Origin of the sequence: Massilia sp. IC2-476 (assembly GCF_020707295.1) — a bacterium.
GTDB lineage: Bacteria > Pseudomonadota > Gammaproteobacteria > Burkholderiales > Burkholderiaceae_D > Telluria.
On sequence record NZ_JAJFER010000001.1, the window covers coordinates 1019795 to 1070147 of the forward strand.

Genomic DNA, 50353 nt, shown 5'->3' on the forward strand with positions numbered 1-50353 from the left:
GGCGTGCACCACCTCGAGGGTCACCTGCTGTCGCCGCTGCTGGCGAGCGAGCGTCCGGAGTTTCCCTTCATCGCCCTGCTCGTCTCGGGCGGCCATACCCAGCTGATGCGGGTGGACGGCGTCGGCCGCTACACGCTGCTCGGCGAGACTCTGGACGACGCCGCCGGCGAAGCCTTCGACAAGTCGGCCAAGCTGCTGGGCCTGGGCTATCCGGGCGGCCCGGCGATCTCGCGGCTGGCCGAGTTCGGCGACCCGATGGCCTACACCCTGCCGCGTCCGATGCTGCACTCGAAGGATTTCAATTTCAGCTTCTCGGGCCTGAAGACCGCCGTGCTGACGGTGGTGAAGAATCACGAGGAAAAAGTGGTGGCCAATATCTGCGAGCAGGACAAGGCCAACATCGCGCGCGGCTTCGTCGACGCCATCGTGGAAGTCCTGACCGCCAAGTGCGTGAACGCGCTGAAGCACACGGGCCTGAAGCGCCTGGTGATCGCCGGCGGCGTCGGCGCCAACCGCCAGCTGCGCGAATCGCTGAACGCGGCCGCCGCCAAGCGCAAGTTCAAGGTCTACTACCCGGAGCTGGAATTCTGCACCGACAACGGCGCCATGATCGCTTTCGCCGGCGCCATGCGCCTCGAACGCAAGCCAGAGCTGGCCCAGCGCGACTACGCGTTCAATGTGCGCCCGCGCTGGCCGCTGGACGAGCTGGAAGCCGCCTGAGCGCTGTCTGAACAGGCTTACAATACCTGTTATCAATATTGAACTTGCATACTTAACATCGATCCTACCGTGTGACCGCCCCTTGCCAAACAATGGCAATATCCGACGGTTAAGTTTTACGGAGGTTGCACGATGCGCGTTGTAAGTTGGAATATTCGCTGGGGTTGTGGCAAGGACGGAAGGATTCGCATCCACGCGATTATCGACGTTCTGCGCCGGCTGAATCCGGATGTCATCTGTCTGCAAGAAGTGGCGGCCAATCACCCGGAGCTGGAAGGCGGCGCCACCGCCAACCAGTTCAAGCAACTGGGTGGCGCCTTCGGCGGTTTCCACCTGATGGAGCATGCCCCGAGTGAACTCTACAAGAACAATTCCCCGCGCCTGTTCGGCAACCTGATCCTCTCGAAGTACCGTATCTCGCAGGTGCACCGCCACCTGCTGCCCTGGCCGGCCGATCCGGAGCACCCGGCCGGCATGCCGCGCGGCCTGATGGAAACCGTGATCGATGCGCCCAGCGGCAAGCTGCGCCTGATGACCACCCACCTCGAGTACTATTCGGCGCTGCAGCGCATGGCGCAGGTGCGCCGCATCCGCGAGCTGCACGTCGAGGCGAGCGCGCGTGCCCGCATCTTCCAGCCCGATCCGAACCTCGACGCGCCCTACCAGCTGGGCTTCCGTCCGGCATCGAGCATCCTGTGCGGCGACTTCAACTTCGCCCCGGACGCGGAGGATTACCGCGCGCTGCTGGCGCCGATGGAAGGCGGCGCTCCGGCCTTCCTGGACGCCTGGCGCGTCGCGCACGGCAACGTGGCGCGTGCGCCGACCACCGGCCTGCACGGTTATCCGTGGCCGGAGCGGCCGGAATGCTACGACCACTTCTTCGTCACCGAAGACCTGGCGCCGCGCGTGGCCTCGGTCGACGTGCAATCCGAGACGGCAGCCTCGGACCACCAGCCGGTGGTCCTCGACCTGAACTGACTCTTACTGCTGCGGGGTGTCGTCGCGCGAGGCGATCTCGCGCAGCGCCTGCTCGAACACTTCCGGCGGCTGCCCGCCCGAGATCAGGTGGCGCTGGTTGATGATAATGGCCGGGACCGAATGGATGCCGGCGCGCTGGAAGAACTGCTCGCGCTCGCGCACTTCGTCGGCGTACTCGTCGCTCGCCAGGATGCGCGCGGCGGTCTCGCGGTCGAGGCCCACGCGCTCGACGCAGCGCAGCAGCACGTCGTGGTTGCTGGGGTCTTCGCAGCGGGTGAAATAGGCTTCGAGCAAGGCCATCTTGAGGTCGCGCTGGCACCCTTCGCCCTCGGCCCAGGACAGCAGGCGGTGCGCATCGAAGGTGTTGTAGATGCGACCGCGCCGCTCCATGTCGAAGGTGAAGCCGACATCCAGTCCGCGCTGGCGGATCATCTCGCGGCTGTTGGCCTGCTGCTCGGCGGTGGCACCGTATTTCTCGGTAACGTGCTCGACGATATCCTGGCCGTCGGGCCCCATGTTCGGGTTCAGCTCGAAGGGCTGGAAGTGCATGTCGGCCTGGACCTCACCCTTGACGCGGGCCAGCGCCAGTTCCAGCGAGCTGAGGCCGATCGCGCACCAGGGGCAGGAGACGTCCGAGACGAAGTCGATGCGGAGTTGCTTGGTCATGGGGTGCCACCTTTCATGTTCGTTGCGGCACGGGGGTGCCTGGTGGCGACATGGTAACGCGATGTGGGTTTGGGTGTTGGTGGGGGGAGAGTTTGCGGTGTGCTACGAACTTGGGTCCCGGCCTGCGCCGGGACGACGGCTCATAGCGTAGTGGCCAGCTCAAAGACCGTCATCCCGGCGCAGGCCGGGATCCAATTTCAGCCAGCAGGCCGCAAGCTTATTTCTTCTTCGCCCCCGCCGCCTTGCTGCCGATCTTCGACTCCTTCCCCGCCATCAGATTCGCGATGTTGCCGCTGTGCCGCCACAGGAGCAGCGCGCTCATCGCCGCCACCGCGAACAGGATCTCGTCCGCCCCGAACAGCAGGCCGTAATAGAAGGGCGCGAAGATCGAGGCCACCAGCGCGGCCAGCGAGGAATAGCGGAAGGCATAGGCCACGATCAGCCAGGTCGCCAGCGTCGCCAGTCCCAGCCAAACATTAATCCCCAGCAGCACGCCGAGCGCAGTGGCCACGCCCTTGCCGCCGACGAACTTGAAGAACACCGGCCACAGGTGGCCCAGGAACACCGCGATCGCGACCAGTGCGATGCCGTCTTCTTCGAGGCCGAATTGCGGGCCGTAGTGGACCGCCAGCCAGACTGCCAGCCAGCCCTTGGCGGCGTCGCCGATCAGGGTGGCGATCGCGGCTTTCTTGCTGCCGCTGCGCAGGACGTTGGTGGCGCCCGGGTTCTTGGAGCCATAGGTGCGCGGGTCGGACAGGCCGAAGGCGCGGCTCATCACGACGGCAAAGGAAATCGAGCCGATCAGGTAGGCGGCGATGGTGGCGATCAGGGTATTCATGTCTCTCTGTTCTTATGGGTCTGCTTATGTGTCTTGGTAATCAGGCGGCTGGGACTATACACCATCAGCCATGCCCTTTGGCAATCACTCGGCCAGCGCGCACTGCACCGCGCGTGCGCCGAGGGTCTCGGTGAGCACCGCCGGGACAATGCCGATCAGGTAGCCGCGGCGGCCGCCGTTGATGTAGATCTTGTCGAGCACCAGGATCGATTCCTCGACGTAGACCGGCATCGCCTTGCGGATGCCGAAGGGCGAGGTGCCGCCGACCATATAGCCTGAATGGCGCTGCGCCACCTCTGGGCGGCAGGGCTCGACCGACTTGCAGGGAATCGCGCGTGCCAGGTTCTTGGTCGAGACCTTGCAGTCGCCGTGCATCAGCACGATCAGCGGACGCGCGGCCTCGTCCTGCATCACCAAGGTTTTGACGACATTGTGCTCGGGCACACCGAGTTCACGCGAAGAAACGGCTGTGCCGCCGTGCTCTTCGTACTCGTAGGGATGCTCGGTAAAAGCCACGCCATGCTTGCGCAGGAACTGCGTCGCGGGTGTCTCAGAAACGTGCTCTTTCTTGGCCATGCGTGGTACGCTAAAGATGAATATAGGGGCTTTCTATTATGCAGCAAGAAATTCGCTTTGCCACCTTCAACACCTTCAACCTGGCGCCGCCGGGGATGCGCTGCTACGAGAATCTCGATCCGTGCACGCCGGAGGAGTTCGAGGCCAAGCTGGCGTGGACGGCGCACCAGATCGACCTGCTCAATGCCGACGTGATCGGCTTCCAGGAGATCTTTTCGCAGGCCACCTTGCGCGAAGTGCTGTCGCGCACCCGCCGCTACCGCGATGCGGCGCACCTCGGTTTCGATCCCGATCCGGACGCGCCGCGCCTGACGCCGAGCGTGGCGCTGGTGTCGCGCCTGCCGGTGCGCAGCCTGGGCAAGGCGCTGACCATGTTCCCCGAGAACGTGTCGATGCCGCCGGGCAGCCGCGACCCCGACCGCTTCACGCGCGCCCCGCTGCATGCCGAAGTCGAACTGGCGCCGGGCATCATCATCGACGTGGTGGTGGTGCACCTGAAGTCGCGCCGCCCCGACTACCGCGCCAGCGACACCGGCGAGGATCCGAACCTGTACGCCCTCGCCTGCCTGCGCTCGCTGGTGCGGCGCGGCACCGAGGCCACCGCGCTGCGCGTGCTGCTCACCGACATGGCGCGCGACAAACAGCGCCCGCGCATCGTGCTGGGCGACTTCAACGACGTCGCCGATTCGGTCACCACCGAGATCGTGCTGGGCGAAGGCGCGCCGCTGGCCGAGCGCATGTTCGACGCCGCCCGCCTGCACATGCACCAGGATAACCTGCGCAACGTGGGCTTCTCGATCGTGCACGAAAGCCGCCACTCGACCATCGACCACATCCTGGTGTCGCAGGAATTCAATCCGGTGCTGCCGAACGCGATCGGAGAAGTGGTGGACGTGGTCTACCTGAACGACCACCTGAACCTGGGCTTGCCGGAAGCCTCGGACCACGGGCAGGTGCTGGCGCGCATCCGCCTGTATTCCCGGTCGGAACAGTTCAATCGGCTGGATTGAGCACACGGCCGTTACATTGTGCGCATTAGCCGGGCCGATAAATCGCTAGACTGCACTCCTGGAACAATATGGAGGTGCAGGTGGTAGCAACAGCCCAGATCAATGGTATTGCCGATGAATTGCTCGCACAGGCGCGCGCCAGCAAATTCGGCTACACCGACCCGTCCGGCGTGCCCGTGCCGTCGATGTACCAGTGCGAGGACCTGGCCCGCCTGCCGAACGGGCTGCAGTCGGACATCGTGAGCGCCGCGAGCCGGGCCGTCGGCACCAGCCCGGCATTCCTGCTGAGCGTGCTCGGCCTGGTCATCGCCATCATCCTGATCTTTGGCGCCGCGCGACAGCTGGCCGGCACCGCCCTGCCCTATTCCCTCATGCTCTGCATCGCACCACTGGCCCCGCTGCTGCAAGTGATGCTGGTGCGGCGCGCGGTCAGGCGCATCGCCGCCCGGGTCGCGGCCTCCTGGCCGGCCGCCGCGCGCGTCTAACAGCTCTCCCCCTCAGCGCACCGCCGGATTGAAATCCGGCCGGCTGCTCGCCCCCGCCGCATAGAAGCCCTGGTAGTGGTCGCAGCCGTGCCGGCGCAGGAAACGCAGCTGCTCTTCGGTCTCGACGCCTTCGGCTACCACGCGCAGGCGCAGGCTGCGCGCCACCGCGATGATGGCCGGGATCAGGGCCGCGTCCATGGGGTCGTGCTCGATGTCGCTCACGAAGCTGCGGTCGATCTTCAGCTTCGAGAGCGGAAAACGGCGCAGCGACGACAGGCTCGACAGCCCAGTGCCGAAGCGGTCGATGGTGAGTTGCACGCCGCGTCCGCGCAGGGCCGCCACCGTTTCGTCGAGTACCTGGTCACCGCGCATGATGGCGCCTTCCGTGATTTCGAGGTCGAGCCAGGCCGGCGCCAGCCCGGACTGGGTCAGCGCGGCGTCGACCGTGTCCAGCAGGCGGCTGTGCAGGAACTGGATATCGGACAGGTTCACCGCCACCGTCACCGCATGCCCCGCGTCACGCCAGGCCCTGGCCTGGGTGCAGGCTTCGCCCAGCACCCATTCGCCGATCGGCACGATCAGCCCGCATTCTTCGGCCACCGGCAGGAATTCGTGCGGCAGCAGCAGCCCGCGTTCCGGGTGGCGCCAGCGGATCAGCGCTTCCATGCCGATCACCTTGCCGGAGCCGACGTCGAGTTCGGGCTGGTACTCGAGCACGAACTCGCCGCGCTCGAGCGCCTGGCGCAGGCGCCCTTCCAGTTCGCCGCGCTCGACCACGCGCGCGTTCATCTCGGGGCTGAAGAAGCGGAAGCTGCTGCGGCCGCTTTCCTTGGCGTGGTACATCGCCACGTCGGCGTGGTGCATCAGGGTGTCGACATCCTGGCCGTCGGTGGGACAGATCGCCACGCCGATCGAAGTGGTGAGCGAGAGCTGCTGGCCGGCCGCGTCGATGGGCCGCGACACGGCCTGCATCACCGCGCTGGCGACGTGGGCGGCCTGGTCCACGCCGCCGATATCGGCCAGCAGCATGACGAATTCGTCGCCGCCGAGGCGGCTGATGGTGTCGACCCGGCGCACGCAGCCGCGCAGGCGCGCCGCGACTTCGCGCAGCACGGCGTCGCCGGTCTGGTGGCCGTTGGTGTCGTTGACGGCCTTGAAGTGGTCGAGGTCGAGGAACAGCACGGCGAAGCTGTCGCGCTGGCGGCGCCAGGTGGCCAGCGCGTGGTGCATGCGGTCGAGGAACAGGGCGCGGTTGGGCAGGCCGGTGAGCGCGTCGTGCTCGGCCTGGTGGCGCACCCGCTCTTCCACGCGCTTGCGTTCGCTGATATCGGACAGCATCGCCATGTAGTTGCTGGCCTGGCCGTGCGGGTCGCGGATGGGGGTCAGCGCCACCCAGGCCGTGTAGGACTCGCCGTTCTTGCGCACGGCGGGCAGCTCGCCCTGCCAGCGATCGTGGCCGTCGAGCTGGGACCAGATCTTTTCGTAGAAGCCGCCACCCTCCTGACCCTGCCCCCAGGGCAGGCTGGCCAGCGTGGAACCGATGATGTCGGCTGCGGAGAAGCCCGTGATGCCGGTGAAGGCCTGGTTGACAGCCTGCACCCGGTACTCGGCATCCATCACGATGATGGCTTCGTGCGCGTTCTCGAATACGCGCGCCGCCCGCACCAGGTTGTCCTCGACCTGCTTGCGCGCCGTGATGTCCACTTCCATGCAGAACACCTGCTGGGTGGCGCCGTCGCGCTTGACGGGGAAATGGTTCGAATGCAGCCACAGGCGCCGGCCGGCCGCGGTCTCGACCTGCCAGTCGCGCGGTGCCGGTGTGCTGCCCGCCTGCCAGATGGCGGCGATGGTGCTCTCGAACTCGGCCTGGCGGTCAAGGTGGGAGACCAGTTCGCGAAACGGCCGGCCCAGCGCATGGCTGGCCGGGATGCCGAACAGCTGCGCGCAGGCGTGGTTCCAGAAGCGCACGGTGCCTGCCGCATCGGTGGAGTGGACGGCCACCGCCGGCGCCAGCTCGATCGCGGTCACGAAGCGGTACAGCCAGTCGAGCGCCTGGCGCCCGGGGCCGTCGTACTCGCCGGGTTCGGCAAGGGCGCCGGCGCCGGCGCCGGGGGCCGAAGCAACCGGCACGGCGCCCTGCGGCGCCTCGGACAGCCGCGGATCGCCGGGCAAGTCGAGCCCGCGTGGCCCGCCGGGCCAGCCGCTCGAGTCTTGCACTTGTTCGCTCACGGAAGAATCCTTTTCAGACAGAAACGGTCATGGCTGCGATGACAATCCCATCATTCTTCCCGCTCCGTGACAGCGGCGTTTGCGGGTGCGCAAACGCCCTTTGCGCCTGCATTTCGTCGCGCTTTTCGGCATTCCAGACCCGCCGGTCAACCGCCTGTCGCATCCGACTGGCGGTGCGCGCCGCGACTCACTACATTGACACCATGCGCGAGGAGCTCCACCCTGCTTCCAGGACGGAGCCTGAGCGCGATGAATTCTTCAGGCCGCGCGGGACGCGTTCAGGCGTCCTGGGCGGCCGGTTCCTGGGACGGGTCCGTGTCCTGGGCCTCGCCGGCGGGCTCACCTTCGCCCCCTTCGCCCCCTTCGCGCTTGGCTTCCTGCTTGCGCCGCGCCTTTTCTTCCGCCTTGCGCTTCTTCTCGAGCTCGCGCTGCCGCTTTTCGTACTGGAAGTTCGTCCGTGCCATGTTCACCTCTTGCCTGTGGTTGGAGGGATATTGCGGTTTGCCGTGCCATTATGGCCGACTGGCGACGCGGCGGCTTGAATTAACCCCGCGGGTGGTGCTGGGCGTGCAGGTGCTTGAGGCGCTCGCGCGCAACATGCGTATAGATCTGTGTGGTCGAAATGTCGGCGTGCCCCAGCAGCAGCTGCACCACGCGCAGGTCGGCGCCGTGGTTCAGCAGATGGGTGGCGAAGGCGTGGCGCAGGGTGTGGGGCGACAGCGGCCCCTGGATACCGGCCTTTTTCGCATGTTTCTTGATCAGGATCCAGAACATCTGCCGTGTCATTGCTCCCCCGCGTCCGGTGACGAACAGGGCGTCGTCGATCTGTCCTTTCAGGATGATGCCGCGCGCATCCTTCAGGTAGCGCTCCAGCCAGGCGCGCGCTTCCTGCCCGAAGGGCACCAGGCGCGTCTTGCTGCCCTTGCCCGTGATGCGCAGCACGCCGTCGTTCAGGCTCACTTCGACAAGTTTCAAAGCGACCAGTTCCGACACCCGCAGCCCGCTGGCGTACATCAGTTCCAGCATCGTGCGCTCGCGCAGGCCCAGCGGGGTCGACACGTCCGGCGCCTGCAGCAGCGCCTCGACCTGGGCTTCGGTAAGCGTATGCACGAAGCGGAGCGGCTGCTTGGCCGAGGCCATCTGCAGGCAGGGGTCGTGCGGAATCTGGTTGCGGCGCAGCGCCAGCTGGTAGAAGCGCTTGAGTACCGACAGGCGCCGGTTGGCCGTGCTGGGCCGGGTGTCGGCATGGCGCTCGGCGAAATAGGCGGCGATGTCTTCAGCCTCGACTCCCAGCAGGCTGGTGCGCTGCGGGCGCTTGGCCGCAAGCCAGCCGGCGAACAGCTTGAGGTCGCGGCGGTAGGCGTCGAGCGAATTTTTGGCCAGCCCCTGTTCCAGCCAGAGGGTGTCGCAGAACTCGTCGATCAGTCCCAGATCGATTGCTGCTGCCATGGAGATGCGGTGGCGCCTTCGTGGCGCAGCAGCCAGCGCTTGACCGAGAGGTGAAAGCCGTTCTCGTCGTCCTGGTTCGAAAAGCCGCCCAGGCCGCCGGATGCGGTCACGCGGTGGCAGGGAACGATGAGGGGGAACCAGTTGGCGCCGCAGGCCTGGCCGACCGCGCGCGGGGCGGAGGCGATCAGCTTGGCCAGCTGGCCATAGGTCTTGACGCTGCCGCGCGGGATGGACGAGATCTCGGACCAGACGCGGCGCTGGAATTCGGTGCCGGCATCAAACAGGGGCAGGTCGAAGCGGAAATCGGGGTCTTGCAGGTATTGGGCGACCTGTTGCGCGGCCAGCGCGGCGACCTCGTTGTCGGCCGCTTTTTCCTCGAACGAAGGCGGCAAATAGACCAGCTCGCGCACGCGCCCGTCGCTGGTACGGATGCCGATGGCGCCGAATGCCGCAGGGACAATGGCGTTGAACAAGGTGCTGGCTTGGTCGTTCTTCATCCCCTCATCTTAACCGCTGGGATGGCGCCCGGCCAGTCCCGGGGCAGGCGCCAGGCGAAAAAAAAGCGCACCCTCAGGTGCGCTCCAATTCGGGTCACGTCCCCGGCCGTTTAGCAGTGCTAACGGCTTCTGTAAAACGTGTGTCTCCTCGATTTGTCTCCGGTATGGATTACCGTGATTTTATCTATGCTCCCCAAAACTGTGTGTGTTCTGTTCGCGTACGCACCATGTCAGTGCGAGAAGGCCCCATCATATCGCAAGCTTTTGCCACAAACGTATCTTTTCGACCACATTACAGAAAATTATTTTAGTTATGAAGAAAACGCATGATCGTTCGCCTCACTTGTGTTACCCCATGTCATACGGATGTCATGCAGGGGCCTAACGATTCGCCTCGCGCCGGATCGCCTCCACGATGTCCTTGCCGATCCGGTCTTCCATCTGCGTATACACAGGCTGCATGGCGCGCCGCCATTCGGCCTGCTGCTGCGGGCTGAGCGTGTGGATGGTGGTGGTGCCGGCGCGCCGGATCGATTCCAGCGCCGCGTCGTTGGTGCGCTGGGCGATGGTCTTCTCGTAGGCGGTGGCTTCCAGCATGGCGCGTTCCAGCTGCTTGCGGACGGCGCCCGGCAGGCCGTCCCAGAATTTCTTGTTGACGATCACGGCATAGCCCAGGTAGCCGTGGTTCGACACCGTCAGGTGCTTCTGCGACTCGTGCATGCGCTGGGTGAACATGTTCGAAGGCGGGTTTTCGGTGCCCTCCACCACCCCGTCGCGCAGCGCGGGCGCGGTTTCCGAGAAGGCCAGCGCCACCGGCTGGGCGCCGAGCGCGCGCATCTGCGCGTCCAGCACCCGGGAGGCCTGGATGCGCATGCGCAGGCCGCGGAAGTCGCCAGGCGCCAGCAGAGGCTTGTTGGCCGACATCACCTTGAAGCCATTGTCCCAATAGGCCAGGCCGGTAATGCCCTTCGATTCGAGCTTGCGCAGCAGGCCGCGGCCGATGCGGCCCTCGGTCACCGCATACAGCGCCTCCTTGGACGGGAAGATGTAAGGCAGGTCGAAGGCTTCGAATTCCTTCACGCCCAGCGGCGAGAACTTGGCCAGCGAGGGCGCCAGCATCTGCACCGCGCCCAGCTGCAGGGCTTCGAGCTCTTCGCGGTCCCTGTAGAGCTGGCTGTTCGGGTAGACTTCCACCTTTACCCGTCCGCCGGTCATCTGCTCTGCAAGCAGCTTGAAGCGCTCGGCCGCGCGCCCTTTCGGGGTGTCCGGCGCGACCACGTGGCTGAACTTGATGACGATCGGCGCCTGCGCCCTGGCAGCACTGGTAGCAGTGGCGGCGCAGGCCAGCAAGACGGTGGCCAGCAGCTTGAGGTAGGGGGCGCTTCGGTTCATCCTGATCGCGATGGGAATATGATGGGTGGGCCCAGTCTGCGCGGCATACCGCCGCCCTGCCATCGTGGACTTCCACAATAGCCCGACAGTGTAACGAAAACCGGAGTCTTGATGAAATTTCCGTTCACCCAGCAGCCAGACCCGCTGGGCGCCACCGAGCGCGCGCGCTCCTGGCGCTGGCTGGTGCCGGTGCTGCTGGTGCTGCTGTTCCTGGCCGTTCTAATCTGGCTGCCGTGGCAGGCGCGCCAGATGGAAGCCACCGAGCGCCAGGAACAACTGATCGCCGATACGCTGTGGGTCGAGCAAACCCTGCGCTTCGAGCTGGCGCGCAGCGAAGAAGCGCTGGCCGGCCTGGGCACCGACCTGGTCGCGCGCCCGCCCTCGCCCCAGGTATTGCAGGCGCGTTTCCAGCAGATGTTCAACAACGGCCACGAGCTGGTGCGCATCGTCTGGTACGGCCCGGATGGCGGCGTGCTGGCCAGCCACGGCCTGGAGCCGCCCGCCGCCCTGCCCGCGCCGACCCGGCTGGCGGCCAGCGTGGCCGTGCCTTCCAGGCGCGGGCGCTATGGCGAAGCCTACGGCGCCACCCCGGCCACGTCAGGCCTGATCGACTACTACCTGCCGCTGTACGCCGACGGCAAGCCGGCGGGCAGCCTGGTCGCCACCTACAGCCTGCAGGTGCTGCTCGACGAGACCGTGCCCTGGTGGTTCGCCCAGGACAATGCATTGACCCTGCTCGACCGCGACGAGCGCCCCGTGGCCCGCCGCGCGGCCGGCGGCCCGGGACGCGGCGTGTACACCCACCGGCGCGAGCTCGACCTGCCCGGCGCCCTAGTGGTGCTGTCCACCGACAGCGTCAAGGGCGCGCCGAAGCTGCTGCCCAACCTGCTGGTGGGCTCAGTGATCGTGCTGGCCCTCGGCCTGGTGCTGAGCCTGGCCTCGCTGTGGCGCCACATCTCGCGCACGCTGGCGGCCGAGCGCGCGCTGCGCCAGCAGATGGCCTTTCGCACCGCGATGGAAAATTCCCTGATCACGGGCCTGCGCGCGCGCGACCTGGAAGGGCGCGTCACCTACGTCAACCGCGCCTTCTGCGAGATCGTCGGCCTCCCGCCCGAAGAACTGGTAGGCAAGAAGCCACCCATGCCCTACTGGGCGCCGGAAGTCATGCTCGAGTACGAGGAGCGCTTCCGCGGCGTGCTGGCGGGAACCATCACGCCCCAGTTCGAGACCGTGTTCCAGCGTCCCGACGGCACCCGGGTGCCGGTGCTGGTCTACGAGGCGCCGCTGGTCGATGCCGACGGGCGCCAGACCGGGTGGATGAGTTCGGTCCAGGACATCACCGACCGCAAGCGCGCCGAAGAACTCAACCGCCAGCAGCAGGAAAAGCTGGAAACCAGCGCGCGCCTGGCGACCATGGGCGAGATGTCCTCGATGCTGGCGCACGAGCTGAACCAGCCGCTGGCGGCGATCTCGAGCTACACGGCGGGCGCCCTCAACGTGCTGGAGCGTACGAATCAGGCGGGCGAACCGGTCAATGCGGGCATGCTGCGCCATGCGCTGGAACAGGCGCGCCAGCAGGCCCAGCGCGCCGGCCAGATCATCCGCAGCATCCACGAGTTCGTCAAGAAACGCGAGCCGCGGCGCGAGCCGGTCACGATCCGCAGCGTGGTCGACGGCGTGCGCGCCCTGGTCGAGCTGCAGGCGCGCCAGGCTGGCGTGACCCTGCGCGTGGAACTGCCCTCGCTGCTGCCGCAGGTGGAAGCGGACCGCGTGATGCTGGAACAGGTGCTGCTCAACCTGACGCGCAATGCGATCGAAGCCATGCACGACACGGCGCCGGATCAGCGCGTGCTGCGCATTGCGGCTTTTCAGGAGGACGGCAAGGTGGCGGTGTCGGTGATCGACCGCGGCCACGGCATCGCGCCGGAAGTGGCGGCCGGCCTGTTCTCGCCCTTCTACTCGACCAAGGCCGAGGGGATGGGCATGGGCCTCTCGATCTGCCGCACCGCGATCGAGTTCCACGGCGGGACACTGACCCATGCGCCGAACCCGGAGGGCGGCACGATCTTCACCTTCGCGCTGCCGGCGCAAGCGGCGAGCCGGGCGCTGGGCTAAAATCCGCCTGCGGCCCGCGCATCACAGCACCACGGCACCATATAACGAGAAACGCAGGAGACACACCACATGCTGCACATCGTCGACGATGAAGACGTCATCCGCGACGCCCTTGCCTGGCTGGCGCAGTCGCGCGGCCTGGAAGCGCGCGGCTACGCCAGCGGCGAAGCCTTCCTCGAAGCGATCGGCGCCGCCGGCGCGCTGGGCACCGGGGGGGACTGCGTGCTGCTGGACGTGCGCATGCCCGGCATGAATGGCGTCGCGGTATTTGACCAATTGGTCAAAAATGGCCTGATCGCGCGCCTGCCCGTGATCTTCCTGACCGGCCACGGCGACGTGCCGATGGCCGTCGATTCGCTCAAGCGCGGCGCCTTCGACTTCTTCGAAAAACCCTTCAACGACAACGTGCTGATGGACCGCGTGGACGAAGCCCTGGGCGCATCGCGCAAGGCGGCGGAAGCGGCCGTGGTGCAGGCGCGCCTGGCGACCCTCTCGGCGCGCGAGCGCGAAGTGCTGGACCTGATCCTGGCCGGCATGATGAACAAGGTCGTGGCCGACAAGCTCGGCATCAGCATGCGGACGGTGGAAGTGCACCGGGCCCATATCTTCGACAAGATGCACGTCAAGACGGCGGTGGAATTGGCAGGACTGTTGAAGTAACAACAGCGCAACCGCGTGGGCAGGAAAACCTGCCCACCCTACGTCTTGCAACTGTTTCGTCCGCCCTCAATTGCCCTCTGTTCTCCTCTTTTTGCACACGGCAAGCGTCCCTGCGATTTGAAGGAAGCCTTGTAAAATGAACCGGAACGCACCGCGACGCCGCATCGTGCGTCGCTCGCGGAGCTATTGCATTTAGGAATTCTCATGAGCGAAAAAACAGTTGCAGACAAGATGTTCCTGAGGACGGCGAAATCGATGCTGATCCTTAATGGACAGGCCAATCCGGGTGTGACGGCGCAAATGCCGCCCAACCTGGTCAAGGAAGGCGACGGCCCCTTCGACGTGATCATGATGTTCGCGCTCAACCGCAAGGAGCTCGAGCAATACCTGCCGCTCGCCAAGGAGCGGCTGGGAGAAAAGGGTTCGCTGTGGATCGCCTACCTGAAGCAGACCGCTTCGAAAGCGACCGACATCAACCGCGATTCCATCAATGCCTATGCCAAGGAAAACGGCATCACGGCTGTGGCGATGATCTCGATCGACGGCGACTGGTCAGCCCTGCGCCTCAAGCGTATCGAGTGAAACCCCATGGCGCGCCAGCGCCCAGGCCACATGCTCGCGCACCAGGTTTGACGGGTGTTCGGCGCGCGCGCGCAGGGCGGCAAGGATCGTCGCCTCTCCCTTGAACGCGTCGCTGGCGGCGGCATTGCCCAGCCCCACGGCCAGGTTGCGCAGCCAGCGCTCGTGGCCGATACGCCGGATCGGACTGCCTTCCATCCGGCGATTGAATTCTTCCTCTTCCCACCCGAACAGTTCGACCAGGCTTGCCTCGCCCAGACCATTCCTCTCGTCGAAGTCGGGCAAGCTGGCCCGCTGCGCGAACTTGTTCCACGGGCAGGCCAGCTGGCAATCGTCGCAGCCGTAGATCCGGTTGCCGATCAGGGGACGCAGCTCTTCCGGGATGCTGCCCTTCAGTTCAATGGTCAAATAGGAAATGCAGCGCCGCGCGTCCAGCCGGCCTGGGCCGAGGATGGCTTGGGTCGGGCAGACGGCGATGCAGGCCTGGCATTGCCCGCAATGGGCGCCCGTGGGCGGATCGACGGGCAGCGGCAGGTCGACCAGGATTTCGCCGATGAAGAAGGTGGAGCCGGCCGCGCGCGACAGCAGCAGGGTGTGCTTGCCGCGCCAGCCCAGCCCGGCTTTTTCCGCCAGCGGCAGTTCCATCACCGGCGCCGAGTCGGTGAACACGCGGTAGCCGAGTTCGCCCACTGCCGCCTTGACCCGTTCGGCCAGGGCCTGCAGGCGGTTGCGCAGCACCTTGTGGTAGTCGCGTCCCCGGGCGTACACCGAGACGACGGCGGCGCCGGGTTCGCGCTGGCGCGCATGTTCCTGCTCGCGCCAGTCTGCGGCGCGGCTCATGGGCAGGTAGTCCATGCGCGCCACGATCGCGCGCACCGTGCCGGGCACCAGTTCGCCGGGCCGCGCACGCTTCATGCCGTGGCTTGCCATATAATCCATCTCGCCATGGCAGCCGGCATCCAGCCAGGCCTGCAGGCCCTCTTCCGCATGCGCCAGGTCGACGTCCGCGATGCGCACGTCGGCGAAACCGAGCTCCGCGCCCCAGGTCTTGATGGTGCGGGCTAGCTCGTGCAGGTCGGGTGGGGATGTCAACATGGCAGGATGGAACAACACGGCGCGGGAACGCGCGGAACAACCTCGTATTTTATTCGATGCAGCCCTTCAAAGCCTACTTGCCCGACGAATCCGCCACCGCCGCCCTCGGCCAGGCCCTGGCCCGTGCCCTCCAGCCGGGCCTGGTGATCTACCTGCACGGCGACCTCGGGGCGGGCAAGACGGCGCTCACGCGCGCCCTGATCCAGGCGGCCGGGCACAAGGGCACGGTCAAGAGCCCGACCTATACCCTGTCGGAGCCCTACCGCGTGCAGGTCGATGGCCAGTCCGTCAACATCATCCACTATGACCTGTACCGGATGTCCAGTCCGGAGGAATTCCTGGATGCGGGCTTCCGCGAGGATTTCGACGGCAGGAACATCTGCATCGTCGAATGGCCCGAAAAAGGCGACCCGGTGTTGCCGCCACCCGACGTCCGCGTATTGCTGGAAGTCAGCGGTCTCGGCCGTGAGGTAGAATTGCAGGCGTTGTCCCAATTAGGCCTGCTATGCCTCGACCGTCTCGCCTACACCCCCTAGATCCCCTGATTCCCGGCTCGCCGCGGCGCCGCACCCTGCTCAAGGCCGGCGGCACGCTGCTGCTGTCCGTCGTCGCCCCGCTGCCGGCCAGCGCGGCGCAGATCCTGGCCGTCCGGGTCTGGCCCGCGCCCGACTACACCCGCGTCACGCTGGAAAACGACAGCGACCTCAAGGCCCAGCACTTCCTCGTGCCCGACCCGCCGCGCCTGGTGGTGGACATCGACGGCCTGGGCCTGAACAACACCCTCAAGAGCCTGGTGGCCAAGGTCGAGCCGAACGACCCCTACATCAAGCAGGTGCGGGTCGGCCAGAACCGCCCGAACGTGGTGCGCCTGGTGTTCGACCTGAAGGAAGACGTCAAGCCGCAGGTGTTCACCCTGGCCCCGGTGGCCGGCTACCAGCACCGCCTGATCTTCGACCTGTATCCGACCAAGCCGGTCGACCCGATCGCCGCCATGATCGAAAAGGGCGACTGGAAGCTCGACGGCGCGGCCGCGGCCGACAGCGCCAACCCGGCCTCGCCCCTGCCGGCCACGCCGCCGGCCCAGACCGAGGTCGCGCCCGATGCGATCGCCAAGCTCGAATCCGAGATGTCGGCCCTGAACGGCACCCCGCCGCCGCAGCCGGTGCAGCCGACGCCCTCGAAAGGCGTCAAGCAGCCGGCCCAAAAGGTGGTGCGCATGGTGACCATCGCGCTCGACCCGGGCCATGGCGGCGAAGACCCCGGCGCGATCGGCGCCACCGGCGCGCGCGAGAAGGACATCGTGCTGGCCGTGGCCAAGCGCCTCAAGGACCGGCTCGAGCAGCTGCCGAACACCCGCGTGATGCTGACCCGCGACGGCGACTACTTCGTGCCGCTCGGCCAGCGCGTGCAGAAGGCGCGCAAGGTGCAGGCCGACCTGTTCGTGTCGATACACGCGGACGCCTTTGTCTCGCCGACGGCGCGCGGCTCCTCGGTGTTCGTGCTGTCCGAAAAAGGCGCCAGCTCGAGCGCGGCGCGCTGGCTGGCGAACGACCAGAACAAGGCCGACCTGATCGGCGGCGCCAACTTCGCGGTGCAGGACAAGCAGATCGCCAGCGTGCTGTTCGACCTGTCGACCACGGCCCAGATCAACGACAGCCTCAAGCTCGGCAAGGCCGTGCTCACCGAGATCGGCGGCATCAACCGCCTGCACAAGAACGCGGTCGAACAGGCCGGCTTCGCAGTGCTGAAGGCGCCTGACATTCCCTCGATTCTGGTGGAAACTGCATTCATCTCCAACCCCGACGAAGAAGCCAAGCTGCGCGACGACGGCTACCAGAACCAGCTGGCCGACGCCATCACCAAGGGCATCAAGCGCTACTTCGCCGACAACCCGCCGATGGCCAAGAGCCGCCTGACCTGACCCTCTTTACCATGACCCTCGCCACCCATACCACTTTCGGGCAGCTGCCCGCGATCCACCTGAGCGCGCCGGACGGCGCCGAAGCCACCATCACCCTGTACGGGGCGCACCTGGTGTCGTGGAAGGGGGCGGACGGGCGCGAGCGCATGTTCGTGAGCGCCAAATCGGCGCTGGATGGGAGCAAGGCCATCCGCGGCGGCGTCCCGGTGATCTTTCCCCAGTTTGCCGAACGCGGCAAGGGAATGCGCCATGGCTTCGCGCGCGTGAGCACCTGGCGCCTGGAAGACAGCGGCCTGGAAGACGGCGCGGCCTGGGCCTGCTTCGACCTGGCCGCGGGCGACCTGCCCACTACCATCGCCGACGCTTGGCCGCACACCTTCGCCCTGTCGCTGCGGGTGGCGGTGCGCGCCAACGAACTGACGATGACGCTCACCGTGCGCAACCTGGGCGCGGCGCCCTTCCCCTTCTCGGCGGCGCTGCACACCTACCACCTGGTGCCGGACGTATGCGAAGTGCGCATCGAGGGCATTTCCTCTGACGAGATCTCGGTCATCGACAAGCTCGACGAGGTCTACCAGCATGTGACGGGACGCGCCCAGATGACGACCAGCACCGGCACCCTGGTGCTGGAGCAGAGCGGCTTCCTGGATGCGGTGGTGTGGAACCCGGGCGCGGTGGATGCGGCGGCGCTGGCGGACATGGAGAACGACGAGTACAAGCGCTTCGTGTGCATCGAGCCGGCCTTGCTCGACCCCTGCACGCTCGATGCCGGGCAGGCTTGGGTTGGTACGTATCGGGTGAGCTGAGGAACTTGGGTTCCGGCCTTCGCCGGAACGACGGTCTTTGGGCTAGCCACTACGCTATGAGCCGTCATCCCGGCGAAGGCCGGGATCCAATTTTGCAAGCGAACCGACGGATCGACCGTCAGTTCGACTCCTTGATCATCCTGCCATTACTCGGCTGCACCGGCCGCGCATTCAGCGGATACAAACGCGAGAACAGCGCCATCTGCGCCGGCGACGCCTGCATCGGCTGCTTCATGACGATCCACAGCACATCCTCCGTGCAGGGCGGTTCGGTCAGCGAGCCCATATAGGTAAAGTATTCACGCTTTTCCGGCAGGCCTTCGTTCGGATCGAGCACGATCGAGGGCGACACGCTCTGCTGCTTTTCCAGCGGCAGGTGGTTCCACACGGTCTGGATCAGCGGGTTGGCCTTGCCGCGCTCGAGCAGCACGGCCAGCACCAGCAGCTTGCCTTCGAAGCTGCGGTGCACGAAGTGGATCACCATCTCGGTGCCGCGGCCGTTGATCCGCTCTTCCGACGGGCGATGGAAGTGGAACTGCTGCAGCTCGTAGGCCTGGTTACCGACCGTGAGGAAGTTGCCGCCGCCGACCGTCACCTGGATGGTGTGGCCGTTGTCGATCTCGCTGAACGAGGTGGGACGGTAGTCGAAGGCGATCTGTTCGAGGTCGACCTTCATGCCGTCGCGCAGGTCGATCGGCGACTGGCGCTTGCCGGTGCTGCACTTGGCCCAGCTCGAATTGATGTTGGACCAGTTGGCCGGGCCGTACTCGCCCTCGTAAGACCAGTGGGTGCCGTTCTTCGGCTTGTTGGCGGCGGCGATCGCGGCCTCGGCTTCCTTGCGGCGTTTGGCGTCCGCAGCTTTCTTCGCCTTGGCGGCCGCGGCGGCGCGCGTGGCCTGCTGCTCGCGCAGCTGGGCCAGGCGTTCGGCGATGCGCACCGACAGGTCGACTTCCGACTGCTCCTCGTCCGCTGCGGCCGGCGCAGCCGCTTTTGCGGGCTCGGGCCTGGCCGGACGCGCGTCGGCCTGCGCGGCCAGGGCCTTGATGTCCGGCTTCACCGACGCGTTGGCCTTGCCTTCGAGGATGGCCTTGACGTTCGCGGTCTTGCCGTCGGCCGGCTTGGCAGCGTGGGGAGCGGAGTCGCGCGCGCTTGCCGAGGCCATGACAAGGCTGCAAGCTAACAGGGCGATGAGGTGGCGCATGAGAATCCAGGAATGAGTCTGTCCTCATGCTTATCGGCAATAAGCGGCGTAAACTTGAGTGCGCTGAAACAACAACGCCCCGAAAATATCGGGGCGCTGCAAGGATGGCAATGCCTGTTATCGGCTCAACACACGGCGGCCGAACTTGTAGAGGCCGCCGATCGCCAGCGGCACGATCGCCGCCGACACGCCGACCAGCACGATCTCGGTCAGGTGGTCCTTGATAATCGGGATGCCGCCGAAGAAGAAACCTGCCGTGACTAGGCTGGCCACCCACAGCACGGCGCCGGTCACGTTGAACATCTGGAAGCGCGCATGCGTCATTTCCGACACGCCGGCCACGAAGGGCGCGAAGGTGCGCACCACCGGCACGAAGCGGGCCAGGATGATGGTCTTGCCGCCGTGCTTCTCGAAGAAGTCGTGGGTGCGCTGTAGCGCATCCTTGTTGATCCAGCGGTAGTTGTGCGTAAACACCCGGTGCCCGATGGCCTGCCCGATGTAGTAATTCAGGGTATTGCCCGTGACCGCCGCCGTGATGAGCAGCGCCATCAGGAGCGGATAGTTCATCTGGCCGGTGGCGCAGAAGGCGCCGGCAATGAATAGCAAGGTGTCGCCGGGGAAGAAAAACAGGAGCACCAGGCCGGTTTCGCAGAACACGATCGCAAACAGCACGATGTAGACGTAAGTGCCGTACTGGGCCAGCAGCGTGCCCAGCGTCTTATCGACATGCAGGACCATGTCGAATAATTGCATCAGATCCATAATTTTCCTAGAAGGTAGCCTTGCATCATACCATCTCCCGCTCTGGGACCGACCGGCAGGCACTGGCATCCGGAGGATATGTGCGCTGTGATGAGCTTTACGTTTTGACCACATTCCAGCACAATCGACCGGATAACAAACCATCAGGAGACCGCATGAGCACGATGTCCACCGCCCTTCGCCTTGCCCTGGCCGCGGGTGCGCTGGCCGCTAGCGGCAGCCAGGCCGCCCCGGCCACGAAGGAACTGCCGCCCAGGGCCACGGTGGCCGACGTGGTCAAGGCGTCCAAGCCCACCGACTGGCGCGCACTTGACCCGGAAAACACGCTCTACATGGACCTGCCGACCGGGCGCGTGGTGATCGAGCTGGCGCCCGCGTTTGCGCCGAACACGGCCGCCAACATCCGCGCGCTGGTACGCGAAAACTACTTCGACGGCCTGTTCATCATCCGCTCGCAGGAAGGCTTCGTGGTGCAGTGGGGCGACCCGGACGAGGAAAAACCGAAAGCCTTCAAGGCCGCCAAAACGGTCAAGGCCGAGTTCACCGCGCCGATCAAGTCGGCCGGCACGTTCACCCGCCTGAAGGATGGCGACGTGTATGCGCCACAGGTCGGCCACGTGAACGGCTTCCCGGCCGCGCGCGACCCGGCCAGTGGCCAGGCCTGGCTGGTGCACTGCTACGCCATGATCGGCGTGGCGCGCGACACCGATGCCGACACCGGCAACGGCTCGCAGCTCTACACGGTCATCGGCCATGCGCCGCGCCAGCTGGACCGCAACATCACCGTGGTCGGCCGGGTCGTGTCCGGCATGTCCCTGCTCTCGGTGCAGCCGCGTGGCACCGGCGCCCTGGGCTTCTACGAGAAGCCGGAACAGCGCATGCCCTTGAAACTGGTGCGGATGGCGGCCGACGTGCCGGAAGCCGAGCGCAGCAAGCTGGAAGTGATGCGCACCGACAGCGCCACCTACCAGGCCGTCATTGACGCCCAGCGCAACCGCGGCGGCCCGTGGAACAAGTTCTCGGCCGGGAAGATCGACCTGTGCAGTGCGCCGATTCCGGTACGCGAACAGAAGCCTTGAGTCCCTTCTAATCCGCTTCGCGCAGGCGGCGCGCGCGCACCGCCGGCTCGATCCCAAGTCGGTGCACTACCTCCGCCAATACCCGCCGCGCCACGCCCACCTCGGCCGGCGGCAGACTCGCCAGTACTTCCGCCGCTACCTGTTCACGCAGGGCGCGCGTGGTTTCCACCATGCTCCAGCCGCGTGCGCTTAGAACTACCATGCGGCGCCGCGCGTCCTCGCCGGCGACCTCTTCCAGCAAGCCCAGGCCCAGCATCTCTTGCAGCCGCTTGGTGGCCGCCTGCTGGCTGATCCCCATCAGATTCGCCAGCTGGGTGGCGCTCTTCGGTCCTGACAGCAGGTGCTGGACGACGTAGCCGAATGCCTGGCGCACTTCGGGATAGCCGGCGGCGCGCAAGCGCGCAGTGACCGTGTGGTTGAAGCCGGTGCCTGCAATGAAGGCGAGCGTGCCGAGGTCGAGCGAAGCAAGATCGCTTGGCGGCTGGGATGGGGGTATTGGCAAGAAGCCTCCTCTCTGTCAGTATACACAACCATAGTTGTGCAATCGGAGGATAACATGTCTATCGAGATCGTGCGGCGCCTGTTCGCCGCCATCGAGCAGGGTGAGCTGGCCGCCATCGAGGCGGCCTACCATGAGGACGCCGAGCAGGTCGAACACCCGAACCGCCTGCTGCCTGGAGGAGCACGGCGCGACAGGGCCGCGCTGGTGGAAGCGGCGCGGCGCGGCAAGGCGCTACTCGCCACGCAGCGCCTTGTGATCGACAACAGCGTAGCCAACGGCGACAAGCTGGCGCTCGAGGCCAGCTGGAGCGCCACGCTGGCGGTCGACGCGCCGCCGCTCGGCCTGAAGGCAGGCGACGGCATGCAGGCGCGCTTCGCGCAGTTCTTCCAGTTTCGCGACGGGCGTATCCTGCGGCACCACACCTACGACTGCTTCTCGCCTTGGGGAGACAGCCAGCCATGACGCGGTCGATCCACAATCTCTAGCGACAGGCACGATTTGGCACCCGCGGGGCGAGCTATAATCGCCGGATGAACGCCCCAGTGAACACCCATCGCCCCATCCAGCAGCTCCCCGACCAGCTGATCTCCCAGATCGCCGCAGGCGAGGTCGTCGAACGACCTTCCGCCGTGGTCAAGGAACTGCTGGAAAACGCGCTCGATGCGGGCGCGACCCAGATCACCGTGCGCCTGGAAGAAGGCGGGGTCAAGCGTATCGCCATCACCGACAACGGCCGCGGCATCGAGCCGGAGCAGCTGCCGCTGGCCCTGGCGCGCCACGCCACCTCCAAGATCGCTTCGCTGCACGACCTGGAACACGTCGGCACCCTGGGCTTTCGCGGCGAAGCGCTGGCCTCGATCGCCTCGGTGGCCGCGGTGCGCATCACCTCGCGCACGCCGAACGCGCCGCACGCCTATGAAATCGTCGGCTCGCACGAGGGCACCGTGGCCCCCTCGTCCGGCGCCTTCGGCACCACCATCGACGTGCAGGACCTGTACTTCAATACCCCGGCGCGGCGCAAGTTCCTCAAGTCCGAGCAGACCGAGTACGGCCACTGCGCCGAAGTCGTGCGCCGCATCGCGCTGTCGCGTCCGGACGTGTCCTTCAGCCTGACGCACAACGGCCGCACCATCGACCACTGGAACGTGAGCGAGGCGGCCAAGCGCAGCGCCCAGATCCTGGGCAACGAGTTCGGCGAAGCGCGCCTTGCGCTGGACGAAGCGGCGGGCCCCTTGCGCCTGCACGGCTACGTCGGCCTGCCGACCGCCTCCAAGGCGCGCGCCGACGGCCAGTTCTTCTACGTGAACGGGCGCTTCGTGCGCGACAAGCTGCTGGTGCACGCGGTGCGCGCGGCCTACCAGGACGTGTTGCACGGCGATCGCTTCCCCTGCTATGTGCTGTCGCTCGACCTTGATCCGGCGCTGGTCGACGTCAACGTCCACCCGTCCAAGATCGAGGTGCGCTTCCGCGACAGCCGCGCGGTCCACCAGTTCGTGTTCCACGCGGTGCAGCGCGCCCTGGCCCAGACCTCGGCCACGGCGCATGGCAGCGCCCCGGCGCCGATCTCGGCCGCCGAAGTCAGGCCGAGCGGCACGCCGGTGTGGGCGCCGCGCCCGCACGAGCAGACTTCGTTCGGCGCGCAGCTGGCGCCGAGCTTCTCGCCTTCGCCCTTCGCGCCGGGCAGCCGCTGGGACGATCCGCGGCCGCAGCCCACTACCGGTGGCGTGGCCCAGCGCACCGAAGCGTATGGCGCGCTGTTCGCTTCAAATGCGCCCGCGAAAGCGGAAGCGCCGGTGGGCGTGCCGCTGTCCGCCTCCGAGCGTCCGCTGTCGAACGAGGACTTCCCGCTCGGCTTCGCGCTGGCCCAGCTGCACGGCATTTACATCCTGGCCCAGAACACCAAGGGCCTGGTGCTGGTCGACATGCACGCGGCGCACGAGCGCATCCTGTACGAGCAGATCAAGAACGTGCTGGACGCGCGCGCCGACGGTGAAGAACTGCAGGTGCAGCAGCTCCTGATCCCGGTGACCTTCTACGCCGACGCCATCGAAGTGGCCACCGCCCAGGATCACCAAGAGACCCTGAAGACGCTCGGCTTCGACATCGCCGCGCTCTCGCCCACCACCCTGGCCGTGCGCACCGTGCCGACCCTGCTGAAGAACGCCGACGCGCAGACCCTGGCGCGCGACGTGCTGCGCGACGTGCGCGAATACGGCGGCTCGCGCGTGCTGATCGAGCGCCGCAACGAACTGCTCGGCACCCTCGCCTGCCACACGGCGGTGCGCGCCAACCGCATCCTGTCGAACCAGGAGATGAACGCTCTGCTGCGCCAGATGGAAATCACGGAACGCTCCGACCAGTGCAACCACGGCCGTCCAACCTGGGTCCAGCTCGAGATCTCGGCGCTCGACAAACTCTTCCTGCGCGGTCAGTGATGGAAAAGAGCAGCAAGAAGCCGATGGCCGTGGCCATAATGGGCCCGACCGCGTCCGGCAAGACCGCGGCCGCGCTGGCGATCGCACAAACGCGCCCAGTCGAGATCATCTCGGTCGATTCGGCCCTGGTCTACCGCGGCATGGACATCGGCACCGCCAAGCCATCTGCCGAGGAACTGGCGAGCGTGCCGCACCACCTGATCGACATCATCGACCCGCTCGACGCCTATTCGGTGATGCAGTTCCGCGAGGATGCGATCCGCCTGGTGGGCGAGATCAGCGCGCGTGGCGCGCTGCCGCTGCTGGTGGGCGGCACGATGATGTATTTCAAAGGCCTTACCGACAGCCTGGACGAGCTGCCGACCGCCGACCAGGCGGTACGCGCCGCCATCGAAGAAGAAGCCGCGCGCGTCGGCTGGCCCGCCATGCACGCGAAACTCAGCACGCTCGATCCGGTCACGGCCGAGCGCCTGAAACCGAACGACGCCCAACGCATCAACCGCGCGCTCGAGATCATCCAGCTCACGGGCAAGCCGATGTCCGAGCTGCTGGGCCTGCGCGCAAAGCCCGAGCTGCCCTTCGAGCTGGTCTCGTTCGCGCTGGAACCCTCGAACCGCGCCGTGCTGCACAAGCGCATCGCGCAGCGTTTCGACCAGATGCTGGGCGAACGCGACGACGAAGGCCTGGTGGCCGAAGTGGCACGCCTGCGCGCACGCGGCGACCTGACACCCAACCTGCCCTCGATGCGCTGCGTCGGCTACCGCCAGACCTGGGACTACCTCGACGGCAGCATCAGCCGCGCCGAACTGCGCGAACTGGGCATCATCGCCACCCGCCAGCTGGCCAAGCGCCAGATCACCTGGCTGCGCGCGATGCCGGAGCGGATCGTGATAGACTGCCTCGGTACGGACCCGACGGGCGAGCTGATCGATCGGCTGGCGCAGTTGGAAAAATGACATTGGCGCGAGATTTTTGCGCTTGGGAAGGGCGTCCAGCCTTGACAGCTGGCGCGGCGCCCCCGATAATGCCTGCCGTTGCGGTGATATAGCTCAGCTGGTTAGAGCACAGCACTCATAATGCTGGGGTCGGTGGTTCAAGTCCACCTATCACCACCACAGAATTCCAAACGGATGGCTTGACTCCCGGAGTCAGGCCATTTTGTTTTACCGCTCAAGGTGATATAGCTCAGCTGGTTAGAGCACAGCACTCATAATGCTGGGGTCGGTGGTTCAAGTCCACCTATCACCACCAAGACGAAACGGCCCGGTTCTCGCAAACCGGGCCGTTTTTCTTTGCCAAAATCTGCAGATCAGTGCTTCTTGCCGCCACCCGAGATCTTGTTCTCGGTGGCCCAGGCGCGCCGCTCGGCTTCCTTCTTGCCGACGCCCTTCTTCTCGTAGCCTTCCTCGATGTGCTTGACCTGGCGCTTCTGCTTGTCCGTGTAGGACGATTTATCACCTTGAGGCATGATGATTCTCCTTTGAATCGTGGTTCACGCCCCTAGGCTACGCTCCCGTTCGCCCCTGTAACGTTCGGTATCTCACGCAAAACGACGATCTACTCATCCGTAAACGACTCGTCGAGGGCATAGTCGCCGCGCGCCAGGCCCGCCAGCACGGCGCTGGCCTGCTCCAGGTAGTCCGACGGCACCAGGATGCGCACGCCGCCCAGCGCGGGCGCCAGCAGCAGGTCGGCCTGCATCAGGTGGGCGTCGGCCAGCACGGCGGGGATGCCGGCGGCGACCAGGCAGCCTTGGGCCAGCGTGGCGTCCATCGGGATCAGGTAGCGGGCGATGATGAACAGGTCGCGCCCCGGGATCTGTTCGACCTCCGGGTTCGCCGCCAGCCAGGCGTCGAGTGCGGGTGCTTCCATTGCTGCCTCCTTGGATGATCAGAACAATGCGGGCGCCTGCGACAGCAGGTACAGGGTCACGCCGATGAGGCCACCGACGATGGTGCCGTTGATGCGAATGTACTGCAAGTCCTTGCCGATGTTGAGTTCGATCTGCTCCGACATCTCGCGGTCGTCCCACTGCTTCACCGTATCGGCGATGTGGCGCGTCAGGAAGCCGGCGAATTCGGGCGCCACGCCGCGCGCGGCCGATTCCAGGCTCTCGCTCAGGGACGCGCGCAGCTGCGGGTCCTCGGCCAGCACCTTGCCGACCCAGGCTCCAGTGGCCACCAGGCGCCGGCGCAGGGTGGAATCCTCGCTGTGCAGGTCGTTCCTGAGCCAGGTTTTCAGTTCGGTCCACAGGCTGCCGAGGTAGCCGTTCAGGGTTTCGTCGCCCAGCAGGTAGGCCTTGATCTCGTCCGCCTTCACGGTAAAGGACGGGTCAAGCTTCAGGCGCTCGATGAACTCCTGGGTGAACACGTCGAAGCGCTGGCGCAGCGGGTGGCGGGGATCGGCCGCTACCTTGTTCAAGATACCGGAAGCCAGCCGCACCGCCAGGTAGGCGCCCTTGCGGCCGATGAGCTCCGAAGGCAGCATGCGCTCGATGAAGGCATAGTCTTCCTTGAGCCAGTCGACGATCCCCTGCGAGATGGTGGCCTGGGTGTCCTCGTTGTCGAGCAGGCGCGCCAGCTGCACGATGCCTTCATTCAGGAGCTCCTGGTGGCGCCCGTCGCGCGTCAGGCTCTCGAGGATGGTGCCGGCCGACTTCGACAGGTCGACGCTGTTCACCATCGCGTGCACGGCGCGCCGGATGAAGCCCTGCACCGCGCCGTCCTCGATGAAGTCGAGCAGCCAGGCGCCCACCCGCACCAGGTGCTGCCCGAGCAGCTCGGTGTTGGCGGGCTTGACCAGCCAGTCGGCCACCTTCTGCATCGGGTCGTGGCGCTGGATCAGGCGCACGATCGACTCGGTGTCGAGGAACTTCTCGTGCACGAAGCGCGCCAGGTTGTCGGCGATGCGCTCCTTGTTCTTGGGGATGATCTCGGTGTGGCGCGAGACGATCGGGATCGGCACGCGCCGGAACAGCGCCACCACGGCGAACCAGTCGGCCAGCGCGCCCACCATCGCGGCTTCGGAAAAGGCGCGCAGCAGGCCGCTCCACCAGTTCTGGGGCAGGAACAGGGTCAGCACGAACAGCGAGACCGCGCCCGCGAAAAACGCGAGTGCAAGCAGTTTCGATCGCCGCAGTTCGGCTTCCTTCGTCATAGGCTCCCGGGGGTGGTCGGCGGGCAGTCCCGCCCTACCCCGCATGCTAAATGACTTCGCCTTTTCTCAGCGCTTCGATTGACTGCTGGGTAAAGCCCCAATCGGCCAGGATGGCGTCGCTGTTCGCGCCGGCGCTGGAGGGCGCCGCGGGCGTGCGGGGCACACTGCGGCTGAAGCGCGGCGCCGGCGCCGGCTGGGTCACGCCGTCGATGTCGACAAAGGTGCGGCGCGCCGCATTGTGCGGGTGGCGCGGCGCCTCTTCCAGGTCGAGCACCGGGGCGAAGCAGACCTCGGTGCCTTCCAGCAGGCGGCACCATTCGTCGCGCGTGCGCGTCGCGAACAGCGCGGCGAAGCGCTCCTTCAGCTCGGGCCAGTGCGACTTGCTCCAGCGTTTCGTGAACACGGGGTCGGTCTGGCCGGTGAGCTTGAGCAAAGTGGCGAAGAACTGCGGCTCGATGGCGCCGATCGAAATGAATTGGCCATCCTGGCAGGCATAGGTGTCGTAGAAGGGCGCGCCGCCGTCGAGCAGGTTGCCTTCGCGCTTGCCGCTCCAGGCTCCGAAACCGCGCAGGCCGTACATCATGGAGCCGAGCAGCGCCGCACCGTCCGTCATGGCCGCGTCCACCACCTGGCCCTGGCCGGAGCTGCGCGCTTCCAGCACCGCGCAGAGCACGCCGAAGGCCAGCATCATGCCGCCTCCGCCGAAGTCGCCCACCAGGTTCAGGGGCGGTGGGGGCGGGCTGTCGGCGCGGCCCGTCGCATGCAGCATGCCGGACAGGGCGACGTAGTTGATGTCGTGACCGGCCGCCTGCGCCAGCGGCCCGGTCTGGCCCCAGCCGGTGACACGGCCGTAGACCAGCTTCGGGTTGCGCTCCAGGCAGTCGTCCGGCCCCAGCCCGAGGCGCTCCATCACGCCCGGGCGGAAGCCTTCGAGCAGCACGTCGGCCTGTTCGATCAGGCGCAGGGCAGTGGAACGCCCGGCCGGCTTCTTGAGGTCGAGCGCCAGCGAGCGCCGCCCGCGCGCCATCACGTCATGGCGCGTGCCCAGCACCGGGTAGGGATTGTCCTCGCCGGGTTTGGCCTTGCGGTCGATGCGGATCACTTCCGCCCCCATATCGGCGAGCATCATCGCGGCAAAAGGGCAAGGCCCGATGCCGACCATCTCGACGACCCGCACTCCTGACAATGGTCCTGTCATTTCCGGATCTCCTTCAGAGCGAACGGGCGATGATCTCTTTCATGATCTCGTTGGCGCCGCCATAGATGCGCTGCACCCGGGCGTCCACGTACATCTGGGCGATCGGGTATTCCAGCATGTAGCCGTAGCCGCCGAACAGCTGCAGGCACTGGTCGACCACCTTGCACTGCAGGTCCGAAATCCAGTACTTGGCCATCGAGGCGCGCACGGTGTCCATGCGCCCTGCCAGCATGTCCTCGATGCAGCGGTCGATGAAGATGCGCGCGACCGTCGCCTCGGTCTTGATCTCGGCCAGCACGAAGCGGGTGTTCTGCATCTCGATGAGGGCCTGGCCGAAGGCGCGGCGCTCGCGCGTGTGCTCGATCGTCAGCTGCAGCGCGCGCTCGATGGCAGCCACGCCGCACACGCCCAGGATGGTGCGCTCGTAGGGCAGCTCGGTCATCAGCTGGGCAAAGCCCCTGCCCTCTTCTCCGCCCAGCACGTTCCCGAACGGGACGTGGGCGTCGTCGAAGAACAGCTCGCAGGTGTCCTGGCCCTTTTGCCCGACCTTGTCCAGGATGCGGCCGACGCGAAAGCCCGGATTCTCCTTTGTCTCGAGCAGCAGCAGCGACACGCCCTTGGCGCCGGCGGCGGGGGCGGTCTTGGCCACCACCAGGATCAGGTCGGCCATGTAGCCGTTCGAGATGAAGGTCTTGGAGCCGCTCACGCGGTAGCCGTCGGGACCGCGCACCGCCGTGGTACGGATGCCCTTCAGGTCGGAGCCGGCGCCCGGCTCGCTCATGGCGATCGCCGCGATCATCTCGCCGCTGGCCAGTTTCGGCAGGTAGGTGCGCTTCTGCTCCTCGGTGCCCTGGTTCAGCAGGTAGTGTGCGACGATCGCGTGCACGTGGATGCCGAAGGCGGTGTCGCCGCCATAGGACAGCTCTTCGAATACCACCGCCATGTGGGCGAAGCTGCCGCCGGCGCCGCCGTATTCGTCCGGGATGTCGGCCAGCAGCAGGCCCATTTCGCCGGCCTTGTGCCACAGGTCGCGATCGACGTGCTGCTGCTCCCGCCAGGTGTCCTGGTGCGGCGTGATCTCGCCCGCCACGAAGCGGCGCACGGCGTCGCGGAAAGCGCTCAGCTCCTCGTTCATCCAGGGAGACGTCGTCAAGTCCATGTGCTCGCCCTCAGCCGTTACGGTACATGGTGACGACGCAGGCGCCGCCCAGGCCCAGGTTGTGCTGCAGCGCCACGCGCGCGCCCGCGACCTGGCGCGCTTCGGCACTGCCGCGCAGCTGGTGGGTCAGCTCGTAGCACTGGGCCAGGCCCGTGGCCCCGAGCGGGTGGCCCTTCGAGAGCAGGCCGCCGGACGGATTGGTGACCACCCGCCCGCCATAGGTGTTGTCGCCATCAAGGATGAACTTGTCGGCGCCGCCCTCCGGGCACAGGCCCAGGGCTTCGTAGGTGATCAGTTCGTTGTGGGCGAAACAGTCGTGCAGCTCGACCACGTCGAGGTCCTCCGGGCCCAGGCCCGACTGCTCGTAGACCTTGTGGGCGGCGGCGCGGCTCATGTCGTAGCCGACCAGGCGCATCATGTCGCCGGCCTCGAAGGTATCGGGACGGTCGGTGGTCATTGCCTGGGCGGCGATGTGGACGTCGCGGCGCAGGCCGTGCCTTGCTGCGAAGGCTTCCGACACCAGCAGGGCCGCGGCTGCGCCGCAGGTCGGCGGGCAGGCCATCAGGCGGGTCATCACGCCCGGCCAGATGGCGGGGGCGTCGAGCACGTCCTGGGCTGTCACCTCCTTGCGGAACAGGGCCAGCGGGTTGTTCACGGCGTGGCGGCTGGCCTTGGCGCGGATGCGGGCGAAGGCCTCCAGGGGCGTGCCGTACTTTTCCATGTGCGCGAGGCCGGCGCCGCCGAAGTAGCGCAGCGCCAGCGGGATCTCGGGCTTGCCCACCAGGCGGTCGGTGACCTCGTCGAAGGCGTCGAACGGGGTCGGACGGTCGGTGAAGACCGAGCCGAGGGCGCCGGGGCTCATCTGCTCGAAGCCGAGCACCAGCACGCAGTCGGCAGCGCCGCTGGCGATCGCCTGGCGGCCCAGGAACAGCGCGGTCGAGCCGGTCGAGCAGTTGTTGTTGACGTTGACGATCGGGATGCCGGTCATGCCGACCGCATACAGGGCCTTCTGGCCGCTGGTGGAGTCGCCGTAGACGTAGCCGGCGTAGGCCTGTTCGACCAGGTCATAGTCAATCCCCGCGTCCTGCAGCGCGGCGCGCGCCGCCAGCGCGCCCATCTCGTGGTAGGGGCTGCTCGCGCCTGGCTTGGCGAAGGGGATCATCCCGACGCCGCTCACATATACCTTGTTCATCCCGTCTCCTCTTTCTTGTTCGATTAGGTCGCGCGACCTATAGTTGGTCAATTATAGGTCAGTCGTACTATTTATGGTATGCCTCTGCGATAATCGCGCCATGACGCTCATACTCGATACCACCCTGCGCCGGAAGCCCTCGACCACCACCGAAAAGGGACTCGGACGGGCGCGCGACATCCTGCTGGCGGCGCGCGCGCTGCTGGCCAGCGAAGGCTATGCCGGACTGTCGATGCGGCGCGTGGCCCAGGATGCCGGGATGAGCCTGTCGAACGTGCAGCACTACTACGGCAGCAAGGAGCAGCTGCTCGAAGCCCTGCTGCTCACCATCATGGACGAGTTCCAGGCCAAGATGGACCGCATCGCGGTGGCGATGGCCGGGCGGCCGCAGGTCGAGCGCTTCCTGAGCACCGTCGACATGTTCCTCGACGAGATCACCGATCCGACCATGCACGCGATCTTCTTCGAGATCTGGGCGCTGGCCTCGCGCCATCCCTTTGCGTCGAACCTGATGGCCCGGATGATGGCGCGCGAGCGGCGCGCCGTGTATGGCCTGATCCGCGGCCTGAACCCGGCCATCGACGACGAGGCGGCGATGGAGCGCGCGGTGCTGGTCGCGGCCCAGATCCAGGGCCTGATGCTGTTCCGGCTGGACCGCCATGCGCGTCCGGAGCAATACGCGAGCGTGCGCGCATCCTTGCACAACGTGCTGCTATCGCTCGCGACCGTGCCGTGATCTGCATTTAATTACTGGCAGTCGGCAATAAAAATGCCGATGATGCAGCCTGCGTCGCTTATACTCGACGGGTTAATAACCTGTCACGGAGGCCGCACGGATGCACCATGAACTCAGCCTGATCACCACCATCGCTGCCGCACTCGGCTTCGGCCTCCTGTTCGGCATGCTCGCCATCCGCCTGAAACTGCCCGCGCTGGTCGGCTACCTCGCCGCCGGTGTCCTGATCGGCCCCGCCACCCCGGGATTCGTCGCCGACGTGCAGCTGGCTTCGCAATTGGCGGAAATCGGTGTGATGCTGCTGATGTTCGGCGTCGGCCTGCACTTCTCGCTGGGCGACCTGCTCGACGTGAAGAAGATCGCCCTGCCCGGCGCGCTGCTGCAGATCGCCGTGGCGACCCTGATGGGCATGGGTCTGGCCCACTGGTGGGGCTGGAGCCTGGGCGCCGGCCTCGTGTTCGGCCTGGCGCTGTCGGTGGCCAGCACCGTGGTACTGCTGCGGGCGCTGGAGGCGCGCGGCGTGCTCGATTCCATGAACGGCCGCATCGCGGTGGGCTGGCTGGTGGTCGAGGACCTGGTGATGGTGCTGGTGCTGGTGATGCTGCCGGCGCTGGCCGGTCCCTTGGGCGGCAAGGGGGACGCCGGCGCCGAGCTGTGGCCGGCGCTGGGCAAGACCTTGCTGCAGGTGGGCGCCTTCGTCGCCTTCATGCTGATCGTCGGCCGCAAGCTCTTCCCGTGGTTCCTGTGGCGCGTGGCCAAGACCAACTCGCGCGAGCTGTTCACCCTGTCCGTGATCGCCGCTGCGGTCGGCATCGCCTATGCATCGTCGCACCTGTTCGGCGTCTCGTTCGCGCTGGGCGCCTTCTTCGCCGGCATGGTGCTGCGCGAGTCCGAACTGAGCCACCGCGCCGCCGAAGAATCGCTGCCGCTGCGCGACGCGTTCTCGGTACTGTTCTTCGTCTCGGTCGGCATGCTGTTCGACCCGATGGTGCTGGTCCAGTACCCGCTGCAGGTGCTGGCGGTGGTGGCGATCATCCTGTTCGGCAAGTCGCTGGCCGCCTTCGTGCTGGTGCTGGCGCTGCGCTACCCGATCAATACCGCGATCACGGTGTCGGCCTCCCTGGCTCAGATCGGCGAGTTCTCCTTCATCCTGGTGGCACTGGGCATGCAGCTCGAACTGCTCCCCGCCCTGGGCCAGAACCTGATCCTGGCCGGCGCCATCATCTCGATCGCCGTCAATCCGCTGATGTTCAGCCTCGGCGCGCCACTGGAAAAGTGGCTGAAATCGAAGCCGGAGCTGGCGCGCAAGCTGGAGCGCCCGGCCGACCCGCTGGCCGAACTGCCGATGGAAACCGCGCACGAAAAGCTCAGCGGCCAGGTGGTGCTGGTGGGCTTCGGGCGCGTCGGCCGCCGCATTGCCGACGACCTGGCGGCGCGTGGCGTGCACTTCGTAGTGGCGGAGCAGAACCGCGAGATCGTCGAACAGCTGCGCGCCGACGGCATACCGGCGGTGGTGGGCAACGCGGCCGAGCCGGCGGTGCTGATCCAGGCCCACATCACGCATGCGGCCCTGCTGGTGATCGCCACGCCGGACACCTTCCACGTGCGCCGCATGGTGGAGATCGCGCGCATGCTCAATCCGGCCGTGCAGGTCGTCGTGCGCAGCCATAACGAGGGCGAAGCAGCGCTGCTGCGCCAGGAGACCGGGGGCAAGGTGTTCGTCGGGGAGCAGGAACTGGCGGCAAGCATGACGCGGCATGTGGTGGAGACGCTGAAGGAACACGCAGTGGCGCATTGAACGAAGTCCGCAGCCTTGCAATTTTCCGGAACTTCTCCAACGTCGTCCCGGCGCAGGCCGGGACCCAAGTTCGTCGCATCATGTTGACCGGTGCACGCAAGCAGTAGTAGACCGCAAAGGAAATTGGATTCCGGCCTTCGCCGGAAGTCGTGGGCGCCAGTGGCGCACATGACGGTTTTAAAGCTAGTGGTGCTACATCTTTGGCTATCTCCATAGACGTAAAAAAACCCGCCGGCTTGCGCACGGCGGGTTGAAGAACAGCAAGGAAAAAACGTAAAAGCTTAAGCGGCGACTTCTTCCACGCACAGCTTGAGGTTGGCGTGGCGGCCGTGCAGTTGCGAGTGGATCAGCTCGCTGCGCTCTTCCAGCAGCGCGAACACGGCGTCCTTCGACAGCACATACTCTTCCATCAGCGTGTCCTTGAGCGACTCGATCACCAGCTTGTAGTCGCGGATCGCGTTCAAGGTGTAGCTGTACAGCTCGTCAGCCTTTTCTTCCACCAGGCGCATCGTGTGCTCGCCGCCCAGGTCCTTCTGCAGCTGGGTGTAGTCCAGCTTCGAGCGCGAATACATCGACAGGCGGCTGACCATCAGGTTCAGCATCTTGGTGATCTTCTCGATGTCGTTCTGGCTGCCCACCGAGATGCCGCGCGGGCCGTAGAACAGCTCTTCCGCCGCCACGCCGCCGTACAGGCCGATCACGTCGCGCTCCAGCTCTTCCAGCGTGCGCAGCGACATGTCTTCACCCGACTGCAGCACATAGCCCAGGGCGCCGATCTTCGACACCGCTTCGGTGCTGATCTTCAGCAGGTGCGACTTTTCCTTCACTTCGGCCAGGCTCAGGCCGGCGCGCAGGTAGGGGTCGATCTGCATGAAGAAGTGACCCAGCTCGTGCAGGGCGATGCGCTCGCGCTGCTTGGTTTTTTCAAGCGTCGTGGCGCGGTCGGTCAGGCCGATGGTGGCGCGCTCGTAGGCACGGAACAGCAGGTTGGTGTTGATGATCGTCTTTTCCTGGATCGACAGCATCGATGCACGCTCGACCACGGTTTCCAGCAGCGCCGGGCTCAGGTTCTGGGTGATTTCCGCCACCTGGTCCAGGTTGGTGTCCTTCCAGTCCACCAGGCCCTCTTTCTTGCGCGACAGGAAGCTGCGCAGCAATTCCCTGCGCTCACCCTTGTTCGGCAGGCGGAAGTTGATCTTGACCGAGAAGCGGCGCAGCATCGCTTCGTCCATCTCGGTGCTCGAATCGTCGAAGTTCGAGGCCACGACCCAGATCACGCCCTGGCCCTTGTCGCTTTTCACGCCGTCCAGCAGGCCCAGCAGGGTGTTGGCGGTGTCGTCTTCCCACTTCTTTTCGCTGCGGCCGCGCGGCATGAACAGGCTCTGGGCCTCATCCAGGAAGATGATGCACTTACCCTTGGCGCAAGCCTTGCGGTACAGGGCGTTGAGGGCCTTGGAGCCGCCGCCGACATAGCCCGATTCCAGCGCCGAGCCGGAGGCCGAGATCAGCGGCATGTTCAGGCGCTTGGCCAGGTAGCCCACCAGCTTGGTCTTGCCGGTACCGGCCGGACCGGTCAGCATCACATTGAACGGCTTGTCGATGTTGTGCGACTGGTATTCGTCGCGGTTGCGGATCATGTCTTCCAGGTGCAGGACTTCCTGCTTGATGTCTTCCATGCCGATCAGGTCGTCCATGCTGCCCTTGAGCTTGTCCGGGGTAATGAGCGAGGCGCTGGCATTCATACCCGGCACGCCGAATTTCAGCAGGTAGAGCACCAGCAGCACGATGGCGATGTTCAGGCCGTGGTTCTTCAGGAAGGTGCCGGTCTTCTCGAGGGCGGATTCGCCCTCGTCCATCACGGCCTTGTGGCTGGCCAGGAATTCGTCCTTGGCGATCGAGTACGGGATCGCGTTCTTCAGCAGCACTTCGCGCTCGAGCGACAGGTGCGAGGTGCTCGGCACCTTCACCACGTTGATGGTGGCGGCGTCCTTGAACTTGTAGACGTAGCGCGGCGATTCGGACAGGGGCTTGGCGATCACCAGGTAGTCCAGGCGATCCTTGCTGGCTGCCAGTTGGGTGATCTCGGCAATGTTCTGCGAATGCACGACCGGACTCGGGTCCTGGGCGACATTCGATTTCCAGATTGCCACCGCTGCGATCACGCCGAACAGCGTCGCCAGGGCGATGCGGACGTAGATACTCTTAAAAGCGTTCTTGAAAGCAACCTGAATCTGGGCGAAATTGGGCATCGTTTGATCTCTTGCTAAGTGAGTCGGACAGCGCTACTTCTGGGTGCCGTGCCGGCGTGGTCTCGCGGGATCGGCTGCGGCGCGTGATGGCCGCTTGGGTTTCCAAACGTGTGCGTTTGGTATTGTTTTGATGCCCGAAGGCAATGGGATAAGGAGACTATACCCTCAAAAAAAACCGGCGTGTATACCGTGCGTCGAAAAAAATGACGATCGCGCCGATAGTAGAAAAAGGAATAAGGGATTTAATTGGCAGATTATCAGCGAAAATTATCGAACATTTAAATATATTCGATTTTTTTGCCAAAACAGCATGGCAATTCATGCATCGGATTGCAATAATGTCAGCAATGCACGAGGTTAATACGCGACACTGAAAGATTCTTTGACTGATCGCAACATGAGCCCATCTGCCCGCATCCTGATGACTTCTTTTAACAACTCAGCCATTCAATTGAGCGCAGCAATTCGTCGGGTTTTGATATGCTGATTCGACCACATTTCGTCCTGCGACCTTTTATATATGAGGCCGCACGGGCTGGATGCAAGTCTCGGCAAGAGCAACAGCAAGAGGAACGGCTATGAAAAGATATGCACTGGCAGCAGCAGCGGCGATTTGCCTCGGCAGTCCCGCGCAGGCCGCCGTAATCGATCTCAGCAGCGCCAACCCTGCCGTCGTGCGGGTACAGGCTCCCGTGCGCAACCTGTCGGTCACCCAGCGCCAGGATGTCGTCACGCCCCCGGCCAACATGTCGGAATTGCCCGAACCGGAAGTGTTCGCGATGATGCTGCTGGGGCTGATCCTGATCGGCTACAAGGCGGGCCGCGACAGCAGCGAGAAGTTCAAGTGAAATAAACAATACCGGCCGGGGCCCTGCCCGGCCGAAGCGACGGGCAGGGCGCCCGGCCGTGGCAAAGCAGTACGGCAGCGGCGCTCATGCTTCGGCGCACAAAGCCTGCAGTTTGAGCATCGTGTTCCAGTTCCGGGATGTCGTCCCGTCTCCTAGAAGTTTCCCGAGCGATTTAGCCGGCGCGCTATCCAATATCCCTTCTGGACACCAGACATAGGCCGCGCGCTCGCCCACTGCCAGGCGTTCGCTGCCCCAGTCCTGTCCGTCGAGCGCCGCCAGCTTGTCGCGCTGGACGGCGCCTCCCAGCAGAAAGGCGAACAGGCGCGAGTGGTCCGTGGCCACGCCCAGCAGCGGATTGCTCTCGATAATGGCGCTCAACTCCGTGTGATCGAGCACGAACACACGCGCCGCCACGCCCAGTTTCAGTACCAGCGCTTCCTCGATTGCCTGCGCGGCCGCCGAGGGCGTGAAGTCCGCGGCGCGGAACACCAGGTTGCCGCTGTTGAGCAGGCTGCGCACGCCGGTAAAGCCGAGACCTTCGACCAGCAGGCGCAGGTCGGCCATGGCGATCCGCTTGGCGCGCCCAACATTGATTCCGCGCACGAGCGCGACATAGCAGTGACTGTTCATGCGCCGATGCTACCGGAAGTCAGCGATGGCGTGGCGCATTCATCCGGCCAGGCCTTCGGCACGCATTGCCTCCTGCACCGCCGGGATCGCGCCGACTCTGGCCTGGTAGGCCTGCAGCGCCGGCCAGTCGTCCAGGCTGAATTTCGCGAACAGGGCCCAGTTCAGCACGGTGAACAGGTAGGCGTCGGCGATGGTGAAGCCGCTGCCGGTGAGGAATTTGCCGCCGTCCAGCTTGCCGGCAACATAGCCCAGCGGACGCGCCAGCGCCGCCCAGGCGGCCGTGCGGCCCTCGTCCGTCACGCCCGGGGTGAAGATCGGCGTGAAGCGCTTGTGCAGTTCCATCGCGATGTAGTTCAGCCACTCCAGCACCTGGTAGCGCTCGAAGCTGCCGAAGCCGGGCAGCAGCTGCGCCTGCGGAGCCTGGTCGGCGATGTACTGGAGCAGGACCGCGGCTTCGGTCAGCACCTGGCCATTGTCCAGCTGCAGGGCCGGCACCGAACCCTTCTCGTTGATCGCGCGGAAGTCGCCGCCGCTGGCGATCGCCTTGGTCTTCAGGCTGACGCGTTCGATCGAGAATGGCAGGCCGGCGGCGATCAGGGCGATGTGCGGGGCAAGCGAGCAGGCGCCCGGGCTGACATACAGTTTCATGGAATCCTTTCTAGTGATGAGGGCGACCGGGTCGCATATTGCAAGCGTACAACAATTGCTGCAAGCGCTGCAGGATCGCCACAGTTCCTGCGGCAGCACCGGTCGCGCGGGCAGGCGGGTGTTAAGATCGCCCTGTTTTTTACTGGAGGGAAAATGAGCGATAGCTACGAACTGGTGCCCCTGGCGCACCTGTATCCGGGCATGGTGCTCGCCGATGCGCTGCTCGATGCGCACGGGAACGTGCTGCTGGCCGAAGGCGTGACGCTGGGTGAAGCGACCATCGCATCGCTGGCCCGGCATGGCGTCGCCGCAGCCCCGATCGCGCGCGCCGTGCCGGTCAGCGCGCCGGCGCCGGAAGCCATCCAGGCCAGGCTCGACCATTTGTTCCGCCGCAACGACCGCGACGACCATGCCGACTGGGCCACCGGGCTGCTGCGCCGCTACGTCGAGGACTACCGCCTGCGCCGCGAGGTGACGCCATGAACGCTCCCATCGACAAGGCCGACCTGCTGGGCGGCGTCGACGAGCTGCCCTCGCTGCCGGCCGTGGTCATGGAACTGCTCGGCTCGATCGAGCAGGAAGACATCGACATCGGCGTGCTGGCGAAGAAGGTCGCGAACGATCCGGCGCTGACGGCCAAGACCCTGCGCCTGGCCAACTCGTCCGCCTACGGTTTGCAGGTGAAGGTGACCACGATCCAGCAGGCCATGACCTTCCTCGGCTTCGAGGCCACGCGCAAGCTGATCACCGCCGCCGCACTGACCGGCTGCTTCCCGGCCGGGCGCTGCCCCGGCTTCAACGACAAGGCCTTCTGGCGCCATTCGATCGCGAGCGCCGCCTGTGCCCGCGCACTGGCGCGCCGGGTGCGCTTCAATGCCGACTACGCGTTCACGGCCGGCCTGCTGCACGACATCGGGCGCCTGGTGCTGGTGGCGCGCTTCCCGGAGCGCTACCAGGCGGTGCTGTCGCTGCGCGACAAGAACGATGGCGAATTGATCGATGCCGAGCGCGCCCTGCTGGGCGTGGACCATGTCGACGCCGGGGTGGCGCTGGCCGCGCACTGGAATTTTTCCGACACCATGCGCCAGGCAATCGCTTACCACCATGCGCCGGAGGAGCCGGGCGCCGGCTTCCTGGCCACGATCGTGCACGTGGCGAGCGGCGTGGTGCATGCGCTGGACCTGGCCGGCAATCCGGACGAGCTGGTGCCGCGGATATCGTCGGTGGCCTGGACGGCGCTGGGACTGACGGAAGAGGCGTGGCTGCAGGTCTTCCATGAAACGGAGCTGCAGTACGAGGAGATTGCGGCCATCCTGATGGCCTGAAGGAGAAACGACGACATGCGCAGAAGATGCGCATGCGGGAAAAGCCGGCCGAACCGGCGCGGCACAGCGCTCAGGGCGCGGTGCCGCAGCCCGCTGGCACCGAAGGCATGACAGGCGCGGCCGTCATGCCCACGGTATCAGTGAGCATAATTGCCGGTCGACGGGTTTGCTTCGTTACCCTGCTGCTGTTGCTGCGGTTGCTGCTGGGCTGCCGCTGCGGCGGCTGCCTGGGCTGCCTTCTCTTCTGGCTTCGGGCGGCCCTGGGCATCCGACAGGCGGTACTTGGTGCGGCGATCGCCCATCAGGTCACGCAGGTCGCGGATGCTCATGCCGGTCACTTCGTGCATGCGGATCAGCAGCGAAGCGCCGACCGGCAGGCGGTGGTGACGGATCTTGCTGATCACCGGCGGTGCGACTTCGAGCATGCGCGACAGCGCTGCATCGTTCTTCAGCTGCATCTTGCCCAGCAGGATATCCAGCAGGTGGTTCGGGTTGTAGCTTTCTTGCGAAGACAAAGCATGGTGCTGTTGTGCCATGATGTTTACCTCTTCAGTTTGGTTAAAATAGTTCCTTTACGAACTTTTGTTAAAGACTACATTTCGTCAACATAAGTTCCCGGGCTTCCCTTGAGAAATTAAACAGCTTGTGCCTGAAGAACTCCTTAAGGGCCCGTACCGGACTGCATGCCCCCGCGTACCCCTCCGCATGCGCACTTGTCTTTCAAACAAATTATCAGCTTCATACGTCATCAGTACATCCGAGCGGCGCATGTGACTCATTGTCTGAAATCAAGCTATCGTGCGGAAAGCTTGTCACATAGGCATTTCAGCACATGGGGATTATTTGTGGCGCACGCAAGAGATTTCTTTAATAAATTTTCCTAATCAGAATTTGACTCGAAGCTATTGATTTACAAGAAGAAATACATGTAAACAGCTTGACTATTTTTGACCGGTTTCGGCAGGTCAGTAGCGGGTCATCATTTAACAATCTGAGCACCTTGGCAATTACTTTAGGTTAAGAAACGACCCATTCCGGATGGCATTGAAATCTGGGATGGATACGCCGGGCCGGCGTCCCAAGCGGGGACCGCAGGCGATTTACGGTAAACTGGCCACCTTGTTTTGCCCAAGCAAGCTCCCCTTTCAATACAGCGCTCCATGCAGAAAAAAGTATTCATCAAGACCTTCGGCTGCCAGATGAACGAATACGATTCGGACAAGATGGCCGATGTCCTCGGCGCGTCCGAAGGACTGGTCCGTACCGACTCGCCCGAAGATGCCGACGTCATCCTGCTGAACACCTGCTCGGTGCGCGAAAAAGCCCAAGAGAAAGTGTTCTCGGACCTGGGCCGCTTCAAGGCGCTCAAGCGCGCCAAGCCGGACCTGGTGATCGGCGTGGGCGGCTGCGTGGCTTCGCAGGAAGGGCAAGCGATCGTCAAGCGTGCGCCGCACGTGGACGTGGTGTTCGGGCCGCAGACCCTGCACCGCCTACCGCAGCTGATCCGCGAGCGGCGCAGCTCTGGCGCGGCACAGGTCGACATCAGCTTCCCGGAAATCGAGAAGTTCGACCACCTGCCCCCGGCCAAGGTGGAAGGTCCGGTGGCCTACGTGTCGATCATGGAAGGCTGCAGCAAGTACTGCAGCTATTGCGTGGTGCCTTACACCCGCGGCGAGGAAGTCTCGCGTCCCTTCGGCGACGTGCTGACCGAATGCGCCGGCCTGGCCACCCAGGGCGTGAAGGAAATCATGCTGCTGGGCCAGAACGTGAATGCCTACCGCGGCGCCATGGAGACTGGTGAGTTCGCCGACTTCGCCCTGCTGCTGGAATACATCGCCGAGATCCCCGGCGTCGAGCGCCTGCGCTACGTCACCAGCCACCCGAAGGAATTCACCCAGCGCCTGATCGACGCCTATGCCCGCATCCCGCAGCTGGTGAACCATATTTATCTGCCGGTGCAGCACGGGTCCGACCGCGTGCTGGGCGCCATGAAGCGCGGCTATACCGCCCTGGAATACAAATCGATCATCCGCCGCATCCGCGCGGTGCGCCCGGAGATGACGTTCTCGTCCGACTTCATCGTCGGCTTCCCCGGTGAAACCGATGCCGACTTCGACGCCATGATGAAACTGGTGCAGGACGTCGGATTCGATAACAGTTTCAGCTTCATTTTCAGCAAGCGCCCGGGCACGCCGGCCGCCAATCTCGAGGACGATACCCCGCACGAGGTGAAATTGGCGCGCCTGCAGTGTTTGCAGGCCTTGATTGACGCAAATACGCGCAAATATAGTGCTGCAATGGTGGGCAGCGTCCAGCGCGTGCTGGTCGAGGGCCCGGCCAAGAGAGACCCGGCGCAGATGCAGGGCCGTACCGAAAACAACCGCGTGGTGAATTTCCCCGCCGACCATGGCAGCGAGCTGGTCGGCCAACTGGTCGACGTGCGCATCGTCACCAGCCACGACTACTTCCTCAGCGGCGAACTCGTCGCCAACCTAGACACGATTGCCAAAGCCAGTTGAAAAACACACCTACCCAGCCTTCGTATTTCATCCCCGAGCCGCTCGACAACACGCGGCTCGCCCACCTGTGCGGTCCCCTGGACGAGAACCTGCGCCAGATCTCGGCCGCGCTTGACGTCACCATCTTCCGCCGCGGCGAGAAATTCATCGTCAGCGGCAGCAATGCCGAGCGCGCAGTCGAACTGCTGGAGCGCTTCTACGCAGTGGCCAACAAGGTCGTCCCGATCGAGGAAGTGCAGCTGGCCCTGGTGGAACAGCGTTCCGGCCTGAAGCCGCGCGTGCCCGGCGAAACCGACGCCCCTGCAGAAACGGCGGACAAGGAAGCGAAGGACGGCGCCGAAGCAACCGGCGACGAAGCGCCGTCCGAGCTGGTCAGCCCGACGCTGAAAACCCGCCGCAGCGACCTGCGCGGCCGCACCCCGCACCAGATCCAGTACCTGAAGGCCGTGCTCGAGCACGACATCAGCTTCGGCGTCGGTCCGGCCGGTACCGGCAAGACCTACCTCGCCGTCGCCTGCGCCGTCGATGCACTGGAACGCGACGCGGTCAAGCGCATCATCCTGACCCGTCCCGCGGTGGAAGCGGGCGAGCGCCTCGGCTTCCTGCCGGGCGATCTGAGCCAGAAGGTCGATCCTTACCTGCGCCCGCTGTACGACGCGCTGTACGACCTGCTCGGCTTCGACCGCACTCAGAAGCTGTTCGAGAAACAGGTGATCGAGATCGCCCCGCTGGCCTACATGCGCGGCCGTACGCTGAACCACGCCTTCGTGATCCTGGACGAAGCCCAGAACACGACGGTCGAGCAGATGAAGATGTTCCTGACCCGCATCGGCTTCGGCAGCAAGGCCGTGATCACCGGCGACGTAACGCAGGTCGACCTGCACAAGTCGCAGCGCTCCGGCCTGGTGGACGCCATCCACGTGCTGAAGAACGTGCGCGGCATCGCCTTCACCCATTTCGCGAGCGAGGACGTGGTGCGCCACCCGGTGGTGGCGCGCATCATCGATGCCTACGAAAAGAACTCCTCGATCGAGGAACTGGCCGCCTTACCCAAACCGACCCCTGTGAAAAATGCAAGAAAAAAAACATAAGCTCGACCTCGAAGTCCAGTACGCCGACACCCGCCTCGAACAGGAAGTGACGGAAGCGATGCTGCAGCGCTGGGTGGAAGCCGCCCTGCTCGGCCCGGCCGAACTGTCGATCCGCTTCGTCGACGCGGAAGAAGGCCAGTCCCTGAACCGCCAGTACCGCGGCAAGGACTACGCCACCAACGTGCTGACCTTCGCCTACAACGAAGGCGAGGAACTGGGCGAGGACGATCCGACCCAGGCCGACATCGTGCTGTGCACCGACGTGCTGATGCGCGAAGCCGAGGAGCAGAAGAAGACGGTCGAGGAACACGCCGCCCACCTGGTGGTGCACGGCGTGCTGCACGCCCAGGGCTACGACCACGAGCACGATGAGGAAGCCGAAGAGATGGAGCAGTTCGAGCGCGACATCATGGAAGTGCTCGGCTATCCCGACCCCTACGCTGATTGACCGTAGGGTGGGCGGGTCTTCCCGCCCACGCGGTGATCGCCGACGGCTCCGCTATCGTGCTCGATGATCTTGCTGTTAACTATCACCGCGTGGGCGGCGTAGCCGCCCACCCTACAACCCATTCTTTACAGCAACAGCACCTAAAATTGGGCCATCTGCCCTTTTCGTGTATCCTATACCCATCGTAACAACGGCTTCACGCCAACTATGCCCGAGTATCCCAGTGACGTCCGATCGGACGCCAAACCCCACCACCGGTCGCTGTTCGAACGGCTGACCGCACTCATCTCCCCCGAGCCTGAAAACCGCGCAGAACTCCTCGAAGTCCTGCACGAAGCCCACGAGCGCAACCTGATCGACGCCGACGCACTCTCGATGATCGAGGGCGTGTTCCAGGTCTCCGACCTGTCCGTGCGCGACATCATGGTGCCGCGTTCGCAAATGGACGTGATCGACATTACCGACCCGATCGAGCAGTGGCTGCCGATCGTGCTCGAGACCCAGCACTCGCGCTTCCCCGCCATCGAGGGCGAGCGCGACAAGGTGGTCGGCATCCTGCTGGCCAAGGACCTGCTGCGCTACTACGCCGAGGACTCCTTCGACGTGCGCAAGATGCTGCGCCCGGCGATCTTCATTCCCGAATCGAAGCGCCTGAACGTGCTGCTGCGCGACTTCCGCGCCAACCACAACCACATGGCCATCGTCGTCGACGAGTACAGCGGCGTCGCCGGCCTGATCACCATCGAGGACGTGCTCGAGCAGATCGTCGGCGACATCGACGACGAGTACGACGTCGACGAGGACGAAGACAACATCCTGTCGATCAAGGAGGGCCAGCTGGGCCCGCGCTGGCGCGTCAAGGCGCTGACCGAGATCGAGCAGTTCAACGAAGAGATCGGCGCCGACCTGCCCGAGATCGATGCCGACACCATTGGCGGCCTGGTCGCCAGCCACCTCGGACGCATGCCGCACAAGGGCGAAGTGTTCGACCTGCAGAACCTGCGCTTCGAAGTGCTGCGCGCCGATGCGCGCCAGATCCACGTGCTGCTGGTCGAGAAGCTGCCGCTGGACGAAGCCGACCACGACTGATGCTGCGCCGCCGGAACCAAGCCAAGACTGCCCCTGACCCAGCACTACGTGGCACCAGGCCTTCCCTCAGGGCCCTGGTGTTGATGGCGCTCGCAGGCAGCACCTCCCTGCTGTCCTTCGAGCCCTTCGGCTGGTGGCCGCTGCAGTTCCTGGCCCTGGCCTACTTCTTCTACCAGGTCGGCATGGGCACCTCCAGCCGGCGCGGCCTGTGGCTCGGCTGGGCCTTTGGCTTCGGCTGGTCGGTGGCCGGCATGCACTGGCTGTACATCGCCATCACCCGCTTCGGCGGCCTGCCCGCCATCCTCGGTGCGATCGCGATCGCCCTGCTCGGCCTGTACATGGGCCTGTTCGGCGCCTTTGCCGGCGGCGTCGCCAGCTGGCTGCGCCGCAAGTGGTCGCTGCCGGTGTCCGCCTTCGTCCTGCTGGTGCTGCCCGCCGTATGGGGCGTGTCGGAATGGATGCGCGGCTGGGTCTTCACCGGCTTCCCCTGGGCCGCATCGGGTTATGCCCATAACGTCTCGCCGCTTGGCGGCTATGCGCCGATCGTCGGCGTGTACGGCCTGGGCGTGCTGGCGGCCCTGTGCGCCGGCTGCCTCGTGATGCTCACCCAACGCGCGCGCTGGCCTGCCATCGGCCTGTTCGCTGCCGTGATGGCGGCGGGCTTCGGCCTGAAGCACATCGCCTGGACCCAGGAAACCGGACAGCCGCTCAGCGTGCGCCTGCTGCAGGGCGACGTCGCGCAGGACCAGAAGTTCGACATGGCCTACCTGACTGACATCGTCACGCGCTACCAGGGCATGATCACGGCGGCACCCGCCGACCTGATCGCCACGCCGGAGACCGCGATTCCCGTCACGCCGCAACAGCTGGCGCCCGAGTACCTGGGCAGCCTGCAGGCCTTCGCGGCGCAGACGCGCAGCCACCTGATGATCGGCATCCCGACGATGGACAGCCCGACCAGGTACGGCAACAGCGTGATCGCCTTCGGTCCGCGCAGTTCCAGCACCTTGCAGCCCTACCGCTACGACAAGCACCACCTGGTGCCCTTCGGCGAATTCATCCCGCCGGGCTTCCGCTGGTTCACCGACCTGATGCACATCCCGCTGGGCGACCAGACCCGCGGCGAAGCGCTGCAGGCGCCCTTCCCGATCAAGGACCAGCTGGTGCTGCCCAACATCTGCTACGAGGACGCCTTCGGCGAAGAGATCGCGGCCCAGCTGCGCAATGCACCGAAGCCGGCGACCTTGCTGCTGAACGTGTCGAACCTGGCCTGGTACGGCGAATCGGTAGCGATCCCGCAGCACCTGCAGATCTCACAGATGCGCGCGATCGAGACCGGCCGCCCGATGCTGCGCTCGACCAATAACGGGGCGACCGCCGTGATCGACGGCCGCGGCAAGGTCCTGCAGCTGCTGCCTTTCTACGAGCGCGGCGTGCTGGCGGCGACCGTGCGCGGCACCGAAGGACTGACGCCGTATGTCCGCGCCGGCAACCTCGCCTTCCTTGCGCTCAGTGCACTCATGCTGGCAGCCGCATGGTTTGCTGGTCGTCGTAGGGTGGTCGGCTCTGCCGATCGCGCGTCCAGCTAACGGGCGCTCAGTGGCAACGCATCTGATAGTTGAACGCGCGGTCGGGGAACCCGACCACCCTACAAATAATTCGCCGATTCCGTACGGCTGAGTCGAATCGCCCCCAGAGAGGCGTGAAAATTCAGTAGAATTGGTTATTTGGCAAATTTACCGTGACCGCGGCATGAACACCGCGGCGCCCCACATCCGATGCTCACATTCCAACAAATCATTCTCACCCTGCAGACCTACTGGGACAAGCAGGGTTGCGCACTGCTGCAGCCCTACGACATGGAAGTCGGCGCGGGCACCTTCCACACCGGCACCTTCCTGCGTGCGATCGGGCCGGAGCCCTGGCGCGCGGCCTATGTGCAGCCATCGCGCCGTCCGAAGGATGGCCGCTACGGCGAGAACCCGAACCGCCTGCAGCACTACTACCAGTACCAGGTGGTGCTGAAACCTGCGCCGGAAAACATCCTCGACCTCTACCTCGGCTCGCTCGAAGCGCTGGGCCTGGACCTGAAGAAGAACGACGTGCGCTTCGTCGAGGACGACTGGGAAAGCCCGACCCTGGGCGCCTGGGGCCTGGGCTGGGAAGTCTGGCTGAACGGCATGGAAGTCACCCAGTTCACCTACTTCCAGCAGGTCGGCGGCCTCGATTGCAAGCCGGTGCTGGGCGAGATCACCTACGGCATCGAGCGCCTGGCCATGTACCTGCAGGGTGTCGAGAACGTGTACGACCTGGTGTGGACCGAGTGGGAAGAAAACGGCGTGAAGAAGACCCTGTCGTATGGCGACGTCTTCCACCAGAACGAAGTCGAGCAGTCGACCTATAACTTCGAGCACGCGAACACCGAGCTGCTGTTCCAGGCTTTCTCGAACCACGAAGCCGAAGCCAAGCGCCTCGTCGAGCTGCAGCTGACGCTGCCGGCCTACGAACAGATCATGAAGGCTTCGCACAGCTTCAACATGCTGGACGCGCGCGGCGCCATCTCGGTCACCGAACGCGCTGCCTACATCGGCCGCGTGCGCACGCTGTCGCGCCTGGTGGCCCAGGCCTATTACGATTCGCGCGAGAAGCTGGGCTTCCCGATGCTGCCGGGTGCTGCGAAAGCTGCCGCCTAATAAGAACAGAACAAGACCATGAATCAGACTCTCCTCGTCGAAATCCAGACCGAAGAACTGCCGCCGAAAGCGCTCGTGAAACTCGGCGCCGCATTCGCGAACGGCATCGCCAACGGCCTCAAGGCGCGTGACTTCCTCGAAGGCGACAGTGTCGCCACCGCCCACGCTACCCCGCGCCGCCTGGCCGTCACCATCACCAATGTGCGCGGCACCTCGCCCGACAAGCCGATCCGCGAAAAGGTGCTGCCGGTGTCGGTTGCGCTGGACAAGGACGGCAACCCGAGCGCGCCGCTCGCCAAGAAGCTGGCCGCCTTGGGCTTTCCTGACCTGAAGATCAGCGAGCTCGAACGCGCCCAGGACGGCAAGGCCGAATCCTTCTTCTACACCTACACCGCCAGCGGCAGCCAGCTGGCCGGCGCCCTGCAGGACGTCCTGCAGGACACCGTCGCCAAGCTGCCGATCCCGAAGGTGATGAGCTACCAGCGCCCGGACGGCGCCACCGTGCAGTTCGTGCGCCCGGTGCACCTGCTGCTTGCCCTGCACGGCGAACAGGTGCTGCCGCTGTCGCTGCTGGGACTGGACGCCGGGCGCCAGACCATGGGCCACCGCTTCCTGTCGCACGGCGGCGAAATCACCGTGCCGCACGCGGACAACTACGCTGCCGTGCTCGAAAGCGAAGGCAAGGTCTTGTCCTCCGCCGAAGCGCGCAAGGAAAGCATCCGCAAGCAGCTGCTCGAGAAAGCCGGTGCCGACCAGGTCCTGATGCCGGAGTCGCTGCTCGACGAAGTGGCGGCGCTGGTCGAATGGCCGGTGGTGTATGAATGCCGCTTCGAAGAGGAATTCCTGTCGGTGCCGCAGGAATGCCTGATCCTGACGATGCAGACCAATCAAAAGTACTTCGCGCTGACCGACGCCTCCGGCAAGCTGCGCTCGCGCTTCCTGATCGTGTCGAACCTGGAGACAAGCGATCCATCGGCCATCATCGGCGGCAACGAGCGCGTCGTGCGCCCGCGCCTGTCGGACGCCAAGTTCTTCTTCGAGCAGGACAAGAAGAAGACCCTGGAATCGCGCCTGCCGCAGCTGTCGAACGTGGTCTACCACAACAAGCTGGGCACCCAGGCCGAGCGTTCGGAGCGTGTGACCAAACTGGCGACCAGCATCGCCAAGCGCCTCGGCTTCGACGTGGCGCTGGCCGAACGCGGCGCGCGCCTGTCCAAGGCCGACCTGCTGACCGACATGGTGGGCGAGTTCCCGGAACTGCAAGGCATCATGGGCACCTACTACGCGCGCCACGACGGCGAGCACGAGGAAGTCGCCAAGGCCGCCTCCGAGCACTACCAGCCGCGCTTCGCCGGCGACGCCCTGCCCTCGACCAACACGGGCCTGGCGGTGGCGCTGGCCGACAAGCTGGAAACCCTGGTCGGCATCTGGGCCATCGGCCTGCAGCCGACCGGCGAGAAGGATCCGTTCGCGCTGCGCCGCCACGCCCTGGGCGTGATGCGCATGCTGGTCGAGAAGCGCCTGCCGCTGTTGCTGTCGGAGCTGCTGGGCGATGCGAGCGCCGTGTTTGCAGGCCAGGCCGCGTTCAAGGACCCGACTGCCGAGGTGAAGGACTTCATGCTCGACCGCCTGCGCGGCATGCTGCGCGAGCGCGGCTTCTCGCCGAACGAAGTCGAGGCCGTGCTGGCCCAGAACCCGGACCGCGTGGACGACGTCGTCCAGCGCCTGGAAGCGGTGCAGGCCTTTGCCGCGCTGCCGGAATCGAGCTCGCTGGCCGCCGCCAACAAGCGCATCACCAACATCCTCAAGAAGAACGAGGAAGCGATGCCGCAGGACGCCGCGGTCAAGCAGGAGCTGCTGGTCGAGCCGGCCGAAGCCGCCCTGGCCGCCAGGATGACTTCCCTTGCGGGCGACGTCACCAGCGCTTTTGAGAAGAGCGACTTCACCGGGGCGCTGAAGACCCTGGCGCTGATGAAGGACGAGGTCGACGCCTTCTTCAACGACGTGATGGTGATGGCCGAGGACGTCAACCTGCGCAACAACCGCCTGGCGCTCCTGTCGCAGCTGCACGGCATGATGAACCGCGTCGCGGATATTTCCAAGCTCGCCGCATAAAGCATTAAGGTCGTCTCATGAAACTCATCATCCTCGACCGGGATGGGGTCATTAACCACGATTCGCCGGACTTCATCAAGTCGCCGGCGGAGTGGATTCCCATCCCCGGCTCGCTGGAAGCGATCGCCCGCCTGAACCAGGCGGGCTACCGGGTCGTGATCGCGTCGAACCAGTCGGGCATCGCGCGCGAACTGTTCGACATCACGACCCTGAACGCGATCCACCAGAAACTGCACGCCAGCGCCCAGCTGGTCGGCGCCGACATCGACGCCATCTTCTTCTGCCCGCATGCGGCGATCGACAACTGCGACTGCCGCAAGCCCAAGGCCGGCATGTTCGAAGAGATCAGCAAGCGCTTCAAGCTGAGCCTCAAGGGCGTACCCACCGTGGGCGACTCGCTGCGCGACCTGCAGGCCGGCTTCATCATGGGCTGCGTGCCCTACCTGGTCCTGACCGGGAAGGGCGAGAAGACGCAGCAGACCGGCGGCCTGCCGCCGGGCACCCAGGTATTCCCCGATCTCGCGTCGATGGTGAATGCCTTCCTCAAGACCGCGGCACAGCGGCCTGAGTAGACAAGACGACATCCAAAACCAGAACTGTCCGGAGCCCCTTTGCGTAACTTCACCCTGTTCCTGCGTTCCCTGCTCTTCACGATCGTGATGATCGCCTCCACCGTCGTGTGGGCCTGCGTGTGCTTCCTGGCCGCGCCCCTGCCCTACAACAAGCGCTTCTGGGTGACCTCGCGCTGGAACGTCTTCATCATCTGGTGCGCCAAGGTGATCTGCGGGATCCGCTACCAGTTCAAGGGCTACGAGAACCTGCCGGACGCGCCGGCCGTCGTGCTGTCCAAGCACCAGTCGGCGTGGGAGACCATCTTCCTGCTGCCGAACCTGACCCGGCCACTGGTCTTCGTCTTCAAGAAGGAAATCCTCTACATCCCCTTCTTCGGCTGGGCCATGGGCCTGCTGCGCATGATCCCGATCGACCGCAGCCAAGGCAAGAACGCCTTTGCCCACGTGGTCCGGCACGGCAAGCGTCGCCTGGCGGACGGCCAATGGATTATCATGTTCCCGGAAGGGACGCGCATCCCGGTGGGCCAGGCGGGCAAGTACAAGAGCGGCGGTACGCGCCTGGCTGTCGAAACCCAAACCGTAGTCGTGCCGATCGCGCATAATTCAGGTGAGTGCTGGCCAAAGAATTCCTTCATCAAGCGCCCCGGCCTGGTGACGGTCTCGATCGGCAAACCGATCTCGCCAGAAAACCACACCCCCGACAGCATGATGCAAGAGGTCGAAAATTGGATAGAATCCGAAATGCGCGTTATTTCGCCCCACGTCTACAGAGGTGGCTGAGCGACGTCAGCGCCCAGATCAGGAATTCGAAACCGCAGCACGACATGAGCTCCTCCAAGATCGACGGGCACCAGCTGGAACTGTTTGCACAGGATTTTTTCGCGGCGCTCAG

Annotated in this window: 50 protein-coding genes and 2 tRNA genes (1 of these 52 only partly in view); 30 read left to right on the top strand and 22 right to left on the bottom strand. The window is 65.3% G+C overall.

Annotation, left to right across the window (positions count from 1 at the left end; all coding sequences use genetic code 11):
• On the top strand, nt 1-720 hold the 3' portion of the coding sequence (tsaD, locus tag LK539_RS04545) for a tRNA (adenosine(37)-N6)-threonylcarbamoyltransferase complex transferase subunit TsaD (protein ID WP_227799708.1). 321 nt of this gene lie to the left of the window's left edge; the window shows 720 of its 1041 coding nt (coding positions 322-1041); its start codon lies beyond the left edge, outside the window; it ends in the stop codon at nt 718-720.
• 132 nt (nt 721-852) lie between these two features.
• Nucleotides 853-1698, top strand: coding sequence for an endonuclease/exonuclease/phosphatase family protein (locus tag LK539_RS04550; protein WP_227799709.1), 846 nt, complete (start codon nt 853-855; stop codon nt 1696-1698).
• Between the two features lie 3 nt (nt 1699-1701).
• On the opposite strand, the gene LK539_RS04555 is transcribed toward LK539_RS04550, so the two are convergent.
• The 3 genes from LK539_RS04555 to LK539_RS04565 all read right to left on the bottom strand — a co-directional run bounded on the left by LK539_RS04555 (nt 1702) and on the right by LK539_RS04565 (nt 3778).
• Complete coding sequence (locus LK539_RS04555; RefSeq protein ID WP_227799710.1) at nt 1702-2364, bottom strand: DsbA family oxidoreductase; 663 nt, start codon at nt 2362-2364, stop codon at nt 1702-1704.
• A 217-nt stretch (nt 2365-2581) separates the two neighbouring features.
• Nucleotides 2582-3202 carry a glycerol-3-phosphate 1-O-acyltransferase PlsY gene (gene plsY / locus LK539_RS04560; protein WP_227799711.1) on the bottom strand — a complete coding sequence of 207 codons (621 nt, stop codon included), beginning with the start codon at nt 3200-3202 and terminating at the stop codon, nt 2582-2584.
• A gap of 84 nt (nt 3203-3286) precedes the next feature.
• A complete protein-coding gene (locus tag LK539_RS04565) occupies nt 3287-3778 on the bottom strand; it encodes an aminoacyl-tRNA deacylase (RefSeq protein ID WP_227799712.1) in 492 nt (163 codons plus the stop codon).
• A gap of 38 nt (nt 3779-3816) precedes the next feature.
• Between LK539_RS04565 and LK539_RS04570 the strand changes: the two genes are divergently transcribed.
• Complete coding sequence (locus tag LK539_RS04570; protein WP_227799713.1) at nt 3817-4788, top strand: endonuclease/exonuclease/phosphatase family protein; 972 nt, start codon at nt 3817-3819, stop codon at nt 4786-4788.
• Between the two features lie 80 nt (nt 4789-4868).
• Nucleotides 4869-5273 carry a hypothetical protein gene (locus tag LK539_RS04575; protein WP_227799714.1) on the top strand — a complete coding sequence of 135 codons (405 nt, stop codon included), beginning with the start codon at nt 4869-4871 and terminating at the stop codon, nt 5271-5273.
• Between the two features lie 12 nt (nt 5274-5285).
• Here the strand turns inward: LK539_RS04575 and LK539_RS04580 are convergent, their stop codons facing one another.
• The 5 genes from LK539_RS04580 to LK539_RS04600 all read right to left on the bottom strand — a co-directional run bounded on the left by LK539_RS04580 (nt 5286) and on the right by LK539_RS04600 (nt 10840).
• A complete protein-coding gene (locus LK539_RS04580) occupies nt 5286-7502 on the bottom strand; it encodes an EAL domain-containing protein (RefSeq protein ID WP_227799715.1) in 2217 nt (738 codons plus the stop codon).
• Between the two features lie 278 nt (nt 7503-7780).
• Nucleotides 7781-7966 (bottom strand): hypothetical protein, encoded by a 186-nt coding sequence (locus tag LK539_RS04585; RefSeq protein WP_227799716.1) that lies wholly within the window; start codon nt 7964-7966, stop codon nt 7781-7783.
• A 79-nt stretch (nt 7967-8045) separates the two neighbouring features.
• Nucleotides 8046-8951 (bottom strand): site-specific tyrosine recombinase XerD, encoded by a 906-nt coding sequence (gene xerD / locus LK539_RS04590; RefSeq protein WP_227799717.1) that lies wholly within the window; start codon nt 8949-8951, stop codon nt 8046-8048.
• Nucleotides 8924-9448: a methylated-DNA--[protein]-cysteine S-methyltransferase gene (locus LK539_RS04595; RefSeq protein ID WP_227799718.1), complete on the bottom strand. Its 525-nt coding sequence runs from the start codon at nt 9446-9448 to the stop codon at nt 8924-8926. The genes xerD and LK539_RS04595 overlap by 28 nt, the downstream gene beginning before the upstream one ends.
• 381 nt (nt 9449-9829) lie before the next feature.
• Nucleotides 9830-10840, bottom strand: coding sequence for a TRAP transporter substrate-binding protein (locus tag LK539_RS04600; RefSeq protein WP_227799719.1), 1011 nt, complete (start codon nt 10838-10840; stop codon nt 9830-9832).
• Between the two features lie 111 nt (nt 10841-10951).
• Here LK539_RS04600 and LK539_RS04605 point away from each other — a divergent pair, with 111 nt between their 5' ends.
• From LK539_RS04605 to LK539_RS04615, 3 genes are all read left to right on the top strand, one after another.
• On the top strand, nt 10952-12955 hold the full coding sequence (locus LK539_RS04605; protein ID WP_227799720.1) for a PAS domain-containing sensor histidine kinase: 2004 nt from the start codon (nt 10952-10954) through the stop codon (nt 12953-12955).
• 69 nt (nt 12956-13024) lie between these two features.
• Complete coding sequence (locus LK539_RS04610) at nt 13025-13615, top strand: response regulator transcription factor (RefSeq protein WP_227799721.1); 591 nt, start codon at nt 13025-13027, stop codon at nt 13613-13615.
• 255 nt (nt 13616-13870) lie between these two features.
• A complete protein-coding gene (locus LK539_RS04615) occupies nt 13871-14197 on the top strand; it encodes a DUF3052 family protein (protein ID WP_227799722.1) in 327 nt (108 codons plus the stop codon).
• Here LK539_RS04615 and queG read toward each other — a convergent pair.
• Complete coding sequence (gene queG, locus LK539_RS04620; protein WP_227799723.1) at nt 14168-15289, bottom strand: tRNA epoxyqueuosine(34) reductase QueG; 1122 nt, start codon at nt 15287-15289, stop codon at nt 14168-14170. The two genes, LK539_RS04615 and queG, sit on opposite strands and share 30 nt — an antisense overlap.
• Nucleotides 15290-15345: 56 nt before the next feature.
• Between queG and tsaE the strand changes: the two genes are divergently transcribed.
• Genes tsaE through LK539_RS04635 form a run of 3 tightly spaced genes read left to right on the top strand, consistent with a single transcriptional unit; the run spans nt 15346 to nt 18016 of the window.
• Nucleotides 15346-15825 (top strand): tRNA (adenosine(37)-N6)-threonylcarbamoyltransferase complex ATPase subunit type 1 TsaE, encoded by a 480-nt coding sequence (gene tsaE / locus LK539_RS04625; RefSeq protein ID WP_227799724.1) that lies wholly within the window; start codon nt 15346-15348, stop codon nt 15823-15825.
• Nucleotides 15795-17210, top strand: coding sequence for an N-acetylmuramoyl-L-alanine amidase (locus LK539_RS04630; RefSeq protein WP_227799725.1), 1416 nt, complete (start codon nt 15795-15797; stop codon nt 17208-17210). The genes tsaE and LK539_RS04630 overlap by 31 nt, the downstream gene beginning before the upstream one ends.
• An 11-nt stretch (nt 17211-17221) precedes the next feature.
• Nucleotides 17222-18016 (top strand): D-hexose-6-phosphate mutarotase, encoded by a 795-nt coding sequence (locus tag LK539_RS04635; RefSeq protein WP_227799726.1) that lies wholly within the window; start codon nt 17222-17224, stop codon nt 18014-18016.
• 118 nt (nt 18017-18134) lie between these two features.
• Here the strand turns inward: LK539_RS04635 and LK539_RS04640 are convergent, their stop codons facing one another.
• Together LK539_RS04640 and LK539_RS04645 are read right to left on the bottom strand one after the other, a co-directional pair.
• The gene (locus LK539_RS04640; protein ID WP_307729080.1) at nt 18135-19178 is read right to left on the bottom strand and encodes a carbonic anhydrase family protein; all 1044 of its coding nucleotides are present in this window, start codon (nt 19176-19178) and stop codon (nt 18135-18137) included.
• A 156-nt stretch (nt 19179-19334) separates the two neighbouring features.
• A complete protein-coding gene (locus LK539_RS04645; RefSeq protein WP_227799728.1) occupies nt 19335-19979 on the bottom strand; it encodes a VTT domain-containing protein in 645 nt (214 codons plus the stop codon).
• 155 nt (nt 19980-20134) lie between these two features.
• Between LK539_RS04645 and LK539_RS04650 the strand changes: the two genes are divergently transcribed.
• A complete protein-coding gene (locus tag LK539_RS04650; RefSeq protein WP_227799729.1) occupies nt 20135-21058 on the top strand; it encodes a peptidylprolyl isomerase in 924 nt (307 codons plus the stop codon).
• A 7-nt stretch (nt 21059-21065) separates the two neighbouring features.
• Here the strand turns inward: LK539_RS04650 and LK539_RS04655 are convergent, their stop codons facing one another.
• Complete coding sequence (locus LK539_RS04655; protein WP_227799730.1) at nt 21066-21560, bottom strand: MarR family winged helix-turn-helix transcriptional regulator; 495 nt, start codon at nt 21558-21560, stop codon at nt 21066-21068.
• Between the two features lie 54 nt (nt 21561-21614).
• Here LK539_RS04655 and LK539_RS04660 point away from each other — a divergent pair, with 54 nt between their 5' ends.
• The 5 genes from LK539_RS04660 to LK539_RS04680 all read left to right on the top strand — a co-directional run bounded on the left by LK539_RS04660 (nt 21615) and on the right by LK539_RS04680 (nt 25246).
• The gene (locus LK539_RS04660) at nt 21615-22022 is read left to right on the top strand and encodes a nuclear transport factor 2 family protein (protein ID WP_227799731.1); all 408 of its coding nucleotides are present in this window, start codon (nt 21615-21617) and stop codon (nt 22020-22022) included.
• A 68-nt stretch (nt 22023-22090) separates the two neighbouring features.
• Nucleotides 22091-23995 carry a DNA mismatch repair endonuclease MutL gene (mutL, locus tag LK539_RS04665; RefSeq protein WP_227799732.1) on the top strand — a complete coding sequence of 635 codons (1905 nt, stop codon included), beginning with the start codon at nt 22091-22093 and terminating at the stop codon, nt 23993-23995.
• A complete protein-coding gene (gene miaA / locus LK539_RS04670; protein ID WP_227799733.1) occupies nt 23995-24951 on the top strand; it encodes a tRNA (adenosine(37)-N6)-dimethylallyltransferase MiaA in 957 nt (318 codons plus the stop codon). Before mutL ends, miaA begins: the two co-directional genes overlap by 1 nt.
• Nucleotides 24952-25033: 82 nt before the next feature.
• Nucleotides 25034-25110 (top strand) — tRNA-Met (locus LK539_RS04675).
• 59 nt (nt 25111-25169) lie between these two features.
• Nucleotides 25170-25246: transfer RNA gene (locus LK539_RS04680), tRNA-Met, on the top strand.
• A 58-nt stretch (nt 25247-25304) separates the two neighbouring features.
• Here LK539_RS04680 and LK539_RS04685 read toward each other — a convergent pair.
• From LK539_RS04685 to LK539_RS04710, 6 genes are all read right to left on the bottom strand, one after another.
• On the bottom strand, nt 25305-25463 hold the full coding sequence (locus tag LK539_RS04685) for a hypothetical protein (RefSeq protein ID WP_036215215.1): 159 nt from the start codon (nt 25461-25463) through the stop codon (nt 25305-25307).
• Nucleotides 25464-25552: 89 nt separating this feature from the next.
• The gene (locus LK539_RS04690; protein ID WP_227799734.1) at nt 25553-25867 is read right to left on the bottom strand and encodes a putative signal transducing protein; all 315 of its coding nucleotides are present in this window, start codon (nt 25865-25867) and stop codon (nt 25553-25555) included.
• A gap of 18 nt (nt 25868-25885) precedes the next feature.
• A complete protein-coding gene (locus LK539_RS04695; RefSeq protein WP_227799735.1) occupies nt 25886-27151 on the bottom strand; it encodes a DUF445 domain-containing protein in 1266 nt (421 codons plus the stop codon).
• Between the two features lie 46 nt (nt 27152-27197).
• Complete coding sequence (locus tag LK539_RS04700; RefSeq protein WP_227799736.1) at nt 27198-28349, bottom strand: CaiB/BaiF CoA-transferase family protein; 1152 nt, start codon at nt 28347-28349, stop codon at nt 27198-27200.
• A gap of 13 nt (nt 28350-28362) precedes the next feature.
• Nucleotides 28363-29508 carry an acyl-CoA dehydrogenase family protein gene (locus LK539_RS04705; protein WP_227799737.1) on the bottom strand — a complete coding sequence of 382 codons (1146 nt, stop codon included), beginning with the start codon at nt 29506-29508 and terminating at the stop codon, nt 28363-28365.
• Nucleotides 29509-29518: 10 nt separating this feature from the next.
• Nucleotides 29519-30700 (bottom strand): lipid-transfer protein, encoded by a 1182-nt coding sequence (locus tag LK539_RS04710; RefSeq protein WP_227799738.1) that lies wholly within the window; start codon nt 30698-30700, stop codon nt 29519-29521.
• Nucleotides 30701-30800: 100 nt separating this feature from the next.
• Between LK539_RS04710 and LK539_RS04715 the strand changes: the two genes are divergently transcribed.
• Both LK539_RS04715 and ybaL read left to right on the top strand, forming a co-directional pair.
• Nucleotides 30801-31436, top strand: a complete 636-nt coding sequence (locus LK539_RS04715; protein WP_227799739.1) for a TetR/AcrR family transcriptional regulator — start codon at nt 30801-30803, stop codon at nt 31434-31436.
• Between the two features lie 100 nt (nt 31437-31536).
• Complete coding sequence (gene ybaL / locus LK539_RS04720) at nt 31537-33234, top strand: YbaL family putative K(+) efflux transporter (RefSeq protein ID WP_227799740.1); 1698 nt, start codon at nt 31537-31539, stop codon at nt 33232-33234.
• A 281-nt stretch (nt 33235-33515) separates the two neighbouring features.
• Here ybaL and LK539_RS04725 read toward each other — a convergent pair whose 3' ends face one another.
• Nucleotides 33516-35483 (bottom strand): AAA family ATPase, encoded by a 1968-nt coding sequence (locus tag LK539_RS04725; protein ID WP_227799741.1) that lies wholly within the window; start codon nt 35481-35483, stop codon nt 33516-33518.
• 578 nt (nt 35484-36061) lie between these two features.
• Here LK539_RS04725 and LK539_RS04730 point away from each other — a divergent pair.
• Nucleotides 36062-36331 carry a hypothetical protein gene (locus LK539_RS04730; RefSeq protein WP_227799742.1) on the top strand — a complete coding sequence of 90 codons (270 nt, stop codon included), beginning with the start codon at nt 36062-36064 and terminating at the stop codon, nt 36329-36331.
• An 84-nt stretch (nt 36332-36415) separates the two neighbouring features.
• Here the strand turns inward: LK539_RS04730 and LK539_RS04735 are convergent, their stop codons facing one another.
• Nucleotides 36416-36961 carry a DUF1697 domain-containing protein gene (locus LK539_RS04735; protein WP_227799743.1) on the bottom strand — a complete coding sequence of 182 codons (546 nt, stop codon included), beginning with the start codon at nt 36959-36961 and terminating at the stop codon, nt 36416-36418.
• Nucleotides 36962-37000: 39 nt separating this feature from the next.
• On the bottom strand, nt 37001-37609 hold the full coding sequence (gstA, locus tag LK539_RS04740) for a glutathione transferase GstA (protein WP_227799744.1): 609 nt from the start codon (nt 37607-37609) through the stop codon (nt 37001-37003).
• A gap of 153 nt (nt 37610-37762) precedes the next feature.
• Here gstA and LK539_RS04745 point away from each other — a divergent pair, with 153 nt between their 5' ends.
• Together LK539_RS04745 and LK539_RS04750 are read left to right on the top strand one after the other, a co-directional pair.
• On the top strand, nt 37763-38092 hold the full coding sequence (locus LK539_RS04745) for a hypothetical protein (RefSeq protein WP_227799745.1): 330 nt from the start codon (nt 37763-37765) through the stop codon (nt 38090-38092).
• On the top strand, nt 38089-38934 hold the full coding sequence (locus tag LK539_RS04750) for an HDOD domain-containing protein (RefSeq protein ID WP_227799746.1): 846 nt from the start codon (nt 38089-38091) through the stop codon (nt 38932-38934). Before LK539_RS04745 ends, LK539_RS04750 begins: the two co-directional genes overlap by 4 nt.
• Nucleotides 38935-39071: 137 nt before the next feature.
• On the opposite strand, the gene LK539_RS04755 is transcribed toward LK539_RS04750, so the two are convergent.
• Nucleotides 39072-39470 carry a hypothetical protein gene (locus tag LK539_RS04755; RefSeq protein ID WP_227799747.1) on the bottom strand — a complete coding sequence of 133 codons (399 nt, stop codon included), beginning with the start codon at nt 39468-39470 and terminating at the stop codon, nt 39072-39074.
• A 624-nt stretch (nt 39471-40094) separates the two neighbouring features.
• On the opposite strand from LK539_RS04755, the gene miaB reads away from it, so the two are divergent.
• The 9 genes from miaB (at nt 40095) to LK539_RS04800 (ending at nt 50241) form a co-directional block, all read left to right on the top strand.
• Nucleotides 40095-41453, top strand: coding sequence for a tRNA (N6-isopentenyl adenosine(37)-C2)-methylthiotransferase MiaB (gene miaB / locus LK539_RS04760; protein ID WP_227799748.1), 1359 nt, complete (start codon nt 40095-40097; stop codon nt 41451-41453).
• Nucleotides 41450-42544, top strand: a complete 1095-nt coding sequence (locus LK539_RS04765; RefSeq protein ID WP_227799749.1) for a PhoH family protein — start codon at nt 41450-41452, stop codon at nt 42542-42544. The genes miaB and LK539_RS04765 overlap by 4 nt, the downstream gene beginning before the upstream one ends.
• Nucleotides 42525-42992 carry an rRNA maturation RNase YbeY gene (gene ybeY / locus LK539_RS04770; protein WP_227799750.1) on the top strand — a complete coding sequence of 156 codons (468 nt, stop codon included), beginning with the start codon at nt 42525-42527 and terminating at the stop codon, nt 42990-42992. Before LK539_RS04765 ends, ybeY begins: the two co-directional genes overlap by 20 nt.
• Nucleotides 42993-43199: 207 nt before the next feature.
• The gene (locus LK539_RS04775; RefSeq protein ID WP_227799751.1) at nt 43200-44081 is read left to right on the top strand and encodes an HlyC/CorC family transporter; all 882 of its coding nucleotides are present in this window, start codon (nt 43200-43202) and stop codon (nt 44079-44081) included.
• A gap of 83 nt (nt 44082-44164) precedes the next feature.
• Complete coding sequence (gene lnt / locus LK539_RS04780; RefSeq protein ID WP_307729081.1) at nt 44165-45670, top strand: apolipoprotein N-acyltransferase; 1506 nt, start codon at nt 44165-44167, stop codon at nt 45668-45670.
• Nucleotides 45671-45859: 189 nt separating this feature from the next.
• Nucleotides 45860-46774 (top strand): glycine--tRNA ligase subunit alpha, encoded by a 915-nt coding sequence (gene glyQ, locus LK539_RS04785; protein WP_227799753.1) that lies wholly within the window; start codon nt 45860-45862, stop codon nt 46772-46774.
• Nucleotides 46775-46792: 18 nt separating this feature from the next.
• On the top strand, nt 46793-48889 hold the full coding sequence (gene glyS, locus LK539_RS04790; RefSeq protein ID WP_227799754.1) for a glycine--tRNA ligase subunit beta: 2097 nt from the start codon (nt 46793-46795) through the stop codon (nt 48887-48889).
• Nucleotides 48890-48906: 17 nt separating this feature from the next.
• A complete protein-coding gene (gene gmhB / locus LK539_RS04795; RefSeq protein ID WP_227799755.1) occupies nt 48907-49461 on the top strand; it encodes a D-glycero-beta-D-manno-heptose 1,7-bisphosphate 7-phosphatase in 555 nt (184 codons plus the stop codon).
• Between the two features lie 39 nt (nt 49462-49500).
• Nucleotides 49501-50241: a 1-acyl-sn-glycerol-3-phosphate acyltransferase gene (locus LK539_RS04800; protein ID WP_227799756.1), complete on the top strand. Its 741-nt coding sequence runs from the start codon at nt 49501-49503 to the stop codon at nt 50239-50241.
• Nucleotides 50242-50353: the final 112 nt, after the last annotated feature.

What these genes read in the sequence shown, in the direction of transcription:
- LK539_RS04550 (WP_227799709.1), top strand. Translation starts at nt 853, where the DNA reads ATGCGCGTTGTAAGTTGGAATATTCGCTGGGGTTGTGGCAAGGACGGA.
- LK539_RS04555 (WP_227799710.1), bottom strand. Translation starts at nt 2,364, where the DNA reads ATGACCAAGCAACTCCGCATCGACTTCGTCTCGGACGTCTCCTGCCCC.
- plsY (WP_227799711.1), bottom strand. Translation starts at nt 3,202, where the DNA reads ATGAATACCCTGATCGCCACCATCGCCGCCTACCTGATCGGCTCGATT.
- LK539_RS04565 (WP_227799712.1), bottom strand. Translation starts at nt 3,778, where the DNA reads ATGGCCAAGAAAGAGCACGTTTCTGAGACACCCGCGACGCAGTTCCTG.
- LK539_RS04570 (WP_227799713.1), top strand. Translation starts at nt 3,817, where the DNA reads ATGCAGCAAGAAATTCGCTTTGCCACCTTCAACACCTTCAACCTGGCG.
- LK539_RS04585 (WP_227799716.1), bottom strand. Translation starts at nt 7,966, where the DNA reads ATGGCACGGACGAACTTCCAGTACGAAAAGCGGCAGCGCGAGCTCGAG.
- xerD (WP_227799717.1), bottom strand. Translation starts at nt 8,951, where the DNA reads ATGGCAGCAGCAATCGATCTGGGACTGATCGACGAGTTCTGCGACACC.
- LK539_RS04595 (WP_227799718.1), bottom strand. Translation starts at nt 9,448, where the DNA reads ATGAAGAACGACCAAGCCAGCACCTTGTTCAACGCCATTGTCCCTGCG.
- LK539_RS04600 (WP_227799719.1), bottom strand. Translation starts at nt 10,840, where the DNA reads ATGAACCGAAGCGCCCCCTACCTCAAGCTGCTGGCCACCGTCTTGCTG.
- LK539_RS04605 (WP_227799720.1), top strand. Translation starts at nt 10,952, where the DNA reads ATGAAATTTCCGTTCACCCAGCAGCCAGACCCGCTGGGCGCCACCGAG.
- LK539_RS04610 (WP_227799721.1), top strand. Translation starts at nt 13,025, where the DNA reads ATGCTGCACATCGTCGACGATGAAGACGTCATCCGCGACGCCCTTGCC.
- LK539_RS04615 (WP_227799722.1), top strand. Translation starts at nt 13,871, where the DNA reads ATGCTGATCCTTAATGGACAGGCCAATCCGGGTGTGACGGCGCAAATG.
- queG (WP_227799723.1), bottom strand. Translation starts at nt 15,289, where the DNA reads ATGTTGACATCCCCACCCGACCTGCACGAGCTAGCCCGCACCATCAAG.
- tsaE (WP_227799724.1), top strand. Translation starts at nt 15,346, where the DNA reads ATGCAGCCCTTCAAAGCCTACTTGCCCGACGAATCCGCCACCGCCGCC.
- LK539_RS04630 (WP_227799725.1), top strand. Translation starts at nt 15,795, where the DNA reads ATGCCTCGACCGTCTCGCCTACACCCCCTAGATCCCCTGATTCCCGGC.
- LK539_RS04635 (WP_227799726.1), top strand. Translation starts at nt 17,222, where the DNA reads ATGACCCTCGCCACCCATACCACTTTCGGGCAGCTGCCCGCGATCCAC.
- LK539_RS04640 (WP_307729080.1), bottom strand. Translation starts at nt 19,178, where the DNA reads ATGGCCTCGGCAAGCGCGCGCGACTCCGCTCCCCACGCTGCCAAGCCG.
- LK539_RS04645 (WP_227799728.1), bottom strand. Translation starts at nt 19,979, where the DNA reads ATGGATCTGATGCAATTATTCGACATGGTCCTGCATGTCGATAAGACG.
- LK539_RS04650 (WP_227799729.1), top strand. Translation starts at nt 20,135, where the DNA reads ATGAGCACGATGTCCACCGCCCTTCGCCTTGCCCTGGCCGCGGGTGCG.
- LK539_RS04660 (WP_227799731.1), top strand. Translation starts at nt 21,615, where the DNA reads ATGTCTATCGAGATCGTGCGGCGCCTGTTCGCCGCCATCGAGCAGGGT.
- mutL (WP_227799732.1), top strand. Translation starts at nt 22,091, where the DNA reads ATGAACGCCCCAGTGAACACCCATCGCCCCATCCAGCAGCTCCCCGAC.
- miaA (WP_227799733.1), top strand. Translation starts at nt 23,995, where the DNA reads ATGGAAAAGAGCAGCAAGAAGCCGATGGCCGTGGCCATAATGGGCCCG.
- LK539_RS04685 (WP_036215215.1), bottom strand. Translation starts at nt 25,463, where the DNA reads ATGCCTCAAGGTGATAAATCGTCCTACACGGACAAGCAGAAGCGCCAG.
- LK539_RS04690 (WP_227799734.1), bottom strand. Translation starts at nt 25,867, where the DNA reads ATGGAAGCACCCGCACTCGACGCCTGGCTGGCGGCGAACCCGGAGGTC.
- LK539_RS04695 (WP_227799735.1), bottom strand. Translation starts at nt 27,151, where the DNA reads ATGACGAAGGAAGCCGAACTGCGGCGATCGAAACTGCTTGCACTCGCG.
- LK539_RS04700 (WP_227799736.1), bottom strand. Translation starts at nt 28,349, where the DNA reads ATGACAGGACCATTGTCAGGAGTGCGGGTCGTCGAGATGGTCGGCATC.
- LK539_RS04705 (WP_227799737.1), bottom strand. Translation starts at nt 29,508, where the DNA reads ATGGACTTGACGACGTCTCCCTGGATGAACGAGGAGCTGAGCGCTTTC.
- LK539_RS04710 (WP_227799738.1), bottom strand. Translation starts at nt 30,700, where the DNA reads ATGAACAAGGTATATGTGAGCGGCGTCGGGATGATCCCCTTCGCCAAG.
- LK539_RS04715 (WP_227799739.1), top strand. Translation starts at nt 30,801, where the DNA reads ATGACGCTCATACTCGATACCACCCTGCGCCGGAAGCCCTCGACCACC.
- ybaL (WP_227799740.1), top strand. Translation starts at nt 31,537, where the DNA reads ATGCACCATGAACTCAGCCTGATCACCACCATCGCTGCCGCACTCGGC.
- LK539_RS04725 (WP_227799741.1), bottom strand. Translation starts at nt 35,483, where the DNA reads ATGCCCAATTTCGCCCAGATTCAGGTTGCTTTCAAGAACGCTTTTAAG.
- LK539_RS04730 (WP_227799742.1), top strand. Translation starts at nt 36,062, where the DNA reads ATGAAAAGATATGCACTGGCAGCAGCAGCGGCGATTTGCCTCGGCAGT.
- LK539_RS04735 (WP_227799743.1), bottom strand. Translation starts at nt 36,961, where the DNA reads ATGAACAGTCACTGCTATGTCGCGCTCGTGCGCGGAATCAATGTTGGG.
- gstA (WP_227799744.1), bottom strand. Translation starts at nt 37,609, where the DNA reads ATGAAACTGTATGTCAGCCCGGGCGCCTGCTCGCTTGCCCCGCACATC.
- LK539_RS04745 (WP_227799745.1), top strand. Translation starts at nt 37,763, where the DNA reads ATGAGCGATAGCTACGAACTGGTGCCCCTGGCGCACCTGTATCCGGGC.
- LK539_RS04750 (WP_227799746.1), top strand. Translation starts at nt 38,089, where the DNA reads ATGAACGCTCCCATCGACAAGGCCGACCTGCTGGGCGGCGTCGACGAG.
- LK539_RS04755 (WP_227799747.1), bottom strand. Translation starts at nt 39,470, where the DNA reads ATGGCACAACAGCACCATGCTTTGTCTTCGCAAGAAAGCTACAACCCG.
- miaB (WP_227799748.1), top strand. Translation starts at nt 40,095, where the DNA reads ATGCAGAAAAAAGTATTCATCAAGACCTTCGGCTGCCAGATGAACGAA.
- ybeY (WP_227799750.1), top strand. Translation starts at nt 42,525, where the DNA reads ATGCAAGAAAAAAAACATAAGCTCGACCTCGAAGTCCAGTACGCCGAC.
- LK539_RS04775 (WP_227799751.1), top strand. Translation starts at nt 43,200, where the DNA reads ATGCCCGAGTATCCCAGTGACGTCCGATCGGACGCCAAACCCCACCAC.
- lnt (WP_307729081.1), top strand. Translation starts at nt 44,165, where the DNA reads ATGGCGCTCGCAGGCAGCACCTCCCTGCTGTCCTTCGAGCCCTTCGGC.
- glyQ (WP_227799753.1), top strand. Translation starts at nt 45,860, where the DNA reads ATGCTCACATTCCAACAAATCATTCTCACCCTGCAGACCTACTGGGAC.
- glyS (WP_227799754.1), top strand. Translation starts at nt 46,793, where the DNA reads ATGAATCAGACTCTCCTCGTCGAAATCCAGACCGAAGAACTGCCGCCG.
- gmhB (WP_227799755.1), top strand. Translation starts at nt 48,907, where the DNA reads ATGAAACTCATCATCCTCGACCGGGATGGGGTCATTAACCACGATTCG.